This is a genomic window from Stieleria sedimenti, from assembly GCF_025060895.1.
Taxonomy (GTDB): Bacteria; Planctomycetota; Planctomycetia; order Pirellulales; family Pirellulaceae; genus Stieleria; species Stieleria sedimenti.
Map to the genome: position 1 here is coordinate 1 of NZ_JANZKV010000270.1, position 48,614 is coordinate 48,614.

Sequence of the window (48,614 nt, forward strand, 5' to 3'; positions counted from 1 at the left end):
CCAGCGTCCGGGCCTCCCCGAAAAGCTTAACTTAGCGGTATTGGACCCTAGGCTGTAGGCCGATTTCGTCCACATCGCCATCTCTGGCAGCGAGGTGCAGGATGCTTGAAGACAGGGTGCTTGAAAACGTCGCCAAATCCGTCGAAGCGATCGACAAGGTGCAGGACCCGGGCGAAGTCCCGTTGGTCATCCGTTCTGCGGTCAAAGGACCGATCGCGGAATTGAGTTTTCTTCGTCGATCGTTGTTGTTCGCGGAATTGTCGATGATTTCGTACAACGACGAAGCCGAGGCGCGGGCGGCTGCGGCGATCGCCGGGTTTGACGACGTGACCTTCTTCGATCGGGATGGATCCCAAGCGTATCGCTTTCGCAACGAGCACGACTGCGTGATCGGGTGCCGGGGCACCGAACCGAACGACTGGAACGACATCCGAGCCGATGCCAACGCGGCGAGCGTGGTTGCCGAAACGATCGGACGCGTGCACCGCGGATTCAAGACCGAAGTGGACGATCTTTGGCCGATGATTGAAACGGCGCTGTTGGACAACGAGCACTCGCTCTACTTCTGTGGGCATTCGCTCGGCGGGGCAATGGCGACCATTTGTGCCGGTCGCTGTCATCTGTCACACATCCCCAGCAACCCGGTCGAGCTGTTTACGTTCGGGAGCCCACGGGTGGGTAACAAGCGTTACATCAACTACGTTAAACTGGAACACTACCGCTTCGTCCACAACAACGACATCGTCACGCGTGTGCCGCCTTCGTTTTTGGGTTACCGACACAGCGGAAGCGAAGTCTACTTTGATCGAAATGGCCGCATCCGCAAACTCGGGCGTGTCTCCAAACGTCGTGACAAGTGGCACGGATTTCTCCGCGGGCTTCGGCGGTGGAAAATCGATCACTTTACCGATCATTCAATCCATCAATACATCCATGCGATTGTGTCGGCCGTTCGCGACGAAGAACAACGGGTCCGATCGGGCGGTCTGGCGAAACCCGCCTCCGCCTACGCCGACACGGACGAATGAGTACGATTCCTCACGGCCAACTTGGCACGGCACCAACAACACAGATGAGCCCTACGAACGACGCGATGACGAACCCCGACGAGAACGATGCGATGCGATCGACGCACGTCGAAATCGACGGTGTTCGATTAAAACTGGCCAAGCCTTACGTCGATCCCGGCCGCTGGATCGGCCAAGCGGAAATCTTGCAGCAACTGTTGGCGTGCTGGATTTCACTCGACGAAGCCGATTTGCCGCTCACGCCGCGATTGGTCGGGGCACCGGGCGTGGGCAAGACCCAACTGGCGATCGCAGCGGCCAAAGCACAAGGCCGGCCGCTGTACATCTATCAGTGCACCGCCGACACACGCCCCGAAGATCTGTTGGTCACCCCGGTGCTCAGCCAGAACGGCGAGATCGCCTATCACGCCTCCCCGTTGGTCACCGCGATGGTGTGTGGCGGCGTCTGTGTCCTGGACGAGGGCAACCGGATGAATGAAAAGTCCTGGGCGTCGCTGGCACCATTGTTCGACAATCGGCGCTACGTCGAATCCATCGTCGCGGGAATCACGATCGACGCGCACAGCGAATTTCGCGCCGCGGTGACGATGAACCAGGACGAGTCGACGTTCGAGATTCCCGATTACATCATGAGCCGGTTGCAACCCACGTTGCCGGTCGGGTTCCCGAACAAGCAGGACGAAATGGCGATCCTGCAATACCACCTGCCCTTTGCCGAAGCTGAAATGTTGGCCATGACGGTCGAGTTTCTTCAGCGATCGCATCAATTGAAACTGGAATTCTCGCCGCGTGACGGAATCAATTTGCTTCGTTACGCCCTGAAACGCATCTCGCAAAATCCCGATCACCCGGTCAGCCGCGATGCCGCTTGGCAGGAGGCGCTGCAGAGTTGCCTGGGCGATGAAGCGTTCGACCTGGAGCAATTGTCGCAGCGGAAGAGTCGAACCTTGGGCGGCGACGCCGTTCCACTCGGATTGGCCGATCTGTTCTTTGATCCCGACGATCCGATGCACCCGGATCGAGACGACGATGACGAGGATGAAGATTTCAATGTCTAGTTCGCCTGCCAAAGAAGCTGACATGGGACAATTCGAGCCGGCGGCTTCGACGATCCAGCGGGTCGTCGCCGTCATCGACATTGGCGCCACCGCGATGCGAATGGCGGTCGCGGAGATCCACGCCGGCGCCAAGGTCCGGATGCTGGACCAGTTGGTGCAGCCGGTGCAGTTGGGCAAGGAAGCGTTTGAGACGCGACGCTTGTCACGCAAAAGCACCGAACGTGTCGTTTCCGTGCTGTCCCAATACCAACGTGTTCTGCGCGAATACGGCATCGAAGGAACGTCGGACATCCGCGTGGTGGGGACCAGCGCCGTCCGCGAAGCATCCAACCGACTCGCCTTCGCCGATCGCGTCTACACCGCTACCGGGCTGCACGTCGAACCGATCGACGAAGCGGAAGTCAATCGAATCACCTACATGGGCATCACGCCCCAGTTGCTGGCCAACGCCGAGCTTTCCAACGGCAAAGCGATGGTGTTGGAAGTCGGTGGCGGCAGCACAGAAGTCCTGATCGTGCGGAGCGGCAACGTGCTGGCCAGCAATTCGTTTCGACTCGGATCGCTAAGGATGTTGCAGGCGATCGATCTGGCCCGCGCCGGAGCCGATCGCCGCCGCGCCCTGTTGGAAAATCACATCAATCGGACGTTGAACCAGTTGAACGATTTTGTTCGCGGCGATTCGCAGTTGAATTTGGTGGCCGTCGGCGGCGACATCCGATTGGCAACACGTTTAATCGTCGACGACTGGCAACCCGGTGAACTGGCGGTCATGCCGACCAAGTCGCTGACCGAATTGACCGACACCGTGCTGAAGATGGGTGATGATGAAATCGTCAAACGATTCGATGCCTCATTCATCGAAGCCGAGACGTTGGGGCCGGCGTTGCTGGCCTATGCGATGTTGGCCAAACAGTTCCGGCTGGAACACGTCTACGTCAGCGACACGAACCTGCGCGAAGGACTGCTCAAAGACATCGCGGTCGGCGGAAGCTGGACGGCCGAGTTTCGCAACCAGATCGTGCGTTCGGCGCTGTCACTCGGACGGCGATTCCATTTCGACGAGATGCATGCCCGCAGCGTCGCTGAGTTGGCAAGAAAACTGTTCGACCAGCTCCGATCGGAACATTTGTTGGATAACCGCCATGAAGTGATCCTCCACGTCGCGGCGCTCCTGCACGAGATCGGCATGCAGATCAATGTCCGCAGCCACCACAAGCACTCCCTGTACATCATCAAGTACAGCGAACTGTTCGGACTCTCCAGGAGCGAGTTGTTGCAGGTCGGGCTGATCGCAAGATACTATCGCCGGGCTCCACCGCAACCGTCGCACACCGATTACATGGCGTTGGACCGCGAGACGCGGGTGATCGTCAACAAATTGGCGTCGATCCTGCGGCTGGCAACGGCACTCGATGACACGCGGACCAGTCGCATTCGCGAGATCGAATGCCAGACCGATGGAAAACGCTTGATGATCCACGTCCCGGGCGTCCGGGACGTCTCGTTGGAACAGATCGCGATGAAACAACAAGCCGGTCTGTTCCGTGACGTGTTCGGCTTGTCCGTCGTACTGCGAGCCGGTGAGACGTAGGCCTCAGGCTCCGCAACCGCAGCTGCATGCACAGGTTTGCTCAACCGTCTTCATCACGGTGCAGGGGACCTGTTTTTCAACCGTGTAGGGAACCTTGACGGTGCAGGTGCGGGTCTCTTCGACGTTGACGGTTTCCGGCACGCAAGCGGTGACCATTTTGGTCTTCTTGCGGTATTCCATCGTCTTGTAGGGATGCTTGATGGTCTTGGTTTCCGTCTTCGTGAAGTACTCCTTCACCTTGCGCGTTTTCTTGATCGGCACGGAGATGCAGACTTCGCAGGTGTAAGGTTCTTCGACACAGACTTCCTTCATCACCGTGACTTCTTTGGTGACTTCGACCGGGTTGGGGCACCAGACTTTCTTTTCGGTGCACTTGCATCCGCCGCAAGAATCGGTCGCTACCATTTGCACTTCCCAATGTCCCTGGTCTTCGATGCAGGTCTTGGTTTCGGTCACGGGCACGCACTCGGTTCGCTTGCGAATCTTCGTGACGGTGTCCTTGCCGGGGACCATGATCGTGTATTCTTGATCGACCCAACGGAATTTGGGCGTTTTGACTTCGATGACCTGCTCGTCGACTTTGTCGACGCACACCAACGCGTTGTATTCGTAGGGAACTTGTTTCTCGACCGTGATCGTCTTCGGAACCAGCACGGTTTCGACGCGTTGTTCTTCGCGGTAGCAGGTTTGCGTGACGGTCTTCATCACGGTGCAGGGCACCTGGACCGTTTTGGTGCAGACGCCGGTCCCCTTGCATTTGGCACAATCGTCACAGGCGTTTGCGGTTCCGACCAGTAAGGCGGTTGCGGCGACCAGTCCGCCCCAGAATTTTGCGGCTAACATTTCGGTTGAACTCCCCCGAGTCTTCGATTTTGTGGTTTCATTGCCGCACCCGGATACGCCGGATTGTGCGGATTCGAAGTAAACCTAGGTCGATCGTGGGGGGAGTCAAATCAACAATGTTGACTTTTGGCAACATTGTTGCGATTGATCACAGCTTGCCGATTCCCAACAACAGATCATCCAGGAAACGCTCTTCATCGTCGGTGTCGCCAAAGACGCTGTCAACGGCGGGGATCCAGCCGGACGCCGCACTCGACTCTCCTTCGCCACCGGTGTCGCTGTTCTTGGCCAGTTCGTTGATCACCATCAGGGCATCGGATGGTTCGATGGCTCCATTTCCGTTGACGTCCTTGCTGCGATCGGCTGCGTTCAACGTCTGCTCGCCGGACGCGCCACTGGCTTGCATCCGAGCGACGTGATTGATGATGATCAATGCGTCTCGGGCGGAAACCAAACCGTCTTGGTTGACGTCGGCCGGATCAAAATCCTGGTGCCGCGTTTTCGGCTGGGAATTGTTGGTGTTGGCGACTAACGACGGGATCTGGCTGAGTTCGGTCACCGCCAGCAACGGGACCGGATTGGGTCGGACGGGAGCAAAGGGCAACAGGAACGGATTGTTGGGGTCGGCAAGGTTGACCGAGCCGGAGGGCAAGATCACCCCGCGGAGCCAAGTCAGTACATCCTTGATGGCTCCGCCGTCTTCAAACGCCTCGCAGCTGATCATGTTATCGACACCGAGCTGAACGCAGACGTCCCCGGGATTGAGATTGTCTTCGCTGCCCCCGTTGAGCACCTCGCCGTCGGTGATGAACGGCGTGGCGCTGCCGAAGTCCTGGTCACTGATCAGCACATCGTTTCCGGAGCCGCCGAACAGGAAATCGACACCCGGACCGCCGGTCAGCAAGTCTTGATTGAATCCGCCATAAAGCGTATCGCTGCCGTCCCCACCGTTGAGCGTTCCCAGTGTGGGTGTTTGCGTTGAGATCTGGTCATCGCCGCCGTTTCCGTCGATCCGGACCAATTCGACGTCGGCGATTCCGAACGGTTCAAGCTGTGCGTCACCGGATGGCCCGACGGTGATCAAGTCCGCATCGTTGCCGCCGATGACTTCGAACTTGTCGGTTCCGTTGCCGCCGTCGAAGGTCAACAGCTGCGCGGTCGCGGTGATGTCGATCGGGAGATCACTGGTGACGGTCAAGATGTCATCTTGCGTACCGGAGACAATATCGATCGACTCGATCCCCAGCGTTTCGAACACTTCGTTGCCCGTCGTGGCCCGGGGCGTGCCGGGAGTCGTGGTCGCCAAGACGCCTTGCGAGGCCGCCGTGATGACGTACCGCAAGTCCAGGGGCTCGGTGGCACTGCCGGCGAGCAGGTTGACTCGGTCGCCGGTGGCGATGCCGGGTACGCTGCCTTCGACCGGGAATCCACCGGCGTTGGTCACGCCTTGGGTCACCGAGTTGATGCCCGCGGAGTTGACTCCGCCGTCGAGGAACAATTGGCGGGTCGCTGCGACCGCGTCGCTTCCCAGCGGGTCATTGTTGATTCGCCCCAGGTACCCGGCCGTGTCGGCACCGGATGCGTTGAGGTTGATCGTGTCGTCGCCGGCGTCTCCGTTCAAGTCAACGATCGTGTTCAAAAAGACTTCGTTAACATTCAGCGTGTCGTCGCCGTCGCCGGCCGCGACGTTCACGACCGCGGATCCGGTGCGCGTCGGCGGGGCGGTTTCGAACAGCAAATCGACGCTGTCAATGTCGGCTCCCGAGTTGACTTGCAACCCGGCCTGGTCACCGAGCGACGCGATAGAAACGGCATCGGCCCCCGCTTCGGTATCGATCACCGTGACGCTTGGGCCGTTGGGCGGAGCGACGCTCAAGCCGCCGGTCGATACGACGCTCACGACATCGGCACTGTCGCCGGTCGCGATTTGGCTGATCGAACCCGCCCCGGTCGATGTGATCGTCACCGTGTCGGCGCCGGCATAGCTGGTCAGATTGAATGTCGTGGCGTCGGCCGTCGAGTCAACTGCGACCGTGGCGTCACCCTGAGTCGTTCGCAGGTTCAACGTCTCGGTCGTCTCGTAAGCGACATTGCCACCGCCGGTTCGCTCGACCGAAGTCGCCGTGACCGTGTAGCTGTGTGCCGCCACGGAGAGTTGGTCGGAGACGTTCAGCGTGTCCCCCGCGTCGACGGTGGCGGTTCGGGTCACGTCCGATCCGATCGTTTGCCGGCCCGTCACCGACGCACTGGTCGGTGTTGCGTCATGGGCTTCGCCGAAGATGCAGATGTCGCCCAAAATCCCATCCAAATTGCCGTTCAAGTTCCCGTTCGGTGTACCGGTGGAGCCATCGGCGGTGGAGGTGATATTGAAGGTGTCATTGTTGTCACCGCCGCTGACATCCACCGCGCTGCCGATCGCTGTCGAGCGGATGTTGGTGATGTCGTCGCCCGCACCGAGCGAGATTGCGGTCGCCGAAGTAGTCCCGGTGCCAAGCAGTGTCACCGTATCGTTCCCGCTGCCGGCATCGATCGCCAATCCGCTCTCGGCACCAATGGTGGTGACCGTCACGATGTCATCACCATCATCGGTGTTCACCCGCGTGACGCTGGCATCGACAACACCCGGTGTGCCCGTGGTTCCCGTGTTGAGAATGTTGACGGTGTCGCTGTCGATCCCCGAATCGATTAGCAGAACGCTTTCCAGCCCCGTCGTGATGACATCGATCGAGTCCGCACCGGCATAGGTGCTGACCGTCGTCCGCGTCCGGTCTCCGGTCGTGGTGATCGTGACGTTGTCGGCCGCGGAGCCGGTTTCCAGGTTCAGCGTTTCAATCGTGTCGTAAACCAGCGGAACGGCCAAGGCGGTCGATGTCAACGTCGTTGCATCGAGTGTGTAGGTATCGGCTGCGACGCTTCCTTCGTTGCTGATGTTCAGCTCGTCACCCAGATCATAACTTTGCTCGACCATGATCGTTTTGGCGGTCACCATTTCGGTGACTCCAGGGCTGACCACACCGGGATCTTCGCCATAGACGCAGATGGCACCCCTAATATCGTCCAGCACGCCGGCGGGATTGCCTCGCATCACCGCGCGGTCCGCACTGCGTGTTCCGGCGGCGTCGGAGGAGATGTTGATGGTGTCCAGCCCGGTTCCGGCAAAGATGTCGGTGGCGCTGCCGGAGGCAGTGGCACGGACGTTGATGACGTCCGAGTCTGCGCCGGTGTTGATGTCGGTGGCCGAAAGTCCGCCGGTGTTGATCACGGTCACGACATCGTCACCGCCCAGGGTGTCGATTGCCAGCCCGCTTTCGGCGCCGGTGCTCGTAACCGTCACGTCGTCGTCGCCGTCGCCGGTGGTGACCAGCGTGACGCTGGCATCGACAATGCCCGGTGTTCCCGTGGTTCCCGTGTTGAGAATGTTGACGATGTCGTTGTCGATGCCCGAATCGATCAGCAGCACACTTTCGAGCCCCGTCGTGGTGACCGTGATCGTGTCCGCACCGGCGTACGTATTGACCGTCGCCCGTGTCCGATCGACAGTGGTGGTGATCGTGACGTCGTCGGCCGCCGAGCCGGTTTCCAGATTCAACGTCTCGATCGTGTCATAGGTCACGCCACCGCTCAGACCCGCGCGAGTCAACGTTGTCGCGTCGAGGGTGTAAGTTTGTCCGACCAGGTTGCCTTCGTCGCTGATGTTCAGCTCATCGCCGAGTTCATAGCTTTGTGTGACCGTGATCGCTTTGGCCGTCACGCTCTCGCTGATCCCCGGCGCTGCGATCCCTGGATCTTCGCCGTAGACGCAGATGTCACCCAAGATGCCGTCCAGCACGCCGGCCGGATTGCCTCGCATCACGGCGCGATCGGCACTGCGCGTGCCGGCGGCGTCGGAGGAGATGTTGATCGTATCGACGCCCGCACCGGCGAAGATGTCGGTGGCGCTGCCCGCGCCTGTGCCTCGCACGTTGATCACATCCGAGCCTGTGTCGGTATCGATGTTGGTCGCCGACAGTCCGCCGGTGTTGATCAACGTCACGACATCGTCACCGCCCAGGGTGTCGATTGCCAGCCCGCTTTCGGAGCCGGTGCTCGTAACCGTCACGTCGTCGTCGCCGTCGCCGGTGGTGACCAGCGTGACGCTGGCATCGACAACGCCGGGTGTTCCCGTGGTTCCCGTGTTGAGAATGTTGACGGTGTCGTTGTCGATGCCCGAATCGATCAGCAGAACACTTTCGAGCCCCGTCGTGGTGACCGTGATCGTGTCCGCGCCGGCGTACGTATTGACCGTTGTCCGTGTCCGATCGACAGTAGTGGTGATCGTGACGTCGTCGGCCGCCGAGCCGGTTTCCAGATTCAACGTTTCGATCGTGTCATAGGTCACGCCACCGGTCAGCCCGGCGCGAGTCAACGTGGTCGCGTCCAGGGTGTAAGTTTGTCCGACCAGGTTGCCTTCGTCGCTGATGTTCAGCTCATCGCCCAGCTCATAGCTTTGGGTGACCGTGATGCCTTTGGCGGTCACGCTCTCGCTGATTCCCGGAGCAACGACACCGGGATCTTCGCCGTAGACGCAGATGTCACCCAAGATTCCATCCAGCACGCCGGCCGGATTGCCCCGCATCACATTGCGATCAGCGCTTCGTGTTCCAGCAGCGTCGGAGGAGATGTTGATGGTGTCCAGTCCGGTGCCGGCAAAGATGTCGGTGGCGCTGCCGGCGGCCGTGCCGCGCACGTTGATGACGTCGGAGCCCAAGTCGGTGTCGATGACGGTTGCGGAATCGGCACCGGTGTTGATCAACGTGACGACGTCGTCACCGGCTTCGGTTTCGACGATCAATCCGCTTGCCGCACCGGTCGACGTCACGACGACATCATCGTCCTGATCGCCGGTGGCGACCCGCGTGACACTGCCGGCGCCGGTGTTAGTGATGGAAACGGAATCTGCGTCGCCCAGGGTGTTGACAGAGAGAATGCCGCCCGCCCCGGTGCTGGCGATCGTCACGGTATCGTCACCGCCACCGGTATTCACCGATGTCGAGCCTGCAGCGATGGTGCTGCTGATCGCGACGATGTCATTGTCGCTGCCCGTTTCAAGTGACACCGATTCGACACCGGCGTAGGTCAGGCTGCCGGTCAAACCGGTGGAGACCAAGGTGGAATCGGTCAACGTGTACGTTTCCACCGTCACACTGGAACTATCCGAGACATTCAGTTGGTCACCGGTCGGGAGTGTCAGGTCGACGGTGATGGTCTTTGCCGTGACGCTGTCGCCCGTTGTCGGTGCGGCATCGTTCGCGTCACCGCCAACGACGACGGCACCGAGAACGCCGTCCAATGACGTCAAACCGATGTTGAAGATGTCGTTGCCGACGCCACCGTTTAGATTGGCCGTCAGCGTGGCCGGGACGCTGGCGATGTTGATCGTGTCATTGGCGTCGTCACCGTTGACCGTCAGGGTGGGGAACACGGTCAGCGTGTCCAAATCGAGAACATCAATCAGGTCGTCCCCGGTTCCCGCGTTGATGGTCAGCGAGTTCGTGGGGTTCAAGAAGTCGACCAATTCTCCCAACGTCGAATCGATCCGATTGACGTTGTCGGCCGCGACCGGATCATCAGAAAGCGTGATCGTTTCGCTGCCACCGGTGAAGGTAAACACGCGATCCACGGCACTCAAATTGTCGACGATCGGTTCGAGCCCCGTGTACTGAATGGTCCCCGAATCGAAGGCGTTGAACTGGATCGAAATCGTGCCACCCATCTGGTCATTGATCGGCGCGGCAAACTGGTGCTCGACCGACAGCGTGTTTCCGTTGACCAGCCGCAGCGCGTCGCCGGGGATCCCAGGGTTGTTGGGATCGTTCAACGGGTCGGCGCCGTTGAAGGAGATGGGCGTCACGATCACGCCGCCGGAGTAGTCGATCGTCAGGGTGTCCTGATCCGAGCTTCCTTGAACGGCGATGTTGGTGATGGTCGCAATCGGGACCCGGCTCAGCAGCGTGCCGTTGTTGGAATCATTGACCTCGAGATCAGCGCCCGAGATTTCGATCGTGTATTGGTCGGCGACGTTATCCGAGACCGCGGGGAAGATGAACAGGTCACTGATGTCAACGGTTGCCTGAGCGGTCGAACTCAGTCCGCCGCTATCGGTGACGGTCAAATCGATGGTGTGGGAGCCGACGCCGATATGGTTGATCACGGTCAGCCACGGAATGGTGGCGATGGCGTCGGTGGTCGTGAAATCAGTGACGCTGTCCTGGTCGAGGTCCCAGTTGTAGGTCAGCGTGTCGCCGGCATCGACATCGGTCGATCCGCTGGCATCGACGGTGATCGTCAAGCCCGCGTCGATCGAGTACGGGCCACCCGCGGCGGCCACGGGGGCTTCGTTCACGCCGGCGACGGTGATTTGAAGCGGTTGTGAGTCGGAGTTCGAGTCGCTGTCGGTGACCACCACGGTGACGTCATAGACGTTGTCCTGGCCGTCGTCGGCGGGCAGTTCGAAATCGGGGGCAGTATTGAATTGCAACACGCCCGAGCCGGGGTCGATGTTGAACAGGTTCTGATCCGCACCGCCACCGAGCGAATACGTCAAACCGCTGCCTTCGGAATCGATATCGTCGGTGGAATTGACATCGATCGCGAACACTTGGTTCTCATCGACCGTCGCGGTGTCGGACGACGTGATGACAGCGAGAAGACGGCGATTCTCGAGGGATTCGACCAAAACTCGGCGCCGCTGGGTCCGCTTGCGGGCGTTCTTTCGGGGCTGGCGTTTGGAAATCGAGCCGAGCAGACGGTGTGGCCAGTTTCGCGGCATGACAGAACCTGGATGACCTGAAGACTTAGAGGTGAAATAATGTCGACCACTCGAAAGCGGGCTGACTTTGATGTTTGTCGACGGATTCGGATCGAGAGTTCGGCGCGTTGACTGGAAATCCGGCCCCTAGGATCACCGATGCTCTCACCCCCGAGTAAAGTCACCCAGCTGCGAAAAACAAGCCAACAGTCACAAAAGGACCAACTTGCCTGGTTTCTCTCCTTTCTCAGCTGCTAAATCCCTGCAAACGCTTAAAATCAATTGTCAGGTTGGGGGACGCAAAACAACGCTTGAAAGCACACGTTAAGCTGGTATCACAGGGTTGGCCCCCCGATTCGATCCACCCGCCGGACATGCCCCCCTCCAATGAGCCATGCCCTCTAATGAGCAATGCCCCTCCCGTCGAATTCCATCCCGGTATGGAAGTTGTTCCGGGTTACACCTTGATCGCCCCCCTCGGCAGCGGAATGGCAGGGGATGTGTGGCAGGCTCAGGCCGCCGGCGGCATCAAGGTTGCTTTGAAGGTGGTCCGGAACTTGAAGGATTTGGGCGGTCGCAAGGAGCTCAAGGCGCTCAAGACGATTCGGGATGTGCACCATCCGAACCTGTGCCCCCTGTTTGGGTTTTGGACAAAAGATGCCGACGGGCGCGTTTTGGCCGACGGTGAAACCGAGGACCTGACCTTTGATTCGATCAGTGCGGCCGGAGTCGGCATGCCTCCGAGTCCCGCCGCCGGGTCGCCCGCCTCGGCGGCCGACAGCGGCAACGTTGCTGAAATGGGCGGCACGATGGCGATCGGGGCCGGGATGCCCTTTTCTGCGGCCGGCCCAGGTGCCGGCCGATCGGGCGCGGCGGATCATGCCTCCCAGGGACAGCCTGCCAAACCGAAGGTCACTGCCGAGCAATTGATCGTCGTCATGGGGCTCGGTGATTGCACCCTTTACGATCGGCTGAAATTCGTGCGTCAGGAAGCCGGCCTTTCCCCTGACGCCCATGACACGCCATATGGATTGGACGCTGCCGAAACGATTCGTTATCTCCGCGCGTCGGCCAGCGCGATCGATCTGCTCAATCAAGAGCACCAGATCTATCATTGTGACATCAAGCCCCAGAATATCTTACTGGTCGGTGGTGAAGCCCAAGTGTGTGACTTCGGGCTTGCCAAACAGATGGAAGGCGACATGCGTCAAACGCAACAGGCCTTTGCGACACCGGCCTATGCACCGCCGGAGGTGCTGCACAACGAGGGGTACAGTCGGCAAGTCGATCAATATTCGCTGGCGGTGACCTATTACGAGTTACGGACCGGTCTGCTGCCCTTTGACATCACCACCCATGCCAGCATGCTGGTGGCCAAGTCGACGGGAAAGCTCAATCTCGAAGCGCTCTCTCCGCCGGAACGCAAGGTGTTGCAAAAAGCACTCCGCCGCGTGCCCAGCGAGCGATACGGATCGTGCACCGAATTCATCAACGCGATGGCAGTCGCATCGGGTGTCGAAAAAAGCGGCGGCATCACGATCGGTCGAATCATCACCGCGGTCGCCGTGTTGTTAGTGGCTGTGGGAGTCGGAATCGGTATCTGGAGTGTCGCCCATCCGGAAAGTTTCGATTCCGTCTTCCGTCGCAGCGCAATCGAAGTGGCGAAAGACCTGCAAGAAGTCAGGGCAAGCTATGAACGCACCGACCCGTTGTTGCTGGAGGAATCTCACGTCACGCTGACCGAGGTGATGAGCCGGTCGGCGGAAATTGGCGCGCAATCCGACGGCGAATTGAAAGAGAAGGCTGATGCGTTATTCGCTGATGCGGCGGCCCGCCTGATCAACAAGATCCACGCGGCGTTGAAGCAGTACGAAGAACGCCCGGGTATGGCGATCGCACAAAAGGAAATCAATTCGTTGACGAGTTGTTTGGACGAACTCGTGATCGAACCCGAGAAACCCGAGTCGCCGATCTGGCTGGGATTACAACGTTGGCAAACGTCCGACGACGAGAGGCTCAGCAACGCCTGCGCCGAATACCTCTCGCTCTATCACGCCGCCGCAATCCGGCTCGACCTGTTGCTCGGCACGCGGCCGTTGCCCGATCGATTGCAAACACTTCGCCAGGCGCTGCCGCAGCATCTGCAAGCGCTGCGAACGTCGCTCGATGAGCGGCCCGGTGATTTTTCGCAGCAGTCGATCGATTTGACGCTCGCATCGCTGCTGCCGGTGCTGGCGACCATGCCGACACAAGAGATCAAGACCTGGACGGCCGAGGCTTGGCTGGAGGAGTCGCGACTCAGTGATCTGATCCGTGCGGAATCGGTGGTTCGTCAATTCGGTCCCTACCCGTTGTACTCGCAACGTTGGTCTGAAATCCGCGAGACGTTCACCGTGGCGGTCGAACCCGCCGTCACCGAAACCGTCGCAACCGATGCGACGATCAGCCAGCAAACCAAGCAGCGCGTGCTGGATGGATTTCCAGACCTGAGAACCGAAAAGCAATTCGCCGAACTGCGGACCGCGGTCCAACAATCTGGCTGGAGCGAGGTAGATCGTCTGCTCGCAGAACTGCGTCTTGCGACTTCGATCAACAGCGAACAGAAAGCGGTCTTGGCTGTCGTCGGTGCGATGGCGGAACATCGCTCCGACGACCAGGCGCTGGAGCGGACGCTGACGTCGATCAACGGTGCCGACATTTCGCCCATCGAGTTGCGTGAGATGCGAGCCCAGCCTTTGTTGGCCAGCTTCATGCGTGCGATCGGCCAACGCATCCTCGACAATCCCGATCCAACGGCAACGCGCTTCTACACGCAAGTCAGTTCCGCCCGCTGGATTGAGCGAGAACTTGACACGCAGGTGCCGGAACCGTTTTTGTCGGCCGCGGCGATTTCCCTGCTTCGTGAAAGCCCCGAATCGATTTCCGATCCTGCCGGCCGAGCCGAATTGGATCTCGATGGATGGTTGAGTCTTCTCGATGGCTCGCCGCAGTCCGCCGTGTTGGCCGCCGCGATCCGAATGGAGCAACAAATCGCGGCCCCCTCGGCCGACCAGGCGGTCGTTGCAGCGGCCAGCCAAGTGCTCACGTCCTCCGGCCCCGGATACTTGCAGCAGATCTCCAGCGGTTACGCCAACTATTTGTTGGCCTGTGCCGCCTGTCTGCAGAACCGTGACCTCGGTCCACTTGGCGAGCAATTGGCCACGACGGCACGGGAATCGATCGAATCCCTTGGGCCGACGCGGCTGTACAAGGGAACCGAGATGTTCGTCCGCCAAGCCATCGCGACTTCGGGAATTGCCGACGATGAGATCACGTCACTGCGTTATTCCGAAGGATCCGCAAATGCCTCCGACGTCCGTCGCAGCCGTTCGTACTTGGACCTCGCCGAGACCCTGGTGCGATCGAGCGAACAGGGTTTCCCCACGGTGCTGGAAAACGAGCTGTTTCTTCAATCGGTGGCGAGCGGCGCCGCCGGCGCGTCCGCGATCGTCATCCCGCGGCTGATCAACGACCGCTTGAACAGTCCCGAAACGACAGCGGAGCTGTCGACACAATTGCTCAGAGCGGTGCATCGCATCGGCCTGGAGCAATGGGAACAGACGGGGAACTCGAACGCAAAAAGCGAGGTTGCCCTCCGTCTGCTCATTCGCCCCACCCGCGCCCTGCTGGAGCGGTTCGGTCGAGATCGTTTCGGCCCGCGGACCCTGCAATCGAATCCCAAAGGAGTGTTGATTCGCAGGGTGGTGCTGCCGACGATCACCGATGTCGTCGACCGAGCGTTGCGATTCAACGAAAACCAGTTGCTGCCGTCGGGATTCAAACCCGAATTCCAGTGGCCGAAAGAGGAGGTCACCAAACTCTGTCAACTTGCCGCGGTCGCCTACACGGATCCGATGACGCGGTCGGAATTTCAGGATCACGACCTGTTTCGTCGTCAACAGGTCGCGATTTCTGCCATCGCGGCCCAGGACGCAACGTTGGCCGACATCGAAACACGTCAATACCTGATCGAGGTTGCCATGGCTGCGGTCGATATCCGCAGTTGCGATGGAAACCAATTGCTAACCTTGACCGAAACGCTGTCGCGATCGGGCAAGGCCGACGATGTCATCCAATTTCTCCGCAGCGAAGGCTTTGAACGATTGGCAAACGCCAGCGCGACACGTGAGGAACGTGGGGGCTTTCTCCGCCAAGCCTACGACGCCGCCGAATCCGTACTCGGTCAGACCCCCACGCAGGTCGACGCGGATCAACCCTACCAACGACGCCTGCTCTATGAAGTCTTCGCCAAGAGCGCCGACCTGGGAGTCCGCTTGGCGTTTCTGCAAAAATCAATTCCAGACAAGTTGCGGCTTCTGCAGCCCTCGTTAAAACGAGCCGACCGGGCGTTAGAGTTGTATGACGAGCAATGGGGCGACGACGTTCACTGTCCGATCGTCTCTGCCTACATCACCAAGGGAAATGTTTGCGAAGACATCGCCCACTACTGCTCCATCGCTGACGACCAAGAAACCGTCAAGCAGCGCGAGGAACATTTCCGGCTCGCCATCGCCGCCTTCACCGAGGCCAAGAAGAAGAACGACCAGGATCTGAAGACACGATTCTCGCTGGGGCGTTGTGAATACCGTTGGGCGCTGACGTTGCAGGACAATGCCAAAGACAACGCGTTGGCCGATGCTTCCAAATCGCTCGGTGCGCGGCCCCCGGACGTCGCCAATCTGAACGACGTCGAAGCGAACAAGGCCGCCGAATGGTACGTTTGGAAAATCAATGTTGAATGGGAACGTGGCAACCACAACGACGCCCTGCAATCGTCCCTCGCCGCCGTCCCGCTGGTCGGCGACGATCTGGTGCATCTGAGTATTCGTAGCGATCTGGCTCGCAAATGTGCCTGGGTGATGGCCAAAAGCAGTCGCCTGTCCGAAGCGATCGAGTGCTTGCGGATCTTGGACGGGCGCGGGGACATCGTCGACGTGATCATGCGAATGGGGCTGCTGTCGGACATCGCGTTCTTCCGAAATTGCCCTGACAAGGAACTGTTCACCGTTCCGCTGAGGATTCTCGATCGCAGCGAGAAACGATCGACGCTCCGCGAGGACGATGATGCCACGTATGAATTGGCCAAAATCGCGACGCGTTGTGTCCGCGAACAACTGACAGAACTGATTCCCACCGTCGCACGCAAAACCGCCAGCACACCCGATGTGCTGTCGATCGGTCCCCGAGAGCTCGACGCGCGACTCGATCGCGATCAAGGCGGCAGCTACCGGCAACTGTCCCAGGTCTTTCTGCAGGGCGACACCGCCGCACGCAACCGCGATGCCGATGCCGTCTTCCGATTCGCCTGTGATCTCGCCGCGGTCTCCGACACGATCCCCAAGCCACCAGCTTATGTCGAAGACCAGGACTACATCACCAACAATTTGTGCCTGACGGTGCTCTATTCGCTCAATTACTGGGTCAACGAAATCGCAGGCCAAGACGCCTTGAAAATCCAGCAAAGCCAACGCAACGCGAGTCGAGCACTGGCCGACGGGAAACACGGGCAAGTCATCCGCTGCCTCGACTTCCTGAAAATCAATTTCCAAAAGGCCGGCAACCAACGCTATGAAGCGATCGTCGACGATGCAATCAAAATGGTCAACGACCTGAAGAATCCGCCCAACTGACCAACTGTCAAAATAGGAGCCCTGGGTAGTTTCGAATCTTTACCCAACATTTGCTTTAGGCATTCGGGGGTGGCCGTCGATCTACCCCTGATAACGGGTTGCGCGGACGGTTCACGGATGAAACGTCAGGGTCGATCGGTCTCCCACCTAAACTGATAGTTGACAGGGAAAGCAATGTTTCGAACAAGGCAAGGAAGCCTGCTACCGCTGGCGATCGTGGTGTTGATCTCCATGCCCGCTGTGATGGCCGACGATCCGGAGCTCAACGAGCCTTCGGTCAGTAAACCTGCAGCCGGCGAGCCTGCAGCCAGCGCACCTGCAGCCGGCGAACCCGAATTCCGACTCCTTCGCATCGCCGAAGACCTGGAGCGGCTGGTGGGCACCGGCGTGATGCCGGCTCAATTCCAAGAGGAAGACCTCTTCGGCAGCCCCAGCGCGACCGTCGGACAACAGGGAATTCAGCCCATCGACGCCGGCCCCTCGGGGGGACTGGAATCGTTCGACACCGGCGAACTCTCCGAAGACTTCGGTTTCGGCGACTGGAGCCTGATCAGCCGGCCTGCACTGAGCACGGACACCTCGTCGTTGGTCGATTCGGCCAGCTTTATCGAGGACCTGGAACAGGTTCAGGGTACCAGCGAGGTTGGACTGAGCGCGGCACCGGCCGTCGACATCGTGACCGCACAGACCTTTAATTTGACCGCCACGCCCGACATGGGTGAAACCCTGGTCAACAACTCGACGACCCAGACGGTTCGCGCACGGCAGCGCAGCCAGGTGGGTTTCGACCCACGGATCCGCGGTTTCTACAACGGCCAGATCTACACCGCGCATGACGGATCCTACCAGTTTCCCGTTCGCAGCGACTTGGACGGTGTGTTTTCCAAGATCGACCAATCGTTGATCGGAAATGTTCAGGTCTACAGCGGCCCCTACACGGTGCGCTACGGCAGCGGGTTCTCGTTCCTCAACGTCGATACGATTCCCGCACCACGATACAACTGCGGCTGGGAAAACCACATCCGCTTGGGCACCAATGTTCGCACCAATGGCGGCCAGACCTACAACACGATGACCTTGTTCGGTGGTGGAGAAAGCTTGGGCTACTTCGCCAATGTCGGTTATCGAAAGGGTAGCGATTACGCAGCCGGCGACGGGCTGTTGGTTCCGTCCAGCTACGATGCCTTCAACCTGTTCACCGGAATCGGTTACGACATCGACGACCAGACCCGCAGCGAGCTTCGCTACACGCACATTGATCAGGACAACACCGAATACGCCGGCCAGTTCTTCGACGTTGACGACTTGAAAAGCGACGGGCTGACGCACAGTTTGATTCACCGGGACGACCGCGCCGGGTTCGCCTATCGTGTCGACAGTTGGGTGAACTACACCGAGTTCAACGGCGACACGAGCAACAGCAGTAAACGCCGTGCCGATTTCCCGGTGTTGCAACGAGTCGACGACGCCCTGGCGGCGGTCGGCGTCCACAACACGGGCCCCCCGACGACTCCGGTCATCGCGGCTCCCGGCCAGGAGTTTTTCGGGACCGTCAATGGTGACCTGATCAGCGCCGGGATGCGAGCGGGCGTGACACAAGAGATCAACCGCGACACGACGCTGGGTGCCGGATTTGACCTGCGATACGTTCGCCAAGAGATTGACGAATCCTTCGACCTGTCCGACTTCAATGACCAGAGCGGCAACCCCTTGCTCGGTTTCAACACCGGGCTGCCCGCTGCCGAACTGTTTGAACCCGGGCTCTACACCGAGTATTCCTTCAAACCCAAACCGTTCTTGAAAACGGCCGTCGGGGCACGCGTCTCGTTTGCCCAGACCGAAGCGGATCCCCGCGATGTCGATCTGGGACGATCGAATTTCAGGGACTTGGGAACGGGACAGATCAACAGTGACCTTGACGTCTCCGATGTGCTGAGTGCGTTCTTTATCACCAACGACATCGATCTCGCACCGGCATGGAAGGCTCGCATCGGTTTCGGCTATGCCGAACGGCTGCCGAACCTGGAACAGCGCTACAGCGACGGTCTGTTCTTGGCGATCATCCAAAACGGTTTCAGCCGCATCATCGGCGACCCGACGCTGAGCAAGGAACGCAACTGGCAAGTCGATGCACGTGTCAACATGGAGTACGACTATCTGCGTGCCCGCCTGAGCGGTTTCCACAGCTGGATTGTCGACTACGTCACCTACCAGGCCAACGAGGTCAGCGACCCAACGGGCGCTCAATTGCTGCGTGCGATCAACACCGAATACGCGACGCTGACTGGTTTCGAGTACTACTGCGAAGCCGATCTGGTCGACGGCTGGCAAGTGTTTGGAACGCTCGCCTACCTGGACGGACGCGACCGCGAGATCGACCAACCGCTCTCGGGCATCAACCCGCTGGAGGGACGTTTAGGTCTGCGGCTGATCGATACCCGACCGGAAAATGCATGGGGTGTCGAATGGGGCCTGCGAATGGTCGACAATCAGGACCGATTGGCGACACTTCGAACCGTGCCTCCGGCGACCGGTGTGGTGACGTTGGAGTCGGCAACACCGGGGTTCACGACCAGCTACCTTCGCGGCTACATCCGCCCGACGAACAACGTGAACATCACCATGGGTGTCGAAAACTTGTTTGACAACAATTACTACGAACACCTGAACTTGCGGCTTCCCGCCCAACAGCTGCCGCAGTCCCCGTACGGGCAAACCGTCGTGCTGTCACCCGGCATCACGCCGTACTTCGGTATCGAAGTCGATTACTAACGGCTATCGAAGTCGATCGGAACGGCCCCCTTGGCCGCCAGCGTGCTCTGTTTCTGAATCTCACTGGCGGCGATCGCACTGAGCGACACCGATGCTTCGGCGTCGACAAAGTCAAAGGTGCGTGTGACGACCCGTTTGTCTCGATAGACGACCGTCGAGGCCTCGTCGGGAAGCGGCGAGGGAAGGACTCGAATGCTGTTCGGTTCACGCTCGTCGGTGTATTGCTCGGTGACCGTGACGCGAATCCCACCTCCGGAATTGGGTTCCCGTTGGGTTCGAAACGAGACGCCGGGCAAGTCGTCCAGCGTGATCAGATTCGGCCGATCCATCGGAATCGGGGTGCCGGCCAGACGCTGATCGCCAAACCGCAACCACGCTTTGACGGCGACCTGGTCATACCGTGCATCAAAATCATCGATGCGGCAGAGCAGAATCGGAATCGGTTGACGCTCCAGAAACTCGGGCAGACTGAAGGAGTACGTCTCTTGGCGTCCGCCGCTTGCCGCACGACTGTCAATCCCCGTCAGTTCGACCCAGATATCTGACGGCCGCGGCGTGAATTTCCCATTCCCCTGATCACCACTGGCACTTTCAATCGCCAGCTGCATCGTCAACTGGCGGTCGACCCGTCGGCTCATCGCGCCGGCGCGAACTTGGAAACGACTGGAATCGGTTAACTCCGTCGCGATCTTGCTGAACGGGCTGAACTGGAAATCAAAGGGTTGGTGCGACAACTGCTTGTCCGCCAAAATCAACTCGAACTGCTCGCCGCCCTCGACGCGAACGTCGGTCGATTCGTCGACCGGTTCGCTGTCATCGGGCAGCGTCGCCCGGATGGAATAATTCTCCGCCGGCAAGACCGGATGACCGGTTGGGGTCGCGACACCGCTCGGAGGCCATTGCGAAATGGAGACGATCGAATCGAAGTCGGCTTTGGCGCTCGCTTCTTCACGATTCCGCTGCCAATAAACTTCCGGTTTGGCACGGATGGTTTGCAAGTGCCGCAACAGTGCCTTGCCGTCGGCCGCATCAAGGAACTTTGCCCCCCGGAATTCGTCCTCGAGTTTTTTGGCGCTGATCAGGTAACGGACGAAGGTCAATTTGATCGTCTTCTTATTCTTGGCGTACAGGGCCTGTGCCTGGTCACTCAAGTCGTCGACGTTGGTACCTTCGGTGTGCACCGTCGCGGGCAACCCATCGGTCAGCACGATGATGTGGCCGCGGCGGCGTTCGAGTTGTTTGTAGGCTTCGACGATTGCCCGATAGGTTGGTGTGGTGCCGATCGCACCGAGGTTGGAGATCTTGTTCCTCAGATCACGGACTTGGCCGGCGTCGAGCGTCTTGATCGGTGCGGCGACGCGAACGTCAAAGTTCGGGTTGCTGGCGATCTCTTCGTTTCCGGCGACATGACCGGCGTCAATGACTTGTCCCTGAACCAGTTGCTCGACCCGAAATTTATACTGCCCGTTGACCTCGACCGGCCAGATTTTCGTCTTGCCGTCTCGACTCGGCTTGCCGGTCAACGGATTGATCACCGTCTCTTTGAAACCGAATTGATCGCCGAAAACGATCAACCCGACTTCCACATCCGGCGTCAGTCCGTTCAGGAATCCGGTGACGGCGGTCTTGGCCACCTCCAAACGCGGTAACCCGGCATTGGTTCCGATGCCCATCGAACGCGAGCAATCCATCACCAGCAACAGCCGCTCGGGTTCTTTCTGGCGGCGAACGACACGGGCCGCCGGCTCGGCATAGTTGGGTAGCCGAAACACCATCCGCGTTCCGCCGGTCAGCGTCTTGAATGCGATGCGTCCGGTGCGTCGCATGCCGCGAAAAAACATGCCGGTGACGATCGATGCTTCATCTTCCGCGGTATCCGCCGGGACAGACATCGGAACCGCAATGGCCGCCACGCCAGACGGCTCCGCGGATGCCCCCGCGGGCGGCTCCAACAACACGGTCTTGGACTGATCGCCCAGCCTGGACCAGAGCGACGCGTACCCGACCGGAATCGACGCCGGCCGATCGAGCACAAACCGAACCTCTTTTCCGAGCACAAATTTCAACAAGGTGCCCACGCGAAAGTCTTCCGCGGGTTGGGGCTGCAAGGATTGCTTCGCGACGGCCGCCGCGCCGGCCGCAGCCAAGCGGGCACTCAAGTCCACTCCGTCCAAGTTCAGTTTGATCGTCGGAAACAGCGGATTCTGGTTGCGTGATTGAAGCAACCGATTGGCGGCATCGACGAAGAACGGCTGATCGCCCTCGCGTGCACCACACCAAAATTCATCCATTGTCCGCGAGGCATGGTCGAACAGGAACAATTGCTGGTCGATGGCGAAACGTCCCTTGCCGATCTTTTCGACTTCCGGAGGAGCGTACGTGAACAGGATCGTCCGGGCGCGCAGATACGTGTCCCAGCCTTCGATTTTGCGACGGGTGGTCTCCAGGGACGCCTTCTCTTCGGAGCGTTGGACCGGATCTTGAATCACGTCATCGGCCATCGTTCGCTCACCCAAGCGTCCCCCGGCGAGTTCGGCGACCTGTTTCCGGAAACTGACACCGGTGGCTTGAAACAACTCGACCAAATTCGGTGCCGGAGCGTCGCCGTCGGCCGGCGGGGGCGTGGCGCCAAGCAGCGCCGGGTCGCCGGTCACGCTCAACCAATGATCCCAAACGTGCTTGCGGCCGATCGCCATCAACTCCAGCGTCGTCGTCGCCGTCTCAGTAGCCTCCCGACCCGGTTGATTGCTTTTGACGGTTCCGACCCCGGCGCTGACATCGGCAATCAAATCACACAACCGCGTGTGAACACGCTGCCGCAATTCCGCCCTGTCGGTGCCGGAACCGGCCAGCAGCGCGAAATTTTGACGCAAACCCTTGGCATCACCGGCTTTTTCTTTGGTCGCCAGATTCAACCGATCGATGATCCGATCGGTCAGCGCGTCGAACGCCTTTTGCGCCTTCAAACGAGCCGCCTGAATCTGTGGCTCCCGCGCCGCGATGGGTTGGTTGTCGTCGTCCTGCGGTAGCTGCAAACTGGAAACGAGTGCGCCAAGGCTATCGATCGCGCGTCCGACGATCGCACGTGTTTGGCTATCGGGAAACTGCTCTTGATAGTCGAACGCCTCCATGTCACTCATCAACGTCTCCGCGATGCGTGGGATGGAGTGCAGCATCTGGTCGCGCAGCTTGTAGGCTTGCGAGATCTCCGATGCCGACTGTGCAAGCGACTCGAACCCGCCGCCGACTTCGCGCCAACGACTGCGGCCGATGCCCTGTTCGCCACCATTGCGGGACAACATTCGGTCGACGCACGCCAGTCGTTGCTGTTGCAGGTCATGGAAGCGTTTTCGAATCCAAAACGATGCCCGAAGATCGTCGCTGCATAGGGTTTGACGGCTGAGATTTTGGGATTCAAACAACGTCGCAACGGTCTGCGGTTCCACGTGCGCCAGGTCGGGCGATGAGCAGAGCCGCGTCAGTTGTGATTCGATCAACGACGCGGGTTGCGCGCCGGTCACCAGATTGGCGCGCTCGAGCAACTCGGACGCCAGCCTGAGTGATTCTGCGTCATACTTTTTTTCCTCGATCCACGACAGCAGAAACCGGATCGCTTGCGCCTCATTCATCGGCACTTGTACGGCAGCGGCGACGTCTGGTTTTTTTCGCCAATTGCTGACCATCTCGCGAAACGCCACCCGCTCGTCCTCGTTCAAGTCAACCAGTTCGTGACCGGCACCGCGAAAATAATCACGCAGCGCCAGCTCCGGCAGCGAACTCGTGTCGGGCATCGTGTCGGGACCAAGTTCGAACTGCGCCAAATCACTTTCGCAGCCCGAACGGATCGTGGCAAACCGGTCTCGGTACCCTTTTCCCGCCAGCAGCAAGGCATCCAAGCGGGCCAGTTTCTTTTCCAGCGTCGCCCAGCCCAAGGGGTTGAACGCCAACGGCGGGTGCGTCATGCGGGTCAATCGGTTGTGACGCTGCCACAGCTTGTCGACTTCGGCAAACTCGCTGCGGAGCTGAGCGTGGTCGACGATCGGCAGTGACGGAGCGGGTTGCGGTCCCGGCTGGCTGATGAAATTCCAATCCGCCGCCTGTTGACCGACGATCATCGGAGTCTGCGTGGCATCCCAAGTCGCCTTGGCGTCTTCATTGACCTGGCGTTTGAGATACTCCGCGATCTCGCCCACCGTGACCATCTGGTCTTGATCCAGGTCGCCTTTTCCGGTCAGCGCTTCGACAAGGGCTTTGGTAAACAGTCCATGTCCGTTGCGTGGATCCCACCAGCTGCGTTGCCCGGGGCTGGCCGACAGCACGACGGCGATCCGGTCCGACGTGTTGTTGGTCACACGCTGACAGGCCTCGGAAAACGATTCCGAAAACTGGCCCCAGTCCCATTGCGGGCCGACTCGCGCCGCATCGATGAAAATCACCGTCTTGACGTCGTTGGATGCGTTGCCACGCTCATCCAAGGTGCGGACGATTTCGTCGAACAAGTCCTGGAAGCGGATCCAGGTGTCTTCGTTATCGGCGCGACTATCGCCGACGGCCAGATACGGCGTCCCCTTGTCGACGAACCCGTGGGCGCTCAGGTAGATCGCGATCATGTCCCCGCCCGGGCCGCCCGGCTGGACGTTGGCCAACGGCTTGGTGATCGCTTTGATCAATCGGTTCGTTTCATGGCCCATCACGCCCGACGCATCGTTCGGATTGCCGACGACGACGACGTTTTCAGACGGATCGTTGACGCCGCCGCCGAACCAAGCCCACAACAATTCGACGTCTTCGAGCGCAAAAGGATTCGGCGCGGTGAACAAGGCGGAATTGTTCGCCCGCGCGCCCGATTGCGAGACCACCGAAACAATCATCGGGACATCGCGGTCGGGCGAACGACGTAACATATAAACGAGCAGCGCCAACAACAGCACGCCCAACGTGGACAACATGCTGACGCGAAACAACAGTTTGCGGCTTTCACGCCCGCGGTGACCGAATTCCGTCGTCGTTGCGGCGACCACGCGTGTGTTCGATTTGCGCCATCCGGCTCGTTGATTGGCTTTTGCCATCGTGCTGTCGCTAGGATTTCGATGCGTGCCGCCACAGACTTGCCGCTGGAAAGCACGTCATCAGGGATTTCGGTGTCGATCTGCTTTAGATTCTACGGCACCGCTTGATGTGAATCGATTACCCGTCTTCGTAACCTCGCAAGAATGCCGAAAAGCGTTCGGCACCCTCGGCCATCAACAACCACGTCCCCGGCGGCATCACCGAAACGAATCGCTCGCGGACTGCGACCGCTTGCCCGGGCCAACAATAGACAAACACGACGTCGGTCGGCACCACGACATCGTGATAGCTGGCATTGATCGTCTCGGCCGACAAATCAAACTGTCGGTACAGTTCGAGCGAACGCTGTGCCAACTCGGGGTTGATTTCGATACCCGTCGCCTGGAAACCCAACATCGCAGCGATGCCGGTGCCGATCCCCGGCCCGCTGCCCCACTCGCAGTAACGCTTTCCCGGAATGACACGCAAGTAGGCATGCAGCAGTTCAGCGCTGCTGGGGATGTAGTCAAAGCAATCGACGGACTTGCCGACCCGACGCCCCGCCTCGATCCACTGAGCAACACGCTGGGTGACGGGGCCGGGGGCAGGCTCGAGTTCGATGGGCTGCAGACACATGGGCAGACTGGGTTGTAAAACGGATCACGGAATTTGGGGTCTACCTGGAATATTCGTCGCGTCACCGATAAAGTTTCGTGATTCCTTGTCGGGGCCAGCCCGTTTCGTTACTTTCTGGCTACCGGTAGCACCTCTTCAACAGCCTACCGTGCAAGACCACGCGACCAGTGGGCGAAGCGATTCATCGACCGACCGACAGTTTCGATTCTCAAGCGGCGGCTGAACCACAGCGGCAAGCCGAGCAGCGCGTCGCGATTTGGGCGGCGGCTTGGTTCTTTTTTGTTTTGCTCAGCTACAGTGTCGTTCGCCCGGTGCGGGAGACGATGGGGGCGATCGGCGGCACCAAGCAACTCCAAGGGCTAATGCTGGTGACGTTTGCCGCCATGCTGATTGCGGTTCCGATCTATGCATCGCTCGTCAATCGGCTGCCGCGGCGCTGGCTGGTCCGCGTCGTGTTTCATTTTTTCAGCGTGTCGTTGCTGGCCTTCAGTGCCTCGCTCAGCTTCGGGGACGACGGGGTGCGCGTGTGGGCCGCCCGAACGTTCTTCATCTGGGTCAACGTCTTCGGCTTGTTCGCCACCAGCGTGTTTTGGTCCGTTTTGGCGGACCTGTTTAGCAGCGAGCAAGGGAAACGGCTGTTCGGTCGTATCGCCGCCGGTGGGACCGTGGGTGCGGTGGCGGGATCGCTGTTGACCAGCCAGATTGCGACCGAGTTCTCCACCGCCGGTCTGCTGCTGATCCCGATGGTCACGCTCCAGGCGGGTCTGTGGTGTGCGTGGCGGCTGGAGAAGCGTGTCGCGATCGATCCACATTTCGCGCCGAAACGCACGCAGCGTGATCCCGCCCAAACGCCGACGGTCGGCGGGCTATGGGAGGGCGTGACCCATGTCCTCCAATCCTCCTATCTGGCCTCGATCTGCGTGTTCCTGTTCTTCGTTCAAGCCGCCGGGACACAGTTGTATTTTCAACAGGCAGAAATTGTCGGCGCGAGTGTTCCGGACGATCAATCCAAGACACAGCTGTTCGCCTACATCGACTTTGCAACACAGGTTCTGACGCTGACGGCGCAGCTGGTCTTGTCCGGCTGGATGCTGCGATGCCTGGGAGTCGGTGTCTCGCTGATGGTGCTACCCCTGATCTATTTGATTTCCTTTTCCGTCCTGTCGATCGACGGCAGCCTGGTCGTCGTTGCAACGGCCATGGTCGTCACGCGGGCGGTCGGCTATGGAATCACCGTTCCGGCGCGCGAGGTGTTGTTTACCGTCGTCAGCCGCAAAGACAAATACAAATCGAAAAGCTTCATCGACACGGTCGTGCTGCGCGGCGGTGACGCGATCTCCAGCCAAGTGCTGGGTTCACTGCGCAACCTCGCCGGCTTCGGGTTCGCGACGCTGAATCTTTGGACCCTGCCGATCCTGGCGGTCTGGACCTACGCCGCTTTTCGCCTCGGCCGCCGCCAAAACCAACTCGCCGCCAAAAAGGTGTCCGACACCTTTTTGGAAAATTAGGACATATCCAAGACGACCCATTCTACCAAAAAGGTGTCGGACACCTTTTTGGGAGGTGGGGGAATTACAGAGGGTGAATCGAGTGCCAAAACTGTTCCGCGTCAACGACGAAGTCTTTACGATTGCAGATTTGTGTTCCGCAGAAGAATGTGATCGCTGGATCGCTCAGAGCGAAACGCTCGGGTACGAGCAAGCCACCGTGAATTCCGAGCATGGCCCTCGGCGAATGCCCAACGTGCGAAACAACGCCCGCGTGATTTTTGATGATCCAAAGCTGGCTGACCATCTCTGGCAGCGGATTGCGACCGACATCCCGTACTCGATCAAAGGCCGCCAAGCCGTGGGGCTCAATGAGCGGCTGAGATACTATCGATATGACGTCGGTCAGAAATTCGATTGGCATGCCGACGGATGCGTCCGACTCGACGGCGGGGTGCAAAGTCTGCTCACCTTCCTGATTTATTTAAACGACGACTTCTCCGGTGGCGAAACTCGGTTCCGGCACGGCGTGAAGATCACGCCCAAGAAAGGAATGGCGTTGCTGTTTTGCCACTGGCAAAAGCACACCGGAAAGGAAGTCCTCCAAGGTCGCAAGTATGTGCTCCGATCGGATGTTCTGTACAAGAAATCCGATCACGATGAAGTGCGAGGCTAAAGTCGGATTCGATCTTCCGCCGCCTGCCACCCCATCGTTTTGCCCCTCACTCTGCCGTCCCAGCACTCCGCACGCCTCCGATTCCCCCTCATCGCCCTTGCCCTTGGCACTTCCCCAAGGGGCACCCAGGCAACCCTATTGGGCGTCTACGGACAAGCGTCTTCCACCGCCAGGCTCCCCGGGTGACCGGCCGCGGAAAGTTTCATAGACTGGGGCCGGTATGGTCCCCCGTTCACTGGTCTAATTGAGAAGCAAGCCATGGCAGTTAAGAAGGTAGGCATCCTGACGGCAGGCGGACTGGCGCCCTGCCTTTCTTCGGGCATCGGCGCCCTGATCGAGCGTTACACCGAGTTGGCTCCGGAAGTGGAGATCGTCTGTTACCGATCAGGCTACAAGGGACTGCTGCTTGGCGACAGCTTTGTGGTGAACCAAAACGTTCGCGACAACGCGGCCCTGCTGCACGAACGTGGCGGCAGCCCGATCGGCAACAGCCGCGTCAAATTGACCAACGTTGCGGACTGCGTCAAGCGAGGCCTGGTCAAAGAAGGCCAGGACCCGCTGGAAGTCGCAGCGGAGCGGCTCAAGCAAGACGGCGTCGACGTGCTGCACACGATCGGGGGTGACGACACCAACACGTCGGCTGCCGATCTCGCGGCATTTTTGAGAAAGAACGGCTACGAATTGACGGTCGTCGGGCTTCCCAAAACCGTCGACAACGACGTGATCCCGATCAAGCAAAGCCTGGGTGCGTGGACCGCCGCCGAGCAGGGCGCCAGGTTCTTCGAAAACGTGGTGGCCGAGCAAAACGCCAATCCGCGGATGTTGATCGTGCACGAGGTGATGGGCCGCAATTGCGGCTGGCTGACTGCCGCGACGGCGCTCAAGTACCGCAATCGACTCGATCAGATGGAATTCCTGCCCGACGCCGGACTCAGCCGCGAGCGTGATGAAGTGCATGGGGTTTATATCCCGGAAATGCACTTCGACCTGGAACAAGAAGCCGCCCGCCTTCGCACCATCATGGATGACATCGACTGCGTCAACATCTTCATCTCCGAGGGTGCCGGCGTGGATACCATCGTGGAGGAAATGCAGTCGCGTGGCGAAGAAGTGCCCAAGGATGCGTTCGGCCACTACAAGTTGGACGCCGTGAACCCCGGCAAGTGGTTCGGCGAGCAATTTGCCAAAATGATTGGCGCGGAAAAGACGCTGGTGCAAAAGAGCGGTTACTTCAGCCGTGCGGCACGTGCCAATAACGAAGACTTGGCCTTGATCAAACGTTGTGCCGACAAGGCCGTCGAATGTGCCCTGGCAGGCCAAGGCGGCGTGATCGGCGAAGACGAGGAACGCGGCGACGAATTGCGGGCGATCGAATTCGAACGGATCAAAGGCGGCAAGCCCTTCAACAAAAATGCCCCCTGGTTCCTCGATCTACTCACCGCCATCGGCCAACCCCACGACACCCAAGCACTGCAACCCCAGTGATTCGTCACGCCGACGCTTGATTGGAGCGTGATTCCACTTTCAGCACGACGGCTGTCATGTCGTCGTGCTGGGGATCGGGGGCCGAGAATGCCTGGGCATTGCGGCACAGTGCTTCGATGATTTCGGCGGCCGGACGGTGGCGGTTGGACCTGACCTGATCCAACGCCCGCTTCATGCTGTAAAGCTCATCTTCAGCGTCCGCAGCTTCGGGAATGCCATCGGTCAACAATAGAATCAGCTGCGACGGTTGCAAGGTGATCGGTACCGAGGTCTCGATCACCGCGTCGTCGACCAAGCCCAGCGGCAGGCCAGTGGACTCGAGCGTTTTCACCTGGCCGTCGGCGTCCAACAAGTTGCTTTGATGTCCGGCACCGGCGTAGACAAACGAGTGGTCGGCCGGATTAAAACGACCTAAAAACAGCGTCACAAAATAGCCGTCTTCAAAGTCGGGGGCCAACAACTTGTTCAGACGCGTCAAGATTTCACCGACGTCGGAGTAGGTCTCCGCCAGTGCTCGAAGATAGGCGCAGGTTTCCGTCGCCAACAACGCCGGCCCCGTCCCATGACCGCTCACGTCTGCAACAACGATTCCCAGACAACCGTCCGGCATCTCGACAAAGTCATAGAAGTCTCCGCTGGTGATTTCCGCAGGATACGATAGCCCGGCGAGGTCAAAGCCGGGGATCAGGGGCACTGAGCTGGGAAGCAATCTCTGTTGGATCGCCCCCGCCAAACGAAGCTGCGCTTGGTTCTCCAAATTCTCTCGTTCGGCTTTCAAACGAGCGTGGCGTTCGGCGAAGGTGGTCAAGCGGACCTCTTTTTCTCTCAATTCCTCTTCCGCGTTCAGACGGCTCTCGATCGCTCGGCGATGGCGCCGCATGCCCGACGCGATTCCCGTCAATCCGATCACCCAGAGCAGGCCGTGCCCGGCGCAAACCGCGATAGTCTCCTTCCTGCCGGCGTCCCAAAGCGGTTGCATGGGCACCGACACACTGATGCCTCCGCGGATCTGACCGATTTGGTAACCCTGCTCGGCGTGGCACTCCAGACACTTCTGTTCGGTCACCAATGGCCGCATCAATCGAATGTAGCTCCCGCCGGGCAGTCGCTCCAAACTGCACACTTCGTTTTCGCCGGCGTCCAGCAACCGTAGCGCTTCGGATTCCCAAGGGTCGGGCGCGTTGAGGGGGTTGATGGGCCTGAGACTGGTTAGATGGCTGCGGACGCCATACGCTTCCGCCTCCATTTCGTAGACCTGGCGCGTCGCGGTGGCCGGATTGATCAGCGTCAATGTCCCGCGCGGCGTGCTGACTTCACGTCGCGGGCTGCCGGCAAGGTAGACGTTTGGCCGGGTTTCGCCGCTCACCCAAACATAAACACCGCCATGCTCGGCCAACCAGCGGCGATAAACCAGATCCTTCTCGTAAGCGGTCTCGGCGTTCTTGCGGCCGATCTCAAAAATGTTCTGTCGCTGTTCGTGAACACTCCAAGCCAGCGAACACGCCGCGGCCGCGGTCCACATCCCCACCAAGCCCCAGAAATGCGAACGAAACCGTATCGCGTCGGAGCCACGCGTTGCTGCAACAAGCACGGTGTTGCTGGCCATCATGATTGCGGCCCTCGATCATCTGATGCGGACCCCCTGCCACTCGGCGTCGATGACGACGTGACGCTCCTGGACTGCGCATCTCATCGCATCTCATCACAACCGACTGAGAATCTATTATACCCGAGCCGCGTTCAAATCGGCACCGCTCGCGTCAATACGACACAGGGCATCGTGCCGCGCTAGCTTCGATACCTCTCAAACTCCGGTTTGCGTTTCTCTTTAAAGGCTTGCACACCTTCTTTCGATTCCTCGGTGCCGTAGAACAGTTTGACGGCTTGCAAGCCCATCGCGGAAAGGCCGCTGATGTGGGCGCTGTCGGCGTTCATGGAGTACTTGGCGATGGCCAGCGCCGTGGGACTCTTTTCCAAAATCTCCCGGCACCACTGTTCGACTTCCTTGTCCAGTTCGCTGTCCGGCACGACGACGTTCGCTAAGCCCATGCGGACGGCTTCGGCACCGGAGTATTGGCGACACAGGAACCACATTTCCCGGGCGCGTTTTTCGCCGATCACGCGTGCCATGTAGGCGGTCCCAAAACCGGGGTCGACCGAACCGACGCGGGGGCCGACTTGCCCGAACACCGCGGATTCGGCGGCAATGGTCAGGTCACACAACAGCGCCAACACATTGCCGCCGCCGATCGCATAACCTTGCACCCTGGCGATGACCGGTTTGGGAGCATCACGAATGGCGGCTTGCAGTTCCTCCAGCGGTAGACCAATTGTTCCGCGACCTTGATACTGGCCTTCGTGGGCGGACTGGTCACCGCCGGTCGAAAACGCCTTGCCGCCGGCGCCGGTCAGCACGATGACGCCAATCGCATCCTCCCAAGCGGCTCGCTTGAACGCATCGATCAATTCTTCGCAGGTCTCGGCGCGGAACGCATTGTAGACCTCCGGTCGGTTGATCGTAATCGTCGCCACACCGTCCTTGGCTTCGAACAAAATGTCCTGGTAGCTCATTTTCGCTTCCTCCGATCGGTCTGCTGCTGCGTCGTTCCGGGGCGGTCAAAACTCCTGCGTCAGCAAAGAACGTAACCGATTTTTCACAAACTTGTTTCGCCGTGCTCGACGCCGGGTTAGCATAGGGCCCCTGGCACCCCCACCCCGACTCTTTCCCCTCACCATTGGATCCGCGACGAGTCAAACCATGACGAACGTACCAGAACCGGCCGTTTCAGATCGCACGGCAGCGCAGGGCCGCACACGCACCACGATTCTGCGCCGCCTGCGCTGGAGCGTTCCACTTGGCATTCTCTTCGCCGCGATAGGAGGTTACTCCGTTGTTGCAACCGTCACGCCTCGGTTCAAAGCGAGCTTTGTTCTGTCCGCGAACCACGCCCCTGACTTCGAAGCCCACACGGCGACGCACTCAAGTCACTTAGCCGACCGAGAGAAAGAATTCGTGTTGAGCGAATCGGTCCTCGACCCGGTCCTCTCCGATCCGGCAATCGAACGTTCGCCGACGTTGTCCAACTCCGAACTCGCTGCGGAAACGCTACGCCAGAATCTTTTGATTGAATCAGGAAGTAGCGGCAGCACCATCGTGATCAGCTACATCGATTCGGATCCCAACGCGGCATCGGACGTGTGCAATTTGGTAGCGGAACAGTATCTGGCCCGTCGAAGCGAATTTGACACCCGCCGCGTGTCGCGTTTGGAAGCGTGGCTTGAACCACAAGTGGAGCAGCAGAAAAGAAAGGTCGAAGAGCTTGAGAAACAAGTCGCTCGTGCGGCCAGAGAACAGTCATCGAAGTTTGATGCGTTCGCGGTCGGGCCAAGACATCGCGAGTTGCAATACGATCGAGCCATGCACCTGCAACGAAAGATCGACGAAGTCGAAGTGGATCTTGCGGTTTTGAACGCGGTCGAGATCAAACCGGTCAGCGTGGGATCCTCCGTGATCGACCAAAATGACGAGCCCGGAGACACCAAAGCGAAGGATTCGGCCGAACTCGCGGATGCCGATGCCCCGTCCCAAACCGCCGACCAGAGACATCGGCTGGAAGTCTCTCACGCAATCCTGACAGAACGATACGCCGAGGTGAATCGCCAGCTAAATACGGTCGAAGGACGTAGCGTTGCGTTGCAGTTCGCGAAGGATGATCTGGAGCGAGCACGTGCAGTGCTTCACAGAGTGGTGGATCGACTCGAGGCCGTCATGCTCGAAAGTCTGCAAGGCCCTTCCGTCGTCGCGGTGTCCCGGGCAACGCCCCCCGCTGCTCCGATCAATGACATGCCCACCCAGAAAGCCGCACTCGCCGCCGGAATCGGATTTCTGATCCCGACATTGTTGGGTTGTTTCTGGGGACGACGCAGGGTTTGAAAAGGGGCGGCAGGATGCGTCGTAGTCGGTCTAGCGTTCAACACCATGCATCACCCCGAGAGGGGTGAAAGCCAGTAGCCGGTGGTCGCGATAGCGCACCAACGGAAACGCAGAAGCAATGACTGCTTGACCCCGGCGGGCAACGCTGTGAAGCATTTTCCCCATGTGTTTCTTGAGGTTTTAGCGGCAGGGCGCGAGCCCTCCGGTTCTTCATCTTTGCCAAAACACCGGAGGGCTCGCGCCCTACCGCTAACAAATGCTTCACAGCGTTGCTCTGCAGAACATTGATCGATCGCTCGACCGGTCCATCACGCTTTGCGTTACAATTTGGCCATCTCACTTGAAGAGGCCTGGCATGTGTTTCCACTACGTTGCGAATCAACGAATCTACCGATCAACCCTGTTGTTGGTTCTCTTGGCGGCAGCGGTGTCGGACTGCCGTTCCTCGGCGGCCGAACCGCTGGCCGTTCCGCTCGCGCAGTCATCCCTGCCCAGCGGCGATGGAATCGCGGCAGAGGTACTCGGCGCGGAACAGCGACGTCAGCATCCGGCGTTCATTTTTTTCGACGACTTTGAGTCTGGAGGGATCGGCGATCAATGGGATGAAACGCGCAACCCAAACGGAAACACCCTTTCGCTCGTTGCGGTCGATGAGGAAACCGCGGCGGTGGGATCTCGATCGCTGAAGGTCACCGCGCATCTCGGCAAAGACACCGGGGGTGGCATGACCAAGTGGTTTCCGTCCGCGCCAGACGTGTTAGTGAGATTCTACGTCCGCTTCGCCGCAGACAGTGATTACATCCATCACTTCGTCACGCTGCGCGCAAACCGTGGCTTGACCGGCGGAGACCGCTGGAGCGGTTTCGGCGGCGCGGGGAATCGACCACCAGGAGACCAGCGTTTTTCCACCGCGCTGGAACCCTGGGGCAATTGGAGCAAATGGCCTGCACCGGGACGCTGGAATTTCTACAGCTATTGGCACCAGATGAAGGCGAGTCCCGATGGTCGATATTGGGGCAACGGATTCCGGCCGGAAACCCAAGGTGACATCCCCAAGGACCAATGGATCTGCTGTGAATTCATGTTGCGACACAACACACCGGGTCAGCCTGATGGAGAGCAAGCCTATTGGATCAACGGCGAATTGCGGGGGCATTGGAAAGGGTTCAATTGGCGAACCGACGAGGCCTTGCAAGCGAACGCCTTGACGCTGGAAAGTTATGTGACGGATCGCTGGACCAAGAACCCGATCAACGTTGTTTACTTCGACAATCTGGTCATCGCCTCCCAATACATCGGCCCGGAAAAGCCGCGATGAAGCTGAATCGGGGCCGGGCAACGCGATGATTCAATTGTTAGCGGAAGGGCGTGAGCGGGCAGTCGATTGAGTCGATGTTCCGAAACCAATGCCACATGCCAGGCGCGAACGCGTTAGCGCGGGGCGCCGCGTGGCCCCTTGCTTACGCGTGCGGGCTGTCGATTTAGTCGGGATCTGCTGAGTCAATCGTGAGCCGCTGGCCGTAAGGGCCTCGGGCAACGTCGCAGTGCCCGGCCGCTTACGCTTCGCGGCTCACAAAACCGACAGCCCGCTCGCGCCCTGCCGCTAACAACAAAACACCCCGCTTGGCGTCAAATACCAGAGTCACACTTCACAGCGTCGTCCTGTCCTGGCTCAGCCTTCTTGCTGGGTCGGGTATTCGGTGCGTTCGACTCGGTACAGTGCGATGCCCAGAAAAACGACGACCATCAGGCCCAGCAGCTGCAGATGGGTGGAGACGGGTTCGTTGCCGAAAATGTGTTCGGCTTGGCTGCGGGCATTGTCCCACTGCATCCAATCGGCCAACAATCCTCGCAGGCGGTAATTGATCGTGAACTTGTTGACCAGCGCAGGAATAAATGAGAAGACGTACTCCACCACGACGGTGTACATGACCGCAGCGACCATGGTGCGTCGATAGAACAGCGTGCCGATCATCAAGTACAGGGCGGCATGGACGAAGCACGACAGCACGACCAGTTTGGTCAACACCCACCACAATTCGGACCCGATGGGTGAATCGACCACGATGGTGCAGAGCGCGACCGCGGCCAGGGACGCGGAGAGCGTCCAAACCACGGCCGTCAAGTATTTTCCGATCAAGACCATCCGTCGGCCGGACGAACGCATGGTCAAATACACCCACGTTTGGCCTTCGATTTCCGTACTAACCGCCGGTGTCGCCCACAACAACAATCCCAACAGACAACTGACTTCGGGGATCAAAAAATACATCGCCATCCCCAGCGGCTCGATCATTTCCTCGGCTTCGAAACGCTCGCCCATTTCAATCTTTGCGATCAGATGAATGGCGGTGATGATCGCGACCGGAAACGCAACCAGGATGAACCAAATCGCGATTCGGCCGATCGTCAGCGAACGACGCAGTTCGAAAATCATCACCGCCAGCGGCAGAGTCAGCTTGTTCAAGGCATTTCTCCGCGATGGTGTTTGAGCAGCGATTCGAACAGCGCTTCCAAATTGCCGTCGGACGTCCGCAACCGCTCGATCGATAGCCCATCACTGCGAATCCAATGCGGCAACTGACGGTAGAACTCGCCGGGGTCGCGCAACGAAACCGCCAGTTCGGTCCGACCTGCGGACAAGGACAGCGAGTCGACCCACGGAACATCGGCCAATCGATGCACCAGTCGCGCGGCGTCGGGTCCGAACACACGGACTTGTTGCGGCGTGTCAGCCAAGATCGATTCAATCTCTTCGGCGGTACCCGAAGCCAGCAAGCGTCCGCCATAAATCAACAAGAACGACGACGTGACCGCTTCGATCTCCTGCAACACGTGACTGGCAAACAACAGCCCTCGCCCTTCGTCCGCCCAGCCCTTCAGGACCGCCGTCATGTCCGCCCGGCCGACCGGATCAAGCCCGTTGTAAGGTTCGTCCAAAATCAGCAGGTCCGGCTGGTGGGCGATCGCCTGGGCGATTTTTGTCCGTTGCCGCATTCCCAGCGAATAGGTTCCCATCGGCCGATGCATGGCATCGCTCATCCCCACGATCTCCAGTGCCTGCTCGGCCATCGTGCGACTCTGTCGACGCGAGATGCCGTGCAAGCGAACAAGATACTTCACCCATTCCAGCGCGGAGACGTTGGGATACAACACATCCGAAGCGGGGCAGAGGCCGATGTTGCGAAGAATCCTTCGGTCTTTCGTGGGGTTTCTTCCGAAGACACGCACGCTGCCCAGTGTGGGACAAAAATGGCCGATCAACAAATTGATCAGCGTCGTCTTGCCCGAACCGTTGGGTCCGATCAACCCATAGGCTGCCGATTCCAACGTGACGTTCAGATCGTTGACGCCGACGACGTTCCCGTACATCTTGCTGACTTGATTGAGTTCAATCATCGCTCAAACACTTAGCCTCGCGACGATGCGACGATGAACGATCCAGAACCCGATCACGGTGATTCCGGCCAGGACTCCGATCGCGGGAACGACACTGGCGGCGGTGGTGTCCAGCCCGAACACCCAGGCTTCGACCTTACCGAGCGTGTGGTACGGCGACAGCAGTCTCCAGCGATCCAAATCCACGCCGTACTCCTCCCAGTTGACCGGGCCGCGTCTCCGCCGCGGCGGGCGTTGGCCGGACATCGCCGCGGTGGTGAAGGTCAAGAATTGGTACGCCACAAACCCCATCGCCCAGGTCGCAAACCAGGCAAACGTCGCGTAGCGACTTTCCGCGGTGAGCGACGAATAGACAACGGCCAGCGTCGTTGTCGGAAGCATCAAAACCACCGATGCCGCCAAAATGCGTAACGGAATGTCCCAGGTCTGAGTGATCACCGACAAGTCGGGCGAGAGCAACACGCCGATCACGTACAGCAACAATGCCGGTACGGTCGCAACGACGGCCAGAAAAAACCAGATCACCGCGGACTTGCCGACAATGTACTGCGTCGGCGTCAGCGGCCGAGAAAAGTACATCAGGTATGCCTTGGTGCGGAGATCGTAGGAGATCAACAGCGGAGCGATCAGGCCGATCAAACCGACCATCGCAAACAATTGTGGATAGCGGAAGTAGGCCAGGATCAGCGTCGACCAGACTTCATGCCGGGCCGATTCCATGTCCGCGAGAATCAAGGCTCCCAAGTCGGGACGTCCCAACGGACCGCTGACCGTGCTGACGATCATCCGCTGCATGTCCGGCTCGGTCGATGAAAATTCAAACGCAAAAATCCCCAGTGCCGGCAACATGACCGGCAGCCAGGCCAGCACCAACAGCATCCGCAGCCAACGCCGCTTCATGATCAATGCGACGCCTCCGCGGGCGATCACCAATGGTCGAAGAAACTGATCGGCGCGAGCGCCCGACCACTTTCGATAGCCCAAATCATGAACGGGCACGGACGACCTCCACGGGATTCAGGCTTGGATCCGCGTCGATTCCCGCCGTCAGCGCCCCCGAGGCGACCTCGATAAAAATCTGCTCCAGCGAATTGACGGCCGGCTCCATTCGCCGGATCGCCGTCTCGGTCTCCGCCGCCCAAGTCCACAATCGCTGGGTTTGATCGGGATCGATTCCGCCGATCCGCAGGGTTGCGGTCTTGGGGTGCCAATCCACACGATGCCCTTCGCTGCTGACACGGCGGGCCAGCGCGGCGTGATCACCGATGACCGAAACGTGCATCGTCGGCTCGACCGGTCGGCTCAGGTTTTCCAGCGTGTCGATGACTCGCACGGTGCCGCCCACCAGGATGACAACGTGATCACAGACCGTTTTGACATCGGGCAAGATGTGTGTCGACAGAATGACCGATTTGCCGTGGCGCGTGGCCAACGTCCGAATCCGCCGCAACATCGCCATCCGTTGATCGGGATCCAGCCCCGTCGTCGGCTCATCCAGAATCAACAGCGGCGGATCGTGCACGAGTGCCTGGGCAAATTTCAGTTTTTGACGCATTCCGGTGGAGTACGACTCGACCTCCCGGTAACGCTCCTCGCCGAAGCCGCAGAAGTCCATCATTTCGTGACTACGCCGCAAGCCCTCGCGGCCGGCCAACCCGGAGAGCTGTGCCATCAAGGAAACCGATTCGATTCCCTCCAGGCCCGCGATGTAGCAATCGTCTTCGGGCAGGTAACCGATCGAATCGCGGATCGCCTTGGTGTCACGCGGCCATTTAAAATCGAGCACACGTCCGTTGCCGGCATGCGTATGCAACAACCCCAGCAGCGCCTTGATCAAGGTGCTCTTACCCGATCCGTTGGGCCCCAACAATCCGGTCACACCCGGTGGAATGCGCAGCGAAACATCGCGCAGCGCTTCGATGCCTCCATAGCGTTTACAGACGTTGTCAATCTCGATGATCGGTTCCAGTTTGCCGTCTCCCTAGGACGCGAACGCGACGTTTCTCGTCGGCAGACACCTACGTCTTCTGTACCTTCACGACTTTTGATCCCGCGATCAGGTCATGCAGACAACGTTTGTCGGCCCTGAAAATCATCAGCGCATCGACAAGGAAGACCAGATTGATCAAATAATCGTCGGTAAACCCGGGAATGATCAACGTGGTGAGCGTGAACGGCAGGGTCCAGAGATAGCGATAGACATAGATTCGCGTAAACGAAATCAACTCGTTCGTCTCCGCATCCACGATGCGAATGCCCGCGGCCAGTTTGCCGATCGATTGCCCCCGCGTGATCAGCAAATAGCCGTTGAGAATCAGAAACACGATCATCCCGAGCACCGACATCGCCAACTGTTCCAACAGACTGACCTCTCCCGTCATGGCCCGAGCGGTGAAGTCCGTGACGATCTGAATGGGAAAAATGATGAACATCATCAGTAACCCATCAATAATCACCGCGCCGAGGCGGGACAATCGACTGGCGAGCTCCGGCGGGGCGTTTTGATCGACGAAGGAATCGTTGGAGACAAAGTCCGTCGGTGCGTATGGATTCACCGGATCGTTTTCATTGGATGGATCGTTCATGACATCTCGGTGCGTCGGCGGTCGTGAAGGGTTTCGGGTTGGCCTCAAGTCTAGCGAAAAGTCGGGCGGTCGGGGGGCGGAGTACAGACAGTCCCCAAGAACGGGATCGCGAGCTGGAAGCTTACGCCACTTGTTTCGGCTAAGATGATGGCGATTGGTTCGCTAGACAGACGAAGACGAGAGAGACTTATGACTTCAGTTCATCGATTCGCATGGATAGCCCTGACGCTGGGGTTGTGGTTGGTTCACGTCCACTCGGCCAACGCGGCGACGTCTTGGCAGGCCGGTTTTGCCAAGCAAGACGTGACGCCAACCGAACCGGTTCGGATGTCCGGCTATGGCAATCGCGACCACGCCAGCGAAGGCGTCGACACCCCACTGTTTGTTCGTGCGGTGTGCTTGGAATCGGAACCCGACGCCGTACAAAGGCAGCCGTTGGTGTTGCTGAGCGTGGACAACATCGGGCTCTCGGGCGGCCACACACGACAATTGGCGTCTGCAATCGAAGCCAAGCATGCGATCCCGCGTGAGCGGATTGTGTTCTGCAGCACGCACACGCACAGCGGGCCCGACTTGGGAGGCCAACTGTCAAATATTTTCGCCACGCCGCTGTCGCAAGCGGAAGCCGAGGCGGCCCAGCGCTATCGGTCACAATTGGATGCCGCGATCGTCCGTGCGGTGGGGCTCGCGATCGGCGATTTGCAACCGGCACAACTGGCCTACGGCATCGGCCGGGCGGGATTTGCCGCCAATCGCCGCGTCTTGTCCGATGGCAAATGGACGGGCTTTGGCGTGCAAGCCGATGGCCCCGTCGATCATTCCGTCCCCGTGCTGCGGATCGCGACGCCGACGGGGACGGTCCGCGGTTTAATCTTCAACTACGCCTGTCACTGCACCACCGTCGGAGGCGACCACTACAAGATCAACGCCGACTGGGCGGGCTACGCCGCAACCGAATTGGAACAAACGTTTCCCGGCGCGGTTGCGTTGTGCACGATCGGATGTGGAGCGGATGCCAACCCCAACCCACGCGGTACCGTCGACATGGCGCGGATGCATGGCCAGACCCTGGCCGCGGAAGTCGAGCGGGTCACCCGATCGAAATTGGCGTCGGTCGACTCGGACGTCGAAGCACACTTTGACTACGCGGCACTGTCGTTTGATTTGCCAACCCAAGAAGAATTGCAGCAGCGGCTAGCTGAATCGCGCCCGCAAACCCGCCGGCATGCCGAACACATGCTGAAGGTTCTCAAAGAGAAAGGGCGGCTGCCGGCGACGTATCCCGTGCCGATCCAATCGTGGCGTTTCGGTGACCAGTTGACGATGATCTTTTTAGGCGGCGAAGTCGTGGTCGACTATGCGCTGCGATTGAAGAAAACGTTTGAGGATCCGAATCTGTGGGTCTCGGCGTACAGCAACGATGTGCTCGGCTACATCGCCAGCGAGCGGATGCGATCCGAAGGCGGCTACGAATACGATCGCTCGGGAATCTATTACAGCCTTCCCGGTCCTTGGGCGGCGGGCTCAGAAGAGCTGCTGATCCGCCGAGTCGAAGAGATTGTCAAGAACAGTGGACGCCCTCGCCCACAGGACCCGGCGACGTCCCTGAAATCGATTCACGTCTCCGATGCCTACCAAGTCGAACTCGTTGCCGCAGAACCCTTGGTCCGAGATCCGGTCAACATCGCCTTCGGCGACGACGGAAATCTGTGGGTCGTCGAGATGGGCGATTACCCCGAGGGCACCGATGGCGGTCGCGTCAAGTCGTTGACCGACACCGATGGTGACGGAACGTTCGACAAAGCGACGACGTTTCTGGACGGCCTGCCGTTTCCGACCGGGGTCCAACCCTGGAAAGACGGTGTCCTGATCTCCGCCGCCCCGGATGTCCTGTTTGCCCGGGACACCAGCGGCGACGGCCACGCCGACGAGGTTCAGTCGATCTACACGGGATTTCGGCTGGCCAACCCCCAGCACCGGATCAACGGCTTCACCTACGGTCTGGACCATTCCCTGCATTTGGCCGCCGGAGACAACTTGGGAACACTCACCAGCGTCGCGACGGGCCAAACGATCGATGCGTCGGGACACGATGTTCAGATCTGGCCGGACAGCGGGCGAATCGCCGTCACCAGCGGACGAACACAGTTTGTCCGCAGCCGCGACAGTGTCGGCCGTTGGTTCGGCAACAATAATTCGTTGCCCATGTTTCATTTCCCGATCGACGATCACTATCTGAAACGCAACGCCGCCGTCTCCTTCTCGACAAACAAACAGCAGCTGTTCACACCTGCGGTCGCGCCGCCGGTCTTTCCATTGACGTCCGCCGCCGAACGCTTCAACGACCTGTTCGCAGCCAATCGATTCACGTCCGCCTGCAGCAGCATCATTGCGCGGTCGCCGTCGTTCGGGGAACCCAAACAGACCGTTGCATTGGTGTGCGAGCCCGTTCACAACCTGGTCCACCGTGCGGTTCTGCAACCCCGCGGCGCGACATTCCGGGCCGAACGATTGGAGCAGGAAACAGACCGTGAATTTTTGGCATCGACCGATCCCTGGTTCCGTCCCGTCCGGGCGTTGATCGGTCCCGACGGCATGCTGTATGTCGTCGACATGTATCGCGAGGTCATCGAGCATCCGGAATGGATTCCCGATGCGTGGCAAGAACGCTTGGACTTGCGTTCCGGCGAACAGCTCGGCCGCATCTATCGTGTCAAACCGGTGGGCGAGCAAGCCGAACCGATTCCCGTTCTGCGAGAACTGCCCGACGATGCGTTGGTGCGATTGCTGCGTTCACCGATCGGGCCGCTTCGCGACGACGCCCAACGCCTGTTGATCCATCGCGACGCCGACAACATTCGGCCGACGCTCAAGTCGATGGCGAAGGACGATCCCAACCAGTTTGCGAGATTGCATGCCTTGTCCATCCTAGCCACATTCGACGCGTTAGACGAGGACACACTTGCCACCGCGTTGACCGACTCCGATCCCGGCGTAGTACTTGTCGCAACTCGGTTGAGCGAACGACTTGTTGCAACCTCCGACAAAGTACTTCACCGCGTGAGCAAACTCGCCGGGCACCAAGACGGGTCGGTCGCCATGCAAGCTGCACTGGCGTTGGGGGAATCCGACGCGGACGCCGCCGGAATCGCGCTGGCCAAGATTGCAACCCGATCGGACCTTGATCAATGGCTGGCCGACGCCGTCGCCAGTTCGGCAACGGCGCATGCGATTCCGATCGCCGACGCGATCCTTCAGCAGGCTTCGAGGCATCCCGAACAATTCACCGAACATCGTGTCGGACTGTTGCGCCGCGTCTTGGCAACCGCGAAACAGCATGACGCGCCGATCGAAGAATTGGCGGCGTCCCGGCTGGGGTCGCCCGAACTGGATTTCGAAACGCAACTCCGCCTGGCCGAATGTTTCGTGGGTGTGACGGGCAATTCCGTGTCGCAGCGTTCCGGTTTATCCAAGGTCTTACGTCCCCTTCAGCAGCGGGCCGAACGTGTGGCCGTCGATGCGGCCCAACCGGAATCCTCGCGGTGCCGTGCGGTCAGCTTGATCAGCATGAATCTCGATGCCGACGGATCCAGGACGGAGTTTCTGATCGGGCTGCTGAATCCGGCGACCCCCGCTTCAATCCAGTGTGAAGCCATCACCGGGTTGGCGAGCCAAAACGACAACGAGATTCTGAACGAGTTGATTGATCGTTGGCCCACGTTCTCCATCGCAGTCAGAGACCATCTGATTTCCCAGTTGCTCGCCCGGCGTCAGGCAACCGAAGTGTTGCTGCAAGCGTTGCAAGCCGAGCGGATCCGAGCCAACGAGCTTTCTCTGGCGACCCGCGAACAGCTGCTCAAATCGGGCAGCCGATCGATGCGGGTGATGGCCGGACGGATCCTCCACAGCGGTGGATCCAGGGAGCGTGGCGAAATCGTGCGCGACTACTTGGCGAAATTTTCGAGCCGCAGCGAAACACTCGATGAGCCCGCCAAGAGCGAACTTGAACTCGGACGCACGCTGTTTGAGAAACACTGCGGCGTGTGTCATTCGCCCGACCCCAGTGGCGTGGCGATCGGAGCAAGCCTTGAAAACCTGACCAATCGCAGCGATGCGGCGCTGCTGGAGGCAATCCTGGATCCCAACGGGGCGGTCGAACCCAAGTACCAGAACTATGTGATTCAAACCGATGAAGGGAGGACGTTGGCCGGGGTGATCGAATCCGAAGTCGGCGACAGTCTGACGATCGCACACGCCGACGGAAAACGAACGACCATCCGTCGAGATCAGATCGAGCGGATCAAAAGCACCGGCACTTCGTTGATGCCCGAAGGTTTCGAAACGACGCTCAACGTCGAAGCACTGCAAGCGATCGTGCGGTACTTGCAGCGTTAAACGGAGATCTTGAGCGGTGGCGTAAGCTTCCAGCTTGCGATTCCGGCAACGCAACTCGCAAGCTTGCGCCCCTTATTTTTCCGTTGGTCCCTACTTCCTGTCTTTCGCCTTCAGTTCATCCAAGTAATCGCAGCCCTTCCAGGTCAGCACCAGAGGCCCCTTGTCCGCAAGGGTGTCCTGCCCCAGTTCGATAAACCCGGCGTCGGCCAGCAGGAACAAGTGCAGTGTGATTTGCTCCCGCTCGTACCCTTCGATTTGAATCGAGCCCTTGAACAGACGTGCTCCCTTGGCTTCGACAAATTCCAAAAGCTTGCGGACAAGCACCATGTCTCGTTTCATCGTGAACGATCCCCTCGAAAGTGGACTAATCAGCATCCCGGTGATTCAGTTGCCACCGTCGCCACGTTGTAGCCGGCGGTAGGCTGATGATCAATCGGCGGTAGCGTCCGGGGAGACATGGGAAACGCGTCCAACCTGAGAATTCGGGATGTTCGGCCAATGCCTTGCCAACGCCGGACTTTAGCGTAGCGGAATTCGCCAAGAATTTCGTCCGCCCTGGAAAACGAAAGTCTTGACGACTCCCGCTACATGGTCTCCCCAACGCTGCACATCAATCCATGCGAATTTTGAGCAGTTTTGGTGCCGAATTGCAACCACCGGGCGGTGCAGACGTCTACATTGAGGGGGTTCAGGGCATTGGTACCCTGTATACCAGGGGGACGCACCACGACTTGAAGCGAGGAAACTTCCCCGCCTCTTTTTCCGAGTTCGGGGGACACGCAGGCATGTCCACACCACGAAGACGCAATGGAATGGCGGATTTGACGATTCTTCAAGGAGCGACACCGTGACCGAACCAACCGTGGTGGTTGTCGATGACGACCAAGCCGCACTGCACTCGTTGGCATTCCTGATCGAGTCGATGAACATCAAGGTGCAGACCTTCGATCGGCCGAAGGACTTCCTGGAACATTACGACCCGACCGTCCCGGGATGTTTGGTGTTGGATGTCCGCATGCCCGAATTGAGTGGGCTGGACCTGCAAGCGGAAATGGCGAACTGGGACTACATTCCACCGATCATTTTTGTGTCCGGCCACGGCGACATCCCGATGAGTGTTCGCGCCATCAAGGCGGGTGCGATCGATTTTCTGCAGAAACCGATCAAGGACCAGATCCTTTTGGATCGAATCAACGAAGCGATTCAGATCGACAAACGCGCCCGGGAATCCCTGCCGCCGAACAAGGACTTTTCCAGTCGAGTGTCTCGGTTGACCAGCCGTGAGCGCGAAGTGATGGACCTGCTGGTTCAAGGCCGCTCACTGAAGCAGATTTCGATCGAATTCGGCATCTCGTTCCAAACCGTTTCCAAGCACCGTGCCCGGGTCTTGAACAAGTTGGAAGTTGGCAATGATGTCGAACTCGTGCGTCTGTGCCTGGGCTGCGACCCTCCGCCAAACTAGTGCTTCACCCCGAAGACTCAATCTGGACGAACGACTCCAGCGATGTTACCGGGCGAACCATCGAAAAGAGGTCCCACGGATAGCAGCGCGAACCCACGGATGACAGGGCGCAAGAAATCCGTGGGCTCGCACTGCCATCGGTGGGCTCAGTGGTCATTTCATCGCTCCGCTGCGATTCGCTCCAGCGTTTTGACGGCTTGAGCGGACAGAAACGGATCTGGATCCACGGCTAGTTTTGCTAACCACTGCTTGGACCGCTGATCAGCAAGATCGCGCGCGAGCGCGACGGCAGTTCGTCGCAACGCCAACTGATCGGGCGACGTTTCGGTCGCCGCGTACGCCAACAGCGGAAGAGCACCGGCCGGTCCCAGTCGACGAATCTGGGTTTCGTTGAGGTGCCTGGCTTTGGTTTTCCCGATCGGCGCGAGCAACTCCGACATGGCATCGGTCAATTCGCGGTCGACCGGGTCTCCAATGGCCAACAACGGCAATTGCCAGACCTTGGTGGTGGAGTCGCAAACGCCATTTCGTTCCACGTTCTGTTCGACATCGATGGTGACGGTTTCGCCCGGCTGCACGGCGTAACCCTTCGTGCCCACGGTCATCTGGGCCGGCGGGTTTCGCAGCGAATTGGAATCGCACGACGCGACGTTGTCTCCGACGCTGCATTGAAATTCAGATGAACTGGGACACGCCATCGACGCAATGATGGGCGTCGTTTTCTGTCGCAGTGCGAAATCAATTTCGATCTCACGATCCTCCGGAGCCAGACACCAAATCTGGCCCTTGACCAATTCAATCTCGGTCGTGTCATGCAAGACGACTTCACCCGCCTCGTTCAAACGGATCTTTCCCTTATCGGATGTCTGCAGTTCACACAGGACGGTCGGCTGAGTCCGTAGACGTGATCCCTTGGCCAGGGGCGTCGCATCGAAATGATCAATGGATTCCCACGCCGCACTGCCCGGGTGCTGAACTTGCACCGCGCCGGTGGCACGAACCAAGGTTGCAATAATTGGAATGTCCGCTGCCGATTGTCCGACAACTCCCTGATCGACTGCCCAAGGAACCCGATTGCGGGCGACCAATGAAGTGACCAACAAACAGACGGCGGTGGCGAGGGCGACGACCACCCAAATCGATCGCTTCCTCGGCTGGGCGGTGGGGCAAGCAACGAAATGGTCTGCCGATGATTCGATCGCAGCGACCGCCTGCTCCACTCCATCAAGACGCAGCGCCGATTTGAGCTGCGTATCCAATGCATTGAGCGATTCCCAGTCCCGGCGACACTCGTCGCATTGAGTGAGGTGATCTCGCACCGCGTCGGATTGGGCGTCCGCTAATTCTTGGTCCATCAGCGGGCCGAGTAACGAACGCGATTGTTCGCATGACATCATGATGCACCTCCCGTTGTCGTCAGTTCGGCTCGTAAACTTTGCCGAGCGCGATGGAGACGGTCGCACACGGTTGATCGTGCGATGCCCAGCCACGCGGCGATCTGGTCATACGTCATGCTTTCGTAGTAGTACAACAAAATGATTTCACGTTGCGACTGGGGCAGAGCACGGATCAATCGCATCAGGTGTTCTCGTTGATCGCGGTCAGCAGGCAGGTCGGAGGTCGCGTCGTTGGCGATCGTTTGGACGTCGACCGGATCGGTGCGCCGGATCTGTTGGCGGCGAATCATATCGACACAGACGTTGTGCGCGATCCTTCGCAACCATCCTCCGACCGCATCATGGGTACGGAGCTCGGGGAAATGTTTGATCGCCCGGGCAAAGGTCTCTTGCACCGCATCTTCGCAGTCAGAATCGGACATCAGCCGCGCCTGGCAGAACGCGTAAATCCGTCGATACCAATGTTGGACGTCCAACCGGTTCGGCGAAGTTCCGCTGGTCTTCCCCGACGTCGACGCCATCGGGGTGGAGTTTCTGTTCAATGCGGCTGACGCGGTTTCGAAGGGCGGTTGTCTCTCAGACGGCTGAGCGGACGTCCCGGACCGGCACGATCTTCAGAAAAATGTCAAAAGAGCCTTTCTCGGCCGAACGCCGTGTTTTTCTCCGGTCCGTCGCTGACCCACGTGCGACTGAAACAATGTAACCCAACAGACGTTCAGACGGGCGTTTTCGATTTTCCAACGGAGCGATGTCATGCGTAAGGTTTTTATTCTCTCACTGGTCATCACACTCGTCGCCGTGGCCGCGTTCCAAGCACGCCGGTCGTCCGCGGAACCCGACTCGACCAACCGGCCTTCGGATGCGTCGGCGATCCTGCATGCCAGCAACGACTCGACAGACGACGGCAACTTGATTGTCCACGAATGGGGAACGTTCACGACGTTTTCCGGCAGCGACGGCGTCTTCCTCGACTTTCGTCCCCTGGCCGCCGAGCACAGCGATCTGCCGGCCTATGTGCTGGACCGAGGCTCGTACTCCCCGACCAGATACTTTGCAAAAAATAGATTGTGGGGACGGGTGCGAATGGAAACACCGGTCACCTACTTCTACACCGATCGCATTCGGACCGTCAACGTCCGCGTCGATTTCCCCGAAGGCCTGCTGACGGAGTTCTATCCGCCGGTTGAATCGATGCAGCCTGCGATCGACCAGGAAAACATCTTTGGCAAAGGAGAATTGATCGGTAAGTCGAGCTTGGATTGGGGACAGGTCGACCTGATCCCGATCCGGCAACTGGTCCCCAACCTGGCCGACAGCAACAAACGGCAAACCATCGCCGAGGACTTGGTCCAACGCCTGTTGCCACATGGCGCGAACGAACAACACTACGCCGAAGCGCGTGCGACCGATTCGGCTCTCGTCCATGTCCGCGGAAAAACGGGCACACACCAACCGGACTCGGGACACTTCGAAAAGTTTCTGTTCTATCGTGGCGTCGGCAAGTTTCAGCTCCCGATCTCCGCCCACTATGAAAATTCATCGATCGTGTTGGGCAACGACGCAGACTTGCCGATTCGATCGGCGATCCTGATCGACGTCGACGGTACCGAGATCAAAGCTTCTAAACTCGCTCGCATCGATTCCGCCCAGACCTTGAGTTTCGATCCAGTCCGTCCGGTCAGCGAACAAGAGTTGTCCGAGATGGTGCACGAGAGTCTCGTGGCGGAAGGGTTGTACGAAAAGGAAGCCGCATCGATGGTCAAGACCTGGCAACATTCGTGGTTCACCGAAAATGGAACCCGCATTCTGTACATGGTGCCGACACCGATCACCGACGAACTGTTGCCGTTGCACGTGACCCCCGCACCTCACGAAACGCTGCGTGTCCTGGTCGGCCGGATGGAGATGATGTCGCCGCAGGCCGAACAACAGATGATCGACGTGGTCGCACAAAGTGTCCGCGATCGTTCCACCCACGTTGCCGACCAGAAAGACCAGGCGACGAAGTTGCCGTACACCGTCCCCACGGCCGTCCGCGATTTCGGGCGGATGGCTGAACCGGCCCTCGTGCGAGTCAACAAGATCGCCCGCGACGAGAGCGTTCGCAACGAAGCAACCTTACTCGCCAAACAGTTGCAAAACGAATCGATCCGGTAAGTCCGTCCCTGTGTGACACGCCTCGTGCCACGCACGGGGCACAAAAACAATGAACGGAACAAAGAACTCGCCAGCAATCGACCAACTTCAGGTCATCGTCCTCGCCAGGAATGTAATGCCGATGCATTTGCCGGCGATCGGCGTTGCATCGCTGCGAACCTCGATTCTCTCAGTGAAGGTTCACTGAGCCGCGACGCGTAAGAT

At 59.4% G+C, this 48,614-nt stretch carries 27 protein-coding genes; 13 read left to right on the plus strand and 14 right to left on the minus strand.

From position 1 onward, the window contains the following. The first annotated feature begins 101 nt into the window (after positions 1–101). From NZK35_RS29185 to NZK35_RS29195, 3 genes are all read left to right on the plus strand, one after another. Positions 102–1,028 (plus strand): lipase family protein, encoded by a 927-nt coding sequence (locus NZK35_RS29185; RefSeq protein WP_259636060.1) that lies wholly within the window; start codon positions 102–104, stop codon positions 1,026–1,028. 65 nt (positions 1,029–1,093) lie between these two features. Next, positions 1,094–2,086, plus strand: coding sequence for an AAA family ATPase (locus NZK35_RS29190; RefSeq protein ID WP_259636061.1), 993 nt, complete (start codon positions 1,094–1,096; stop codon positions 2,084–2,086). Next, complete coding sequence (locus tag NZK35_RS29195) at positions 2,079–3,677, plus strand: Ppx/GppA phosphatase family protein (protein WP_259636062.1); 1,599 nt, start codon at positions 2,079–2,081, stop codon at positions 3,675–3,677. Before NZK35_RS29190 ends, NZK35_RS29195 begins: the two co-directional genes overlap by 8 nt. Positions 3,678–3,680: 3 nt before the next feature. Here NZK35_RS29195 and NZK35_RS29200 read toward each other — a convergent pair whose 3' ends face one another. Continuing rightward, a complete protein-coding gene (locus NZK35_RS29200) occupies positions 3,681–4,520 on the minus strand; it encodes a hypothetical protein (RefSeq protein ID WP_259636063.1) in 840 nt (279 codons plus the stop codon). A gap of 148 nt (positions 4,521–4,668) precedes the next feature. Further along, positions 4,669–11,328, minus strand: coding sequence for a dockerin type I domain-containing protein (locus NZK35_RS29205; RefSeq protein WP_259636064.1), 6,660 nt, complete (start codon positions 11,326–11,328; stop codon positions 4,669–4,671). A 383-nt stretch (positions 11,329–11,711) separates the two neighbouring features. On the opposite strand from NZK35_RS29205, the gene NZK35_RS29210 reads away from it, so the two are divergent. Both NZK35_RS29210 and NZK35_RS29215 read left to right on the plus strand, forming a co-directional pair. Continuing rightward, positions 11,712–16,976: a protein kinase domain-containing protein gene (locus tag NZK35_RS29210; RefSeq protein ID WP_259636065.1), complete on the plus strand. Its 5,265-nt coding sequence runs from the start codon at positions 11,712–11,714 to the stop codon at positions 16,974–16,976. 174 nt (positions 16,977–17,150) lie between these two features. After that, positions 17,151–19,748 carry a TonB-dependent receptor gene (locus tag NZK35_RS29215; protein WP_259636066.1) on the plus strand — a complete coding sequence of 866 codons (2,598 nt, stop codon included), beginning with the start codon at positions 17,151–17,153 and terminating at the stop codon, positions 19,746–19,748. On the opposite strand, the gene NZK35_RS29220 is transcribed toward NZK35_RS29215, so the two are convergent. Beyond that, a complete protein-coding gene (locus NZK35_RS29220; RefSeq protein ID WP_259636067.1) occupies positions 19,745–24,817 on the minus strand; it encodes a caspase family protein in 5,073 nt (1,690 codons plus the stop codon). The two genes, NZK35_RS29215 and NZK35_RS29220, sit on opposite strands and share 4 nt — an antisense overlap. A 118-nt stretch (positions 24,818–24,935) precedes the next feature. Then, positions 24,936–25,433: a methyltransferase domain-containing protein gene (locus NZK35_RS29225; protein ID WP_259636068.1), complete on the minus strand. Its 498-nt coding sequence runs from the start codon at positions 25,431–25,433 to the stop codon at positions 24,936–24,938. Between the two features lie 167 nt (positions 25,434–25,600). On the opposite strand from NZK35_RS29225, the gene NZK35_RS29230 reads away from it, so the two are divergent. The 3 genes from NZK35_RS29230 (at position 25,601) to NZK35_RS29240 (ending at position 29,081) form a co-directional block, all read left to right on the plus strand. Beyond that, the gene (locus NZK35_RS29230; protein WP_259636069.1) at positions 25,601–26,941 is read left to right on the plus strand and encodes an NTP/NDP exchange transporter; all 1,341 of its coding nucleotides are present in this window, start codon (positions 25,601–25,603) and stop codon (positions 26,939–26,941) included. Positions 26,942–27,023: 82 nt separating this feature from the next. Next, positions 27,024–27,596 carry a prolyl hydroxylase family protein gene (locus NZK35_RS29235; RefSeq protein WP_259636070.1) on the plus strand — a complete coding sequence of 191 codons (573 nt, stop codon included), beginning with the start codon at positions 27,024–27,026 and terminating at the stop codon, positions 27,594–27,596. Between the two features lie 258 nt (positions 27,597–27,854). Continuing rightward, entirely contained in the window at positions 27,855–29,081 is a 1,227-nt protein-coding gene (locus NZK35_RS29240; protein WP_259636071.1) for a pyrophosphate--fructose-6-phosphate 1-phosphotransferase, read from the plus strand. A gap of 4 nt (positions 29,082–29,085) precedes the next feature. Here the strand turns inward: NZK35_RS29240 and NZK35_RS29245 are convergent, their stop codons facing one another. Both NZK35_RS29245 and NZK35_RS29250 read right to left on the minus strand, forming a co-directional pair. Then, positions 29,086–30,690: a SpoIIE family protein phosphatase gene (locus NZK35_RS29245; protein ID WP_259636072.1), complete on the minus strand. Its 1,605-nt coding sequence runs from the start codon at positions 30,688–30,690 to the stop codon at positions 29,086–29,088. Positions 30,691–30,869: 179 nt separating this feature from the next. After that, positions 30,870–31,652, minus strand: a complete 783-nt coding sequence (locus tag NZK35_RS29250; RefSeq protein ID WP_259636073.1) for an enoyl-CoA hydratase-related protein — start codon at positions 31,650–31,652, stop codon at positions 30,870–30,872. Between the two features lie 187 nt (positions 31,653–31,839). On the opposite strand from NZK35_RS29250, the gene NZK35_RS29255 reads away from it, so the two are divergent. Together NZK35_RS29255 and NZK35_RS29260 are read left to right on the plus strand one after the other, a co-directional pair. Next, complete coding sequence (locus tag NZK35_RS29255; protein ID WP_259636074.1) at positions 31,840–33,015, plus strand: GumC domain-containing protein; 1,176 nt, start codon at positions 31,840–31,842, stop codon at positions 33,013–33,015. Between the two features lie 355 nt (positions 33,016–33,370). Continuing rightward, positions 33,371–34,333: a hypothetical protein gene (locus NZK35_RS29260; RefSeq protein ID WP_259636075.1), complete on the plus strand. Its 963-nt coding sequence runs from the start codon at positions 33,371–33,373 to the stop codon at positions 34,331–34,333. A 354-nt stretch (positions 34,334–34,687) separates the two neighbouring features. On the opposite strand, the gene NZK35_RS29265 is transcribed toward NZK35_RS29260, so the two are convergent. From NZK35_RS29265 to NZK35_RS29285, 5 genes are read right to left on the minus strand one after another with little or no spacing between them, the layout of a single operon-like run. Next, entirely contained in the window at positions 34,688–35,482 is a 795-nt protein-coding gene (locus tag NZK35_RS29265; RefSeq protein WP_259636076.1) for a hypothetical protein, read from the minus strand. Continuing rightward, entirely contained in the window at positions 35,479–36,414 is a 936-nt protein-coding gene (locus NZK35_RS29270) for an ABC transporter ATP-binding protein (RefSeq protein WP_259636077.1), read from the minus strand. Before NZK35_RS29270 ends, NZK35_RS29265 begins: the two co-directional genes overlap by 4 nt. Before the next feature lie 3 nt (positions 36,415–36,417). Continuing rightward, positions 36,418–37,413, minus strand: coding sequence for a hypothetical protein (locus NZK35_RS29275; protein ID WP_259636078.1), 996 nt, complete (start codon positions 37,411–37,413; stop codon positions 36,418–36,420). Next, on the minus strand, positions 37,400–38,383 hold the full coding sequence (locus NZK35_RS29280; RefSeq protein ID WP_259636086.1) for an ABC transporter ATP-binding protein: 984 nt from the start codon (positions 38,381–38,383) through the stop codon (positions 37,400–37,402). The genes NZK35_RS29275 and NZK35_RS29280 overlap by 14 nt, the downstream gene beginning before the upstream one ends. Before the next feature lie 49 nt (positions 38,384–38,432). Continuing rightward, positions 38,433–38,999, minus strand: coding sequence for an RDD family protein (locus NZK35_RS29285; RefSeq protein WP_259636079.1), 567 nt, complete (start codon positions 38,997–38,999; stop codon positions 38,433–38,435). A gap of 189 nt (positions 39,000–39,188) precedes the next feature. Here NZK35_RS29285 and NZK35_RS29290 point away from each other — a divergent pair, with 189 nt between their 5' ends. Beyond that, positions 39,189–43,394, plus strand: a complete 4,206-nt coding sequence (locus NZK35_RS29290; RefSeq protein ID WP_259636080.1) for a neutral/alkaline non-lysosomal ceramidase N-terminal domain-containing protein — start codon at positions 39,189–39,191, stop codon at positions 43,392–43,394. A 90-nt stretch (positions 43,395–43,484) separates the two neighbouring features. Here NZK35_RS29290 and NZK35_RS29295 read toward each other — a convergent pair whose 3' ends face one another. Further along, entirely contained in the window at positions 43,485–43,733 is a 249-nt protein-coding gene (locus NZK35_RS29295; protein WP_259636081.1) for a DUF2513 domain-containing protein, read from the minus strand. Positions 43,734–44,241: 508 nt separating this feature from the next. Between NZK35_RS29295 and NZK35_RS34805 the strand changes: the two genes are divergently transcribed. Continuing rightward, entirely contained in the window at positions 44,242–44,856 is a 615-nt protein-coding gene (locus NZK35_RS34805; RefSeq protein ID WP_259636082.1) for a response regulator transcription factor, read from the plus strand. A 158-nt stretch (positions 44,857–45,014) separates the two neighbouring features. Here NZK35_RS34805 and NZK35_RS29305 read toward each other — a convergent pair whose 3' ends face one another. Both NZK35_RS29305 and NZK35_RS29310 read right to left on the minus strand, forming a co-directional pair. After that, positions 45,015–46,253, minus strand: a complete 1,239-nt coding sequence (locus tag NZK35_RS29305) for an anti-sigma factor family protein (RefSeq protein WP_259636083.1) — start codon at positions 46,251–46,253, stop codon at positions 45,015–45,017. After that, entirely contained in the window at positions 46,250–46,774 is a 525-nt protein-coding gene (locus NZK35_RS29310; protein ID WP_259636084.1) for an RNA polymerase sigma factor, read from the minus strand. Before NZK35_RS29310 ends, NZK35_RS29305 begins: the two co-directional genes overlap by 4 nt. Before the next feature lie 232 nt (positions 46,775–47,006). Here NZK35_RS29310 and NZK35_RS29315 point away from each other — a divergent pair, with 232 nt between their 5' ends. Beyond that, on the plus strand, positions 47,007–48,410 hold the full coding sequence (locus NZK35_RS29315; RefSeq protein ID WP_259636085.1) for a hypothetical protein: 1,404 nt from the start codon (positions 47,007–47,009) through the stop codon (positions 48,408–48,410). Positions 48,411–48,614 lie beyond the last annotated feature (204 nt).

Excerpts from the sequence above, each read along its gene's own strand:
- NZK35_RS29185 (WP_259636060.1), top strand. The coding sequence starts at position 102 with ATGCTTGAAGACAGGGTGCTTGAAAACGTCGCCAAATCCGTCGAAGCG.
- NZK35_RS29190 (WP_259636061.1), top strand. The coding sequence starts at position 1,094 with ATGACGAACCCCGACGAGAACGATGCGATGCGATCGACGCACGTCGAA.
- NZK35_RS29195 (WP_259636062.1), top strand. The coding sequence starts at position 2,079 with ATGTCTAGTTCGCCTGCCAAAGAAGCTGACATGGGACAATTCGAGCCG.
- NZK35_RS29200 (WP_259636063.1), bottom strand. The coding sequence starts at position 4,520 with ATGTTAGCCGCAAAATTCTGGGGCGGACTGGTCGCCGCAACCGCCTTA.
- NZK35_RS29205 (WP_259636064.1), bottom strand. The coding sequence starts at position 11,328 with ATGCCGCGAAACTGGCCACACCGTCTGCTCGGCTCGATTTCCAAACGC.
- NZK35_RS29210 (WP_259636065.1), top strand. The coding sequence starts at position 11,712 with ATGAGCAATGCCCCTCCCGTCGAATTCCATCCCGGTATGGAAGTTGTT.
- NZK35_RS29215 (WP_259636066.1), top strand. The coding sequence starts at position 17,151 with ATGTTTCGAACAAGGCAAGGAAGCCTGCTACCGCTGGCGATCGTGGTG.
- NZK35_RS29220 (WP_259636067.1), bottom strand. The coding sequence starts at position 24,817 with ATGGCAAAAGCCAATCAACGAGCCGGATGGCGCAAATCGAACACACGC.
- NZK35_RS29225 (WP_259636068.1), bottom strand. The coding sequence starts at position 25,433 with ATGTGTCTGCAGCCCATCGAACTCGAGCCTGCCCCCGGCCCCGTCACC.
- NZK35_RS29240 (WP_259636071.1), top strand. The coding sequence starts at position 27,855 with ATGGCAGTTAAGAAGGTAGGCATCCTGACGGCAGGCGGACTGGCGCCC.
- NZK35_RS29245 (WP_259636072.1), bottom strand. The coding sequence starts at position 30,690 with ATGATGGCCAGCAACACCGTGCTTGTTGCAGCAACGCGTGGCTCCGAC.
- NZK35_RS29250 (WP_259636073.1), bottom strand. The coding sequence starts at position 31,652 with ATGAGCTACCAGGACATTTTGTTCGAAGCCAAGGACGGTGTGGCGACG.
- NZK35_RS29255 (WP_259636074.1), top strand. The coding sequence starts at position 31,840 with ATGACGAACGTACCAGAACCGGCCGTTTCAGATCGCACGGCAGCGCAG.
- NZK35_RS29260 (WP_259636075.1), top strand. The coding sequence starts at position 33,371 with ATGTGTTTCCACTACGTTGCGAATCAACGAATCTACCGATCAACCCTG.
- NZK35_RS29270 (WP_259636077.1), bottom strand. The coding sequence starts at position 36,414 with ATGATTGAACTCAATCAAGTCAGCAAGATGTACGGGAACGTCGTCGGC.
- NZK35_RS29285 (WP_259636079.1), bottom strand. The coding sequence starts at position 38,999 with ATGAACGATCCATCCAATGAAAACGATCCGGTGAATCCATACGCACCG.
- NZK35_RS29290 (WP_259636080.1), top strand. The coding sequence starts at position 39,189 with ATGACTTCAGTTCATCGATTCGCATGGATAGCCCTGACGCTGGGGTTG.
- NZK35_RS29295 (WP_259636081.1), bottom strand. The coding sequence starts at position 43,733 with ATGAAACGAGACATGGTGCTTGTCCGCAAGCTTTTGGAATTTGTCGAA.
- NZK35_RS29305 (WP_259636083.1), bottom strand. The coding sequence starts at position 46,253 with ATGATGTCATGCGAACAATCGCGTTCGTTACTCGGCCCGCTGATGGAC.
- NZK35_RS29310 (WP_259636084.1), bottom strand. The coding sequence starts at position 46,774 with ATGGCGTCGACGTCGGGGAAGACCAGCGGAACTTCGCCGAACCGGTTG.
- NZK35_RS29315 (WP_259636085.1), top strand. The coding sequence starts at position 47,007 with ATGCGTAAGGTTTTTATTCTCTCACTGGTCATCACACTCGTCGCCGTG.